Origin of the sequence: Methylococcus sp. S1M, assembly GCF_051295855.1 — a bacterium.
GTDB lineage: Bacteria > Pseudomonadota > Gammaproteobacteria > Methylococcales > Methylococcaceae > Methylococcus > Methylococcus capsulatus.
Genome location: NZ_JBPDXO010000008.1, coordinates 1 through 56034, shown reverse-complemented (window position 1 = coordinate 56034; position 56034 = coordinate 1). Strand labels below are relative to the sequence as shown.

Annotated in this window: 55 protein-coding genes (1 of these 55 only partly in view); 25 read left to right on the top strand and 30 right to left on the bottom strand. The window is 64.2% G+C overall.

Annotation, left to right across the window (positions count from 1 at the left end):
- Nucleotides 1-821, bottom strand: the 5' end (the start) of a protein-coding gene (locus ACSHWJ_RS13405; protein WP_333687364.1) for an FG-GAP-like repeat-containing protein. The gene continues 3133 nt to the left of window position 1, outside the view; only the first 821 of its 3954 coding nucleotides appear in the window; the start codon lies at nt 819-821; its stop codon lies beyond the left edge, outside the window.
- 340 nt (nt 822-1161) lie between these two features.
- Nucleotides 1162-1704, bottom strand: a complete 543-nt coding sequence (locus tag ACSHWJ_RS13400) for a gamma carbonic anhydrase family protein (protein ID WP_010961998.1) — start codon at nt 1702-1704, stop codon at nt 1162-1164.
- Between the two features lie 77 nt (nt 1705-1781).
- On the opposite strand from ACSHWJ_RS13400, the gene ACSHWJ_RS13395 reads away from it, so the two are divergent.
- Nucleotides 1782-2354, top strand: a complete 573-nt coding sequence (locus ACSHWJ_RS13395; RefSeq protein ID WP_010961999.1) for a LemA family protein — start codon at nt 1782-1784, stop codon at nt 2352-2354.
- A gap of 5 nt (nt 2355-2359) precedes the next feature.
- The gene (locus ACSHWJ_RS13390) at nt 2360-3280 is read left to right on the top strand and encodes a GIDE domain-containing protein (protein WP_143708560.1); all 921 of its coding nucleotides are present in this window, start codon (nt 2360-2362) and stop codon (nt 3278-3280) included.
- A 153-nt stretch (nt 3281-3433) separates the two neighbouring features.
- Here ACSHWJ_RS13390 and ACSHWJ_RS13385 read toward each other — a convergent pair whose 3' ends face one another.
- The 7 genes from ACSHWJ_RS13385 to ACSHWJ_RS13355 form a co-directional block, all read right to left on the bottom strand.
- Entirely contained in the window at nt 3434-3751 is a 318-nt protein-coding gene (locus ACSHWJ_RS13385; protein ID WP_010962001.1) for a phosphoribosyl-ATP diphosphatase, read from the bottom strand.
- Nucleotides 3752-3754: 3 nt separating this feature from the next.
- On the bottom strand, nt 3755-4141 hold the full coding sequence (hisI, locus tag ACSHWJ_RS13380; RefSeq protein ID WP_010962002.1) for a phosphoribosyl-AMP cyclohydrolase: 387 nt from the start codon (nt 4139-4141) through the stop codon (nt 3755-3757).
- Nucleotides 4138-4902 carry an imidazole glycerol phosphate synthase subunit HisF gene (hisF, locus tag ACSHWJ_RS13375; protein WP_010962003.1) on the bottom strand — a complete coding sequence of 255 codons (765 nt, stop codon included), beginning with the start codon at nt 4900-4902 and terminating at the stop codon, nt 4138-4140. Before hisF ends, hisI begins: the two co-directional genes overlap by 4 nt.
- A 1-nt stretch (nt 4903) precedes the next feature.
- On the bottom strand, nt 4904-5635 hold the full coding sequence (gene hisA / locus ACSHWJ_RS13370; protein ID WP_010962004.1) for a 1-(5-phosphoribosyl)-5-[(5-phosphoribosylamino)methylideneamino]imidazole-4-carboxamide isomerase: 732 nt from the start codon (nt 5633-5635) through the stop codon (nt 4904-4906).
- Nucleotides 5636-5672: 37 nt separating this feature from the next.
- Nucleotides 5673-6326 carry an imidazole glycerol phosphate synthase subunit HisH gene (gene hisH / locus ACSHWJ_RS13365; RefSeq protein ID WP_010962005.1) on the bottom strand — a complete coding sequence of 218 codons (654 nt, stop codon included), beginning with the start codon at nt 6324-6326 and terminating at the stop codon, nt 5673-5675.
- Nucleotides 6327-6372: 46 nt separating this feature from the next.
- The gene (gene hisB / locus ACSHWJ_RS13360; protein ID WP_010962006.1) at nt 6373-6966 is read right to left on the bottom strand and encodes an imidazoleglycerol-phosphate dehydratase HisB; all 594 of its coding nucleotides are present in this window, start codon (nt 6964-6966) and stop codon (nt 6373-6375) included.
- Between the two features lie 95 nt (nt 6967-7061).
- On the bottom strand, nt 7062-8729 hold the full coding sequence (locus ACSHWJ_RS13355; RefSeq protein WP_256996556.1) for a pyridoxal phosphate-dependent decarboxylase family protein: 1668 nt from the start codon (nt 8727-8729) through the stop codon (nt 7062-7064).
- Between the two features lie 146 nt (nt 8730-8875).
- Here ACSHWJ_RS13355 and ACSHWJ_RS13350 point away from each other — a divergent pair, with 146 nt between their 5' ends.
- The 8 genes from ACSHWJ_RS13350 to ACSHWJ_RS13315 all read left to right on the top strand — a co-directional run bounded on the left by ACSHWJ_RS13350 (nt 8876) and on the right by ACSHWJ_RS13315 (nt 18863).
- Nucleotides 8876-9667: a class I SAM-dependent methyltransferase gene (locus ACSHWJ_RS13350; protein WP_249385207.1), complete on the top strand. Its 792-nt coding sequence runs from the start codon at nt 8876-8878 to the stop codon at nt 9665-9667.
- Between the two features lie 94 nt (nt 9668-9761).
- Complete coding sequence (locus tag ACSHWJ_RS13345; protein ID WP_010962009.1) at nt 9762-10199, top strand: VOC family protein; 438 nt, start codon at nt 9762-9764, stop codon at nt 10197-10199.
- A 465-nt stretch (nt 10200-10664) separates the two neighbouring features.
- Nucleotides 10665-10955, top strand: coding sequence for a hypothetical protein (locus ACSHWJ_RS13340; protein WP_218798468.1), 291 nt, complete (start codon nt 10665-10667; stop codon nt 10953-10955).
- Between the two features lie 208 nt (nt 10956-11163).
- On the top strand, nt 11164-11628 hold the full coding sequence (locus tag ACSHWJ_RS13335; RefSeq protein WP_228370223.1) for a MarR family winged helix-turn-helix transcriptional regulator: 465 nt from the start codon (nt 11164-11166) through the stop codon (nt 11626-11628).
- Between the two features lie 64 nt (nt 11629-11692).
- On the top strand, nt 11693-13045 hold the full coding sequence (locus ACSHWJ_RS13330) for an SCP2 sterol-binding domain-containing protein (RefSeq protein ID WP_282213162.1): 1353 nt from the start codon (nt 11693-11695) through the stop codon (nt 13043-13045).
- A 139-nt stretch (nt 13046-13184) separates the two neighbouring features.
- The gene (locus ACSHWJ_RS13325) at nt 13185-14297 is read left to right on the top strand and encodes an efflux RND transporter periplasmic adaptor subunit (protein WP_282213161.1); all 1113 of its coding nucleotides are present in this window, start codon (nt 13185-13187) and stop codon (nt 14295-14297) included.
- Nucleotides 14294-17347, top strand: a complete 3054-nt coding sequence (locus ACSHWJ_RS13320; protein WP_282213160.1) for an efflux RND transporter permease subunit — start codon at nt 14294-14296, stop codon at nt 17345-17347. The genes ACSHWJ_RS13325 and ACSHWJ_RS13320 overlap by 4 nt, the downstream gene beginning before the upstream one ends.
- A 67-nt stretch (nt 17348-17414) precedes the next feature.
- Nucleotides 17415-18863: an efflux transporter outer membrane subunit gene (locus tag ACSHWJ_RS13315; RefSeq protein WP_218798365.1), complete on the top strand. Its 1449-nt coding sequence runs from the start codon at nt 17415-17417 to the stop codon at nt 18861-18863.
- Between the two features lie 30 nt (nt 18864-18893).
- Here ACSHWJ_RS13315 and ACSHWJ_RS13310 read toward each other — a convergent pair whose 3' ends face one another.
- From ACSHWJ_RS13310 to rsxA, 8 genes are read right to left on the bottom strand one after another with little or no spacing between them, the layout of a single operon-like run.
- The gene (locus tag ACSHWJ_RS13310) at nt 18894-19265 is read right to left on the bottom strand and encodes a hypothetical protein (protein WP_218798366.1); all 372 of its coding nucleotides are present in this window, start codon (nt 19263-19265) and stop codon (nt 18894-18896) included.
- Nucleotides 19249-19536, bottom strand: coding sequence for an RnfH family protein (locus tag ACSHWJ_RS13305; RefSeq protein ID WP_010962017.1), 288 nt, complete (start codon nt 19534-19536; stop codon nt 19249-19251). Before ACSHWJ_RS13305 ends, ACSHWJ_RS13310 begins: the two co-directional genes overlap by 17 nt.
- Before the next feature lie 11 nt (nt 19537-19547).
- Nucleotides 19548-20234 carry an electron transport complex subunit E gene (locus ACSHWJ_RS13300; protein WP_218798367.1) on the bottom strand — a complete coding sequence of 229 codons (687 nt, stop codon included), beginning with the start codon at nt 20232-20234 and terminating at the stop codon, nt 19548-19550.
- Nucleotides 20231-20926, bottom strand: a complete 696-nt coding sequence (rsxG, locus tag ACSHWJ_RS13295) for an electron transport complex subunit RsxG (RefSeq protein WP_432539926.1) — start codon at nt 20924-20926, stop codon at nt 20231-20233. Before rsxG ends, ACSHWJ_RS13300 begins: the two co-directional genes overlap by 4 nt.
- 5 nt (nt 20927-20931) lie before the next feature.
- Nucleotides 20932-22011 carry an RnfABCDGE type electron transport complex subunit D gene (locus ACSHWJ_RS13290; protein WP_010962020.1) on the bottom strand — a complete coding sequence of 360 codons (1080 nt, stop codon included), beginning with the start codon at nt 22009-22011 and terminating at the stop codon, nt 20932-20934.
- Nucleotides 22008-23495 (bottom strand): electron transport complex subunit RsxC, encoded by a 1488-nt coding sequence (gene rsxC, locus ACSHWJ_RS13285; RefSeq protein WP_218798368.1) that lies wholly within the window; start codon nt 23493-23495, stop codon nt 22008-22010. Before rsxC ends, ACSHWJ_RS13290 begins: the two co-directional genes overlap by 4 nt.
- Before the next feature lie 2 nt (nt 23496-23497).
- Complete coding sequence (gene rsxB, locus ACSHWJ_RS13280) at nt 23498-24046, bottom strand: electron transport complex subunit RsxB (protein WP_010962022.1); 549 nt, start codon at nt 24044-24046, stop codon at nt 23498-23500.
- A gap of 22 nt (nt 24047-24068) precedes the next feature.
- Nucleotides 24069-24650, bottom strand: a complete 582-nt coding sequence (gene rsxA, locus ACSHWJ_RS13275) for an electron transport complex subunit RsxA (protein ID WP_010962023.1) — start codon at nt 24648-24650, stop codon at nt 24069-24071.
- A 288-nt stretch (nt 24651-24938) separates the two neighbouring features.
- Here rsxA and iscX point away from each other — a divergent pair, with 288 nt between their 5' ends.
- The 5 genes from iscX (at nt 24939) to ACSHWJ_RS13250 (ending at nt 27352) form a co-directional block, all read left to right on the top strand.
- The gene (iscX, locus tag ACSHWJ_RS13270) at nt 24939-25133 is read left to right on the top strand and encodes a Fe-S cluster assembly protein IscX (RefSeq protein WP_218798369.1); all 195 of its coding nucleotides are present in this window, start codon (nt 24939-24941) and stop codon (nt 25131-25133) included.
- A 177-nt stretch (nt 25134-25310) separates the two neighbouring features.
- Nucleotides 25311-25760: a BCAM0308 family protein gene (locus ACSHWJ_RS13265; protein WP_249385205.1), complete on the top strand. Its 450-nt coding sequence runs from the start codon at nt 25311-25313 to the stop codon at nt 25758-25760.
- Between the two features lie 39 nt (nt 25761-25799).
- A complete protein-coding gene (locus ACSHWJ_RS13260; RefSeq protein ID WP_256996558.1) occupies nt 25800-26420 on the top strand; it encodes a phosphoribosyltransferase in 621 nt (206 codons plus the stop codon).
- Between the two features lie 97 nt (nt 26421-26517).
- The gene (locus ACSHWJ_RS13255) at nt 26518-27084 is read left to right on the top strand and encodes an HPF/RaiA family ribosome-associated protein (RefSeq protein ID WP_218798372.1); all 567 of its coding nucleotides are present in this window, start codon (nt 26518-26520) and stop codon (nt 27082-27084) included.
- Nucleotides 27085-27130: 46 nt separating this feature from the next.
- Nucleotides 27131-27352 carry a hypothetical protein gene (locus tag ACSHWJ_RS13250; protein WP_010962028.1) on the top strand — a complete coding sequence of 74 codons (222 nt, stop codon included), beginning with the start codon at nt 27131-27133 and terminating at the stop codon, nt 27350-27352.
- Nucleotides 27353-27588: 236 nt separating this feature from the next.
- On the opposite strand, the gene ACSHWJ_RS13245 is transcribed toward ACSHWJ_RS13250, so the two are convergent.
- The 13 genes from ACSHWJ_RS13245 to ACSHWJ_RS13185 form a co-directional block, all read right to left on the bottom strand.
- Nucleotides 27589-28881, bottom strand: coding sequence for an APC family permease (locus tag ACSHWJ_RS13245; protein ID WP_218798373.1), 1293 nt, complete (start codon nt 28879-28881; stop codon nt 27589-27591).
- Between the two features lie 20 nt (nt 28882-28901).
- Nucleotides 28902-29696, bottom strand: a complete 795-nt coding sequence (locus ACSHWJ_RS13240; protein WP_256996559.1) for a protein-L-isoaspartate(D-aspartate) O-methyltransferase — start codon at nt 29694-29696, stop codon at nt 28902-28904.
- Between the two features lie 151 nt (nt 29697-29847).
- Entirely contained in the window at nt 29848-33255 is a 3408-nt protein-coding gene (locus tag ACSHWJ_RS13235) for a DUF748 domain-containing protein (RefSeq protein WP_218798374.1), read from the bottom strand.
- 83 nt (nt 33256-33338) lie between these two features.
- Complete coding sequence (locus tag ACSHWJ_RS13230) at nt 33339-34331, bottom strand: hypothetical protein (RefSeq protein ID WP_010962032.1); 993 nt, start codon at nt 34329-34331, stop codon at nt 33339-33341.
- A 138-nt stretch (nt 34332-34469) separates the two neighbouring features.
- Nucleotides 34470-35435, bottom strand: a complete 966-nt coding sequence (locus tag ACSHWJ_RS13225; RefSeq protein WP_218798375.1) for a DUF364 domain-containing protein — start codon at nt 35433-35435, stop codon at nt 34470-34472.
- 17 nt (nt 35436-35452) lie between these two features.
- Nucleotides 35453-35764 carry a hypothetical protein gene (locus ACSHWJ_RS13220; protein WP_017365590.1) on the bottom strand — a complete coding sequence of 104 codons (312 nt, stop codon included), beginning with the start codon at nt 35762-35764 and terminating at the stop codon, nt 35453-35455.
- A gap of 31 nt (nt 35765-35795) precedes the next feature.
- The gene (locus ACSHWJ_RS13215; RefSeq protein ID WP_218798376.1) at nt 35796-36917 is read right to left on the bottom strand and encodes a molybdenum ABC transporter ATP-binding protein; all 1122 of its coding nucleotides are present in this window, start codon (nt 36915-36917) and stop codon (nt 35796-35798) included.
- 14 nt (nt 36918-36931) lie between these two features.
- Nucleotides 36932-38503 (bottom strand): flavin monoamine oxidase family protein, encoded by a 1572-nt coding sequence (locus tag ACSHWJ_RS13210; RefSeq protein ID WP_218798377.1) that lies wholly within the window; start codon nt 38501-38503, stop codon nt 36932-36934.
- Nucleotides 38504-38710: 207 nt separating this feature from the next.
- On the bottom strand, nt 38711-39271 hold the full coding sequence (locus ACSHWJ_RS13205; protein ID WP_017365593.1) for an L-threonylcarbamoyladenylate synthase: 561 nt from the start codon (nt 39269-39271) through the stop codon (nt 38711-38713).
- Nucleotides 39272-39286: 15 nt separating this feature from the next.
- On the bottom strand, nt 39287-41593 hold the full coding sequence (gene topA, locus ACSHWJ_RS13200) for a type I DNA topoisomerase (RefSeq protein ID WP_218798378.1): 2307 nt from the start codon (nt 41591-41593) through the stop codon (nt 39287-39289).
- Nucleotides 41594-41669: 76 nt separating this feature from the next.
- Nucleotides 41670-42137 carry a DUF494 family protein gene (locus ACSHWJ_RS13195; protein ID WP_010962039.1) on the bottom strand — a complete coding sequence of 156 codons (468 nt, stop codon included), beginning with the start codon at nt 42135-42137 and terminating at the stop codon, nt 41670-41672.
- A 35-nt stretch (nt 42138-42172) separates the two neighbouring features.
- Nucleotides 42173-43267: a DNA-processing protein DprA gene (gene dprA / locus ACSHWJ_RS13190; protein WP_432539921.1), complete on the bottom strand. Its 1095-nt coding sequence runs from the start codon at nt 43265-43267 to the stop codon at nt 42173-42175.
- Nucleotides 43268-43277: 10 nt separating this feature from the next.
- Nucleotides 43278-44303 carry a LysM peptidoglycan-binding domain-containing protein gene (locus tag ACSHWJ_RS13185; protein WP_432539922.1) on the bottom strand — a complete coding sequence of 342 codons (1026 nt, stop codon included), beginning with the start codon at nt 44301-44303 and terminating at the stop codon, nt 43278-43280.
- A 173-nt stretch (nt 44304-44476) separates the two neighbouring features.
- Here ACSHWJ_RS13185 and def point away from each other — a divergent pair, with 173 nt between their 5' ends.
- The 10 genes from def (at nt 44477) to typA (ending at nt 55805) form a co-directional block, all read left to right on the top strand.
- Nucleotides 44477-45013, top strand: coding sequence for a peptide deformylase (gene def / locus ACSHWJ_RS13180; RefSeq protein WP_010962042.1), 537 nt, complete (start codon nt 44477-44479; stop codon nt 45011-45013).
- An 86-nt stretch (nt 45014-45099) separates the two neighbouring features.
- Nucleotides 45100-46026: a methionyl-tRNA formyltransferase gene (gene fmt / locus ACSHWJ_RS13175; RefSeq protein ID WP_432539923.1), complete on the top strand. Its 927-nt coding sequence runs from the start codon at nt 45100-45102 to the stop codon at nt 46024-46026.
- On the top strand, nt 46023-47318 hold the full coding sequence (gene rsmB / locus ACSHWJ_RS13170; protein WP_010962044.1) for a 16S rRNA (cytosine(967)-C(5))-methyltransferase RsmB: 1296 nt from the start codon (nt 46023-46025) through the stop codon (nt 47316-47318). Before fmt ends, rsmB begins: the two co-directional genes overlap by 4 nt.
- On the top strand, nt 47315-47872 hold the full coding sequence (locus tag ACSHWJ_RS13165; protein WP_017365600.1) for a DUF4390 domain-containing protein: 558 nt from the start codon (nt 47315-47317) through the stop codon (nt 47870-47872). The genes rsmB and ACSHWJ_RS13165 overlap by 4 nt, the downstream gene beginning before the upstream one ends.
- Nucleotides 47854-50058, top strand: coding sequence for a sensor histidine kinase (locus ACSHWJ_RS13160; RefSeq protein WP_218798380.1), 2205 nt, complete (start codon nt 47854-47856; stop codon nt 50056-50058). The genes ACSHWJ_RS13165 and ACSHWJ_RS13160 overlap by 19 nt, the downstream gene beginning before the upstream one ends.
- Nucleotides 50055-51422: a sigma-54-dependent transcriptional regulator gene (locus ACSHWJ_RS13155; RefSeq protein WP_010962047.1), complete on the top strand. Its 1368-nt coding sequence runs from the start codon at nt 50055-50057 to the stop codon at nt 51420-51422. The genes ACSHWJ_RS13160 and ACSHWJ_RS13155 overlap by 4 nt, the downstream gene beginning before the upstream one ends.
- Nucleotides 51422-52795: a Trk system potassium transporter TrkA gene (gene trkA, locus ACSHWJ_RS13150; protein ID WP_010962048.1), complete on the top strand. Its 1374-nt coding sequence runs from the start codon at nt 51422-51424 to the stop codon at nt 52793-52795. Before ACSHWJ_RS13155 ends, trkA begins: the two co-directional genes overlap by 1 nt.
- 2 nt (nt 52796-52797) lie before the next feature.
- The gene (locus ACSHWJ_RS13145; RefSeq protein ID WP_010962049.1) at nt 52798-53385 is read left to right on the top strand and encodes a class I SAM-dependent methyltransferase; all 588 of its coding nucleotides are present in this window, start codon (nt 52798-52800) and stop codon (nt 53383-53385) included.
- Entirely contained in the window at nt 53382-53774 is a 393-nt protein-coding gene (locus ACSHWJ_RS13140; protein WP_017365604.1) for a rhodanese-like domain-containing protein, read from the top strand. The genes ACSHWJ_RS13145 and ACSHWJ_RS13140 overlap by 4 nt, the downstream gene beginning before the upstream one ends.
- Nucleotides 53775-53984: 210 nt before the next feature.
- On the top strand, nt 53985-55805 hold the full coding sequence (gene typA / locus ACSHWJ_RS13135; protein ID WP_218798381.1) for a translational GTPase TypA: 1821 nt from the start codon (nt 53985-53987) through the stop codon (nt 55803-55805).
- Nucleotides 55806-56034: the final 229 nt, after the last annotated feature.

Sequence of the window (56034 nt, the reverse complement as noted above, 5' to 3'; positions counted from 1 at the left end):
GGCAGCGCGGTCTGCGGATTGACGGCACCGCTGTACACGCCGGCCACCATGGCCATCTCCAAATTGGTACTCGATGGAATGGTGAATGCCGTGGAGCCGGAAGGCGCGAGCGAGATGTTCGCGAGGCGCCCTTGGCTGTCGTGAGTCACCGTCACGGTGTAAATCGTGACGGTGACGTTATTGTTCTGGGCGGCGGCGAGCGCCACTTCCGGTACGCCATCGCCGTCGAAATCCCCGGCGGCCAGGACTGCCCACTTGTTGGTCAAGTCGAAGGGCGCCGCACCGGCTTCGCTGTAGAACAGCCCATCGTCGATTTTTTCGACGTTTTTTGCGGTGAGGATATAGATGCTGTTGCCGACGAGGTAGGCGAAATCCGCATAACCGTCGCCTGTGAAATCCGCCCTCGGAAACTGGTTCAAGTTCGGAGTGCCGCTTACGTTGAGAGGGAAGGTGCGGGTCACCGTGCCGTTTGGATTCTGATCTTGGATCACGACCGAATCCTGGACCACCGTGACCAACACGTCGCGCGGCAGCTTGAACATGCGCCCGATCCCTGTGGCGTAGCTTCCAGGATTGGGGAGATTGCTATAGCTCTGCTGCGAACCCAGGCCACCGTTTTTCGTTTGCACGATCGTCTGGACCTGCAATCCCGTAGGGCTCATCTGGGTGACGATGAGGTCGTCCACCGGAAACAGACGGCGCTTGCCGGAGAGGATGTCGCCGATCTTGGAAAAGTCCGGGTCGGCTGAGCAGGGCTTGGCCGGAACAAGACCCAGCAGAGCGATTGCGAGTATGAGTGCGAGATGGATGGTTCGTGACATGGTAAGCTCCTTGACGAATGGCACCAAATTGCCTACGTCTGCCAACAAGCTCACATACGAGATTCCGCTTTCCTAGAATAGGAGTCGGAATTCTAAAACCAGCTTTTTTGGGCTTGTCAAGATGAATCCTTGCAAAATTCGGCGGGAGCGCCCTCCCGGAAAATCCATCCATGTCTGGTCACCCATGGAACTGCAGAAAGCCCTATGGGGAGCCGAGATCGGACGGACCGCAAACGGTGTTGCGTTTTTTCCCGGCAGGAGGTCTCCATCCCTATGGGCACAAAGCTTACGGAACTCAGGATGACCTTGCCCTCGGCCCGCGAGTCTTGCGCATGTTGGGTCACAACATAACACCGTCGCGCAAATACCGCTCCTTTAGCCTGACGTAACCGTCGCGGGAATGGACGAGGAACTCGAGTTCGGAGTCCTTCAGTGGCCGCGCCTGTCTGACGGGCGATCCGACGTAGAGGTAGCCGCTTTCCAGGCGCTTGCCCGGCGGGACCAGGGTACCGGCACCGACCATGACGCGGTCCTCGATGACGGCGCCGTCCATGACGATGGCGCCGATGCCGATCAGGCACAGGTCGCCGATGGTGCAGCCGTGCAGCACGGCGCGGTGGCCGACGGTGACGCCGGCGCCGACGATCAAGGGGAATCCGGCTTCGTTGAAGGCGCTGGGCTGGGTGACGTGCAGCACGCTGCCGTCCTGGATGTTGGTGGCGGGGCCGATTTCGATGCGGTGGACGTCGCCGCGGGCGACCACGCAGGGCCAGATCGAAACATCGTCGCCCAGGCTCACGTCGCCCGCCACGAAGGCGCTTTCCGCCACGAATACGTTATGGCCCAGTGTGGGGTGGATACCATTGTAGGTCTGAATCGCCATCTTTCCTCTCTGCCGGTCGGCGTTCTGGCGATGGCCGCCGGCCGCTATACTGGACCCCACGCAGGAGGAGAGTCGCCATGCCCATCGCCGGTTTCATATTTTTCGGGGTGCTGATCCTGATCGCCCTGTACGTGATCCTGATCTATAACCGTCTCGTGCAACTCAAGCATGATACCGTAAAAGCCTGGGCCAACATCGACGTGCTCCTGGCCCAGCGCCACGACGAGCTGCCCAAGCTGGTGGAAACCTGCAAGCAGTACATGAAGCACGAAAAGGAAACGCTGGAACGGGTGATCCAGGCCCGCGGTGGCGTCTCCGCGGCCCGCAAACATCACGACGTCCGCGCCCTGGGCGCAGCCGAGGGCGAGCTGCGTCAAGGCTTGATGAGCCTTTTCGCCGTAGCCGAGAACTACCCCGAACTGAAAGCCGACCAGTCGTTCCGGATGCTGGAGCGTCGCATCACCGAGCTGGAAAGCTCGATCGCCGACCGCCGCGAGTTCTACAACGATCACGTCAACGCCAACAACGTACGGCTCGACCAGTTTCCCGACCTCGTCATCGCCCGCCTGTTCGGCTTCAAGCCGTTCGACCTGCTGGAATTCTCGGATACCGACACCAGCAACCCGGACCTGCGCGCCCTGTTCGGCTGATGGGTATGTCCGGCTGGCTCGCGGCGGCGGGGGAACACGAAATCTGGCTGCTGACCTGGCTGAGCGCCGCCATGGCGGCGCTGTGCCTGTGGCAGGGTTTCCGCCATCTGGGCCATGGCCGGGCGATCACCGACCGGCCGACTTCGCGCATTCGCTCGGCTGCCCAGGGATACGTCGAACTGGAAGGACGCGCCCGGATGATGGCGGGCGCCCCCATCATCGCACCCTTGAGCGGGAAACGCTGCGTGTGGTACCGCTACACGCTGGAACGCAAAGACCGGGGCAGCGGAGACTCAAGCTGGCAAACGGTCGACGCGGGCACCAGCACGGCCATCTTCGAAATCGAGGATGAAACCGGTCGCTGTGTCGTCGATCCCGAGGACGCCGAGGTACTGCCGCCCATCCGCCTGAGCTGGCGCGGCCTCTACCCGCAGCCCGGCGGCCCGCCGCGCGGCCGCCGAAGTGTCTGGGAGGTCCTGCTTCCGGCCGGACCCTACCGTTATACCGAGTCCCGCATCCCCGAAGGCGAGTGGCTTTTCGTTTCCGGCCAGTTCGCCGGCATCGGCGGCGGCGATTGCTCCCCCGAGGAAGAGACCCGGGATCTGCTGGCAGCCTGGAAACGGGACAAGACGGCTTTGCTGCGGCGCTTCGACGAGAACAAGGATGGCGACATCGACCTGGCGGAATGGGAGAAGGCGCGGGAATCGGCCCGCGACGAGGTGTTTCGACGGCGCGGCACCGCAGCCCATTCGGTGGAGCTCAACGTGCTGAGGAAACCGCGTGACGGGTCGAGATTCCTGATCTCGGCGCTGTCCCAGGATCACCTGGCCCGGCGCCATTTGTGGCTAGGGCTGGCCTGGCTGACGGGTTTCCTGGTCGCCGCGAGCCTGGGCGGCGCGGTGTCGGCCAGGCTGTGGAATGGTTGAGTGACGGGAAGCGCCCTCCCTCATCCGGCCCCACGGGCCACCTTCTGTTTTCGGACAATCCAGCCCGAAACCCTGCGGGCGAGCTTCGCTCGACCAAAATCGCTCCCGGCGTTTTCGTCCCAGCGGGAGAAGGGAAAAAGCCGCAACGCCCCCTCAACCGAGTTTGCGCGAAGCCTTCTCCTCCAGACCCGACATACCGAAGCGCCGGCCCAGCTCCCGCAGCACATCGTCCGGCCCGAGCCCCTGTTGGGCGAGCAGCACGCAGCAGTGGAACCACAGGTCGGCCATTTCGTAGACGATCTTTCCGGGTTCCCCGTCCTTGGCGGCGATCACGGTTTCGGTGGCCTCTTCACCGATCTTCTTGAGGATGGTGTCGAGCCCCTTGGCATACAGGCTCGCCGCATAGCTCTTGTCCGGCGCTTCGGTCTTGCGCTGTTCCAGGATTTCCGCCAACCGGTGCAGGACGTCCATCACTCAGGCTCCGTAGATCGAATCGGGCGGCTTCAGGACGGGTTCGACCGTCACCCAGCGGCCGTCCTGCAGCACGCGGTAGAAGCAGTGGTGGCGGCCGGTGTGGCAGGCAATGCCGCCGGCCTGTTCGACCTTGAGCAGCACCACGTCCTCGTCGCAGTCGATGCGGATTTCCAGCACCTTCTGGCGGTGGCCGGACTCCTCGCCCTTGCGCCACAGCCGGCCGCGCGAGCGCGACCAGTACACCGCGTAGCCTTCCGCGGCGGTCAAAGCCAGGGCCTCGCGGTTCATCCACGCCACCATCAGCACTTGGCCGGTCCCGGCTTCCTGCGCCACCACCGGCACCAGACCGTCAGCGGTCCAGCGTATCTCGTCGAGCCAGGCGCTCACCGGCGCACCTCGATGCCCTGGGTGGCCAGGAAATCCTTGGCTTGGCCGAGACTGTACTCGGCGAAATGGAAAATGCTGGCGGCGAGCACGGCATCGGCCCGGCCTTGCAGGATACCGTCGGCGAGATGCTGGAGATTGCCCACGCCGCCGGAGGCGATGACCGGCACGCCGACCGCGTCGCTGACCGCCCGGGTCAGTCCCAGGTCGAAGCCGGAACGGGTACCGTCGCGGTCCATGCTGGTGAGGAGGATTTCACCGGCACCCAGTTCGACCATGCGCCGCGCCCATTGCACGGCATCCAGCCCGGTCGGCTTGCGTCCGCCGTGGGTGAAAATCTCCCAGCGTGGCGGGTCCTCGCTCACCTGCTTGGCGTCGATGGCCACCACGATGCACTGCGAGCCGAAACGCTCGGCGGCCTCACGCACGAACTCGGGATTGAACACCGCGGCGGTGTTGATGCTGACCTTGTCGGCACCGGCATTGAGCATGCGGCGGATGTCGTCCAGGGTACGGATGCCGCCCCCCACCGTCAGCGGGATGAACACCTCGCCGGCGACCTGCTCGACCACGTGCACCATGGTTTCGCGGTCGTCGGAACTGGCGGTGATGTCGAGAAAGGCCAGCTCATCCGCTCCCTCCCGGTCGTAGCGCCGGGCGATCTCCACCGGATCACCGGCATCGCGGATGTCGACGAAACGGACGCCTTTGACCACGCGCCCGTTGTCGACGTCGAGGCAGGGAATGATGCGCTTGGCCAGCATGCTAGAAGGTTTCCGCCAGCTTGAGACCCTCGGCGAAGTCCAGCGTGCCTTCATAGATCGCCCGGCCGGTGATGGCACCAATGACGCCGTCGCCGACGATCTCGCCCAGCGCCTTGATGTCGTCGATCGTCGTGATGCCGCCGGAGGCGATCACGGGGATGTGGATCGCGCGCGCCAGCCGGGAGGTGGCCTCGATGTTCACGCCGCCCATCATGCCGTCGCGGCTGATGTCGGTATAGATGATCGCCTCCACGCCATCCGCCTCGAATTTCTGCGCCAGGTCGATCACGTCATGGTGTGAGAGTTTGGACCAGCCGTCGATGGCGACCTTGCCGTCGCGGGCGTCCAGGCCGATGATGATGTGGTTGGGGAATTCGGCCGTGACATCGCTCACGAAATGGGGCGCGCTGACCGCCTTGGTGCCGATGATGACGAAATCGACCCCGGCGTTCAGATAACCCTGGATGGTCTCCTCGTCGCGGATACCGCCGCCGACCTGGATCTCGACATCGGGACAGGCCTCGCGGATGGCATGGATGGTCTCGGCATTGCGCGGCTTGCCAGCGAAAGCCCCGTCCAGGTCCACCAGATGCAGGCGCCGGGCACCGGCAGCGACCCAGCGGCCGGCCACCGCCACCGGATCATCGGAAAACACCGTATCGTCTTCCATGCGGCCCTGCCGCAGGCGGACACATTTGCCGTCTTTCAAGTCGATAGCCGGTATCAGCAGCATAAACGTAAGGCCCTCAACGCCCTCAGTAGCGGGTTTTTCAACGGGATGACCAAGGTTCCCACCGGAGAAAATTGGCCAGCAGACGCAAACCGGCGGCCTGGCTCTTTTCGGGATGGAACTGCACCGCGAAAACCTTGCCCCGCGCCACGGCCGCCGCAAACGGGGTGGGATAGTCGCTGGTCGCGGCGACGTCGGCCGGATCGGCGGGCGCCGCGTAATAGCTATGCACGAAATAGAACCAGCTCTCCGCCGGGATACCGGCCCAAAGCGGATGGGATGGGTCGCTGAAATGAACACGGTTCCAGCCCATGTGCGGGATCTTGAGCGGTTCGCCGGCAGCACCGGTGAGCCCTTCCGGGAACCGCAGCACCCGGCCCGTAATGAGGCCGAGGCAGCGGGTGCCGCCGTTCTCCTCGCTCTCTTCAAGCAACGCCTGCATGCCGAGACAGATGCCGAGGAACGGCTTCTCAGCGGCGGCGCGGCGGACAACCTGCTCCAATCGCCGCTCGGCGAGGTGCGCCATGCAGTCACGCATGGCTCCCACCCCGGGGAACACCACGCGATCACTCGCAAGGATCACGTCCGGATCGGACGTGACCGTGACAGCGGCGTTTGCGTCTGCATGCTGGAGCGCCTTGGCGATGGAGTGGAGATTCCCCATGCCGTAATCGATGACCGCCACCGAAGACATAAGCTCAGGTTCTGTCGGAAAAGTAAAGATGGATCGAGGGTCGGACTCAGAGCAGACCTTTGGTCGAAGGGAGGACGCCGGCGGTTCTCGCATCGCGCTCGACGGCCGCGCGCACCGCGCGCCCGAACGCCTTGAATATGGTCTCGGCGACGTGATGGGCGTTCAGCCCTTTGAGATTGTCGATGTGCAGCGTCGCCTGGGCGTGGTTCACGAATCCGCGGAAGAACTCGACGAACAGATCCACCTCGAAGTCGCCGATGCGGTCGCGGGGAAATTCGACCTCGTAGAACAGACCGGAGCGTCCTGAAAAATCGATCACCACCCGCGACAGCGCCTCGTCCAGGGGGACGTAGGCATGGCCGTAGCGGTGAATGCCGCGCTTGTCGCCCAGCGCCTTGGCGAAAGCCTGGCCGAGCGCGATGCCGATGTCTTCCACGGTGTGGTGGGCGTCGATGTGCAAGTCACCCTTCGCTTCGACCTCCAAGTCCATGCAGCCGTGCCTCGCCACCTGGTCGAGCATGTGGTCGAGAAAATGTACGCCGCTACGGAATTTACCCTTGCCGGTGCCGTCCAGGTCGACCTGGACCCTTATCTGCGTTTCCAGGGTATAACGCTCGACCTCAGCGGTTCGCCTGTTCATGGAGGAGGGAAGAATGAATCGTGTTCTGGCCGTCGGAATGCCTATGATATACCGCGTAGGGTACGAGCATAAGCCCCCGGGCGCTGTCCGGCCATTCAGGCTGAAAAACCCGGCCCACAGACCTCCCACGCCCGCCACACTTGGTCCACCACCCGATCGATCGTGCGTCGGTCGGTCCAGGGACTCATGATGAAGGATTTGATAGCCGCAATGCGGCCGTTGCCGCGCCCCGCGTCGCGATAGGCGTCGGTCCAGGACAACAGCACGCCCTCGCCTTTCACCGCCTTGGCATGCATGCGGTCGAAGATTTCGCGGTTGAAACGGTTGTGGCGCTCCAGGATGTCCGCGTACGCCGGATCGGTCAGTTCCCGCCGATAGGCCGCTGCCGCTTCGATGCCCGGCGGGTAGAGACGGAACAGCGTCACCGGCCCGAAGTTGCCGCCGTTGAGGATATGGACGAAGTCCAGCTCCTCCAGCAGCTCGCGCAGGCGCTCCGACATTTCCACGCTGTGGCCGAGGATGACGCGGTAGCCCTCCTTCCCGAGCAGCCGGAGATTGGCCAGCGCGGCGAGCGCGCCGGCGCCGGAGCGGGAGCATTCCAAGGTGAACAGCCCCGGATGGTAATGGCCGAATTGGTACAGATAGGGCATCTGCGCCTGATCGCGACTCAGCAGTGCCAGGTCGTCGCGGTTCTTGACCAACACGGCACTGGATACGTAAGGGACGTAGCCGGTCTTGTGGAAATCCAGCCCGATGCTGTCGGCGCGGTGCAGGAGGCCGATACGTTCCACCGAATCCTGCAGCGAGCGCAGGGTACGGGCATGGAATCCCAAGGGATTCAGCTCGAAGTCGTAATCCTTGAACACCGACCACGGCCAGCCGATCACGGCATCGGCATGGAGGTGCGGCCGGTACGGCAGGCGGTATTCCTCCGCCAGCGCATCCCGGATATCGGCGATGGCGGCGAGATCGTCGATGCCGAAGGCGTCGGTGGTGCCGAGGGTGGCGATGATCGCCGCCACCTCCTCGCCGGCTTCGAACCGCCTCCGCAGCTCACTTTCCAGATGAGTCAGCGACATCTCGTTCTGCAGCGTCGTCGGCACGGTGACCAGGTTTTCGGTACCGAGCCCCAGCCAGCCAGCTGCGTTCACCCGGGAATAGTGTGACACCCCCGAAGCCAGTATTTTGTACGGTTTGCGGATGCCTTCATGCATGGCGCGGCCACCGGAAATCTTCTCCAGGGCCAGCTTCAGGCCGTAAAGTATCGTGCCGGTGCCACCGAAGGTGAACACCCCGCCGGCACTTTCACGCTCGTAGCCCACCAGATCCGCCAGCATGGCCACCGCTTCGATTTCGGCTTCGGCGAAGCGGGCCGAATATTCGTCCCAGATGATGTTCGGGTTGTAGATGGCGCTGGCGATGAAGGCGGTGATGCTGGCGATGGTGGGCGGCGGTATCACGTTGGCCTGGGCATTGGGATGTGCCCATACCACCATGCCACGGCAATAGTCCGCCAACATCGCGGTGATCTGCTCGATCGAACTCATCCGCTCCGGCATCGGCAAGGCGCGCTGGGCGGAATAATCACCATCCAGCGTCGAACCCAGGATGGGTGAGGCCGACTTGAGGCCATCCACCCTGTCGAGGAAACAGGACAAGGTATGCACGAAGTAGCCGTCCATGACCGGATTGGATACCGGTGAGGGAAAACAGATCTTCAGGGCATCCAGGATCTCGCTGTAATGACGATGATGGGTGTTCACGCGCTCCGTCCTCATTGCCCTGCTCCCGTTCGGGAACACTCGATCGCAGCAAACTAAACCAAGCGCCCGTCGAGATCCAGCTCCGGGGGCGGACGATATACTTCCCACACCATTGAGCCTGTCGAGGCACCCGCATGGATTTCCGGATGAACTCTCCCGCCGGCAAGGCCATCCTGGCACGCGCCAGAAACGGGGACTACGCCCACCCCGGCGAAGAGGAGGCCATTGCCGCCGCGGTCGATGGACTCCCGCGGGAAAGGATTCACCGTCTGCTGGATGTCGGCTGCGGTCGCGGCGGTACCGCCGACTGGTTCTGGCGCCATGGCTGGGGCGAAGTGACGGGGGTGGACATCGACGCCACATCCATCGAGTATGCCAGGATGCGTTATCCCGGCGTCCGGTTCCTGCAGCAGGACGTCTGCCGCATGGAACGGCCGCAATTCCAGGGATTCGACCTCGTCTATCTGTTCACGGCCCTGTACGCCATCCCCGACCAGACGGAGGCTCTGCGCCGAATGAGGATGGCCGCGCGGCCGGGAGGCATCCTGCTCCTCGTCGACTATACCCGGCCCGCGACCCAGCCCCCACCGCCCGAACTCGGCCCCGAGATCGGGAATCCGATCGAATTCGAAACAGTGGGCGACACCCTCGCCGCGACCGGCTGGAAGCTACAGACTCGGGAAGACTGGACTCCCCGGTTTGCAGTCTGGTACGAAAACCTCCTGGAGCGGTTCGCCCGCGAGCGCGACTGGATCGTCGATACGCACGGCCCGGACTGGTACGGCTACGTGACCGGCTGGTACGAAGCGCTCTGGAAGGCGCTCGGCGCGCGGAGACTGGGCGGCACTCTGGTACGGGCGACGACGCGGGAGCCGGCACGGTTCGCGGCGGAACCGTTCCTACCCCTCATTCACGGGGGCGAAGGCGCAGAACCGTGAGCGGGATGTTGGCTTCCATGCAAGACTGCGATTACGCTTAGAATCCGTAGTCCGTCAAAACGTCGTCCCAGGTCGCGAGCACAGGAGGCAAGACATGGCTAAAGCTATCCCCGATGGTTATCACACCGTCATCCCTTATCTGGTGGTGCGGGGCGCCGACGAGTTGATCGAGTTCATGAAAACCGCCTTCGACGCGAAGGAATGGGAACGGATCATGCGGCCGGACGGCACCGTCGGCCATGCCGAAATGCGGGTCGGCGACTCCGTGATCATGCTGAGCGAGGCCCGAGGCGAGTGGCAGCCGATGCCCGGCGCAATCTATCTCTATGTCCCCGACGCCGACTCCGCCTACCAGCGCGCGCTCGATGCGGGAGCGACTTCGATCGCGCCGCTCGCCAACCAGTTCTACGGCGACCGCCACGGCGGGGTGCGCGATGCATCGGGCAACATCTGGTGGATCGCCACCCACATCGAGGACGTGCCGGCCGAGGAGCTCAAGCAGCGCGCCGAAGCCTTCTTCTCCAAACACTGAAGCCTCTCCTGGGCGGCGGCCGCGGCAGGTATCGTCCTGCGACGGCGGCGAGAAGGTGTCGGAACCGCCAAAACCGATCGACCGTCCCGAAAACGGCATTTGCCACAGAGAGTAACCGGCCGGACTGCCAAACCCGGCAGAGCCACCCGGCAAAGCCGACACCCCCGCCGCTCCAGCCCGGGCATTTCTGCCCCAACACTGAGCACCGCCCCATCATAGACCACTCACCCTCCTGTCCCTGCCGGACTGCCCATCCCTTTGCCAGGGAAGACGGCCAGGCACGCTCCTGAGCATAATCAGACCTTCGACCAGCCGAAAAAAGAATAAGCCGGGGGTTTCGTTTTGAGGCGAAACGTCATACGATATTGCGCACATCGTTGGTGCAATATCGATTTATGCACCATAATGATGCATTCGACAGCTACACTCAGACCCGTCCAAGAGGAACGCCCCATGCTTACCAGAATGACAACCACCTTAGGCATCGTGCTGACCATGGGCCTCCTGGCCGGGCAGGCCCATGCCAAACCCGACATCGTCACCGAAAACGACGTCAAGAACTGCCAGTTCCTGAAAACCGTCCGGGGATCTTCCGGCTACGGCAAGAAATTCGGGAGCTGGCAACCCGAAGCCAAGGCTTCCGCGGAAAGAGAGGCGACCCAGATCGGCGCAAGCCACATCGTCTGGAGTGACCTCAAGCCGTCCGGAGCATTCAACGGCATCGCCACCGCCAAGGCCTACGACTGCGGCAGATAAACCTCCCGCCAGGATTGGCGGGATGGCTCCATCCCCACGACAAACCAAAGGACTTCCTCAATCCCCATCGTTTTGGGCAGGACGGCGTATCCGTCCTGTATTTTTTGCGGCGGGTACAGCCGCCACCTCCACTTGACTCGCGGATGCGTTGACACCAACGAATAGGTGTATATACTCACAATCATCGACGACTCCATAGCGCAAGATCGTGACTCCCTCGGAAACCTCGGCCGAACACGAACCGGACTACCGTACGTGCATGGACTGCACGGGATTCAACCTGCGCAAGGCCATGCGCGCGGTTGGCCAGCACTATGACGATGCCCTGCGTCCCGCAGGCCTTCGGGGCACCCAGTTTTCCCTCCTGGCAGCGGCAAAAATCGCCGGCCCGGTAACGGTGAGTCGGCTGGCCGAAATGGCGGTGATGGATCGGACGACGCTGACCCGCAATCTGAACGTGCTGGAAAAACAGGGTCTCGTGGCCGTGGTGCCGGGCGCGGACCGCCGGACCCGGCGGGTCGTGATCACGGAACGAGGGGTCACCGTCCTGCGGCAGGCCTACCCGCTCTGGCAGCAGGCCCAGGACCGGCTGGCGGCGAAACTCGGAGCCGACCGGCTGCAAGCCCTGCGGGAAAACATGGCGACCCTGGTCGACGCAACCCTGCCACGGTGAAATCTTTCGCCCTATTAGGTGCATATACACTTTTATTCCGGCTCTACGGCGGAGGTCGATTTCCATGAACCATACGGATACGAAATACCTGAGAAACCATCCCACGGTGAGGCGCATTCTGGACGAGTCTCCGCACCACCCCACGGAAACACCAGTGCTCGAAGCGGCCTGGCTGCGCAAGATCGCCCTGGAGGCAGGGGCCAACGACGTCGGATGCGTCGGCCTTGAACGGGCGGAAATGGCCTCCCAGCGGGACGACATCCTGCAGGCATTCCCCTACGCGAAAACCCTGCTCAGTTTCGTCTGCCGCATGAACCGTGAAAACCTCCGGACTCCCAGCCGTTCGATCGCCAATCTCGAATTCCACCAGTCGGCGGATGCAGTCAACCAGACCGGCCGGCGGATCGTCCAGACCCTGGAAAGGCACGGCATCCGTGCGGCCCATACCGCCGTCGGCTTCCCCATGGAAGCGGACCGGTGGCCGGCACGGATGTGGGTGATTTCCCACAAACCGGTGGCCGAAGCCGCGGGACTGGGCCGGATGGGATTGCACCGGAACATCATTCATCCGGTATTCGGCAGTTTCATCCTGCTCGGCACCGTGGTCCTGGATGCCAGGATCGATAATGACTCCCGCCCCATCGACTACAATCCCTGTCTGGAATGTAAACTTTGTGTGGGAGCCTGTCCGACAGGAGCGATCGGGATGGATGGCCATTTCGATTTTTCCGCTTGTTACACCCATAACTACCGCGAATTCATGGGAGGCTTCAGCGACTGGGCAGAAACGGTCGCGGCCAGCACCAGCGCGTCGGATTACCGGAAAAAGATCGGCTACGCCGAATCGGTGTCCCTGTGGCAGAGCCTCTCCTTCGGGGCGAACTACAAGGCTGCCTATTGCCTGTCGGTGTGCCCGGCGGGGGAGGACGTGGTGCGGCCATTCCTGGAGGACCGGAGACGCTTCATCGCCGAAGTGATGCGCCCGCTGCAGGACAAATCCGAAACGGTGTACGTGATCGCCGGTTCCGATGCGGAAGATCACGTCCGCCGCCGTTTTCCGCATAAATCCGCCAAACGGGTGCGAAACACGCTCCGGCCCACTTCGATACGGACCTTCCTGAGCGGACTGCCGCTGGTGTTCCAGCGCGGGCGGGCCTCGGGTCTGCACGCGACCTACCATTTCAGCTTCACTGGCGAGGAAACGCTCGGCGTCACGGTCGTGATCAGGGACCGGACGCTCGCGGTAAGGGAGGGGCTCCATGGCCGGCCCGATTTCCGGATCACGGCCGATGGCAAGACCTGGCTCGGCTTCCTGGCGGGAGAAGTCAGCCTCTTCGGCGCACTGCTGCGCAGGAAGATCCGGTTCAAAGGCCCCCCGCGATTGCTTCTGGCATTCGGTCGATGCTTTCCCACGTGATTTTCCCTTGCCATGAACAGGGAAAAAACGTTATGAAATGCCTCGCCCGCCTTGCGGGCCATGCCGTCCGACCTTCAGGACTTTACGCCCGCGGAGGACCTCGCTGGGTCGCTTCCGCCACCAGGGCCAGGGAACCGCTATGACCTACGCCACCCTCCCGTGGAAACCGGGAATCTTCGTCCTCACCGCCATTCTCGTGATCCTTGCGCTCGCGGCCTGTTCCGACAGCCGCGGCGGCGCGGAGCAAACCCGGCCGGTCGCCACCTTCCGGGTCGCCGCAGAAACCGGTTCCGCCGGCATGAGCTTCGCCGGCGAGATCCGGGCCCGCCACGAAACCACCCTGTCTTTCCGGGTCCCCGGAAAACTGGCTTCCCGTCCGGTCGAGCTGGGCGACCGGGTCCAGAAAGGCCAGCTGCTGGCCGCCCTGGACCCCGCCGATTACGAACTGGCCGTGCAGTCAGCCAAAGCCCAGCTGGCGGCCGCCAGGGCAGAATTGGAATTCTCCCGCGAGGACCTTCAGCGATATCGTGAACTCCTGGAACAGCGGGTCGTCAGCCCTCCCGAATTCGATCGCCGCCGTACCGCCTATACCGCCGCGAAAGAGCGTGTGACCGCGCTCGAGGCTCAGGCGACCGAGGCGGCCAACCGGGTGGACTATACGGCGCTGCGCGCCGACCGGGGCGGCGTGGTGACCGCGGTCTCGGCGGAAACCGGCCAGGTGCTGGCCGCCGGCCAGCCGGTGCTCACGCTGGCCCGGCTCGACGAACCGGAGATCAGCGTCGATGTCCCCGAGCACCGCGTCGGCCTGCTCCAGCCGGGCCAGGAAGCAGCGGTCACGCTCTGGGCCGACGGACGGCGGCTCAAGGCGCGCCTCCGTGAGATCGCCGCGGCGGCGGACCCTGCGAGCCGAACCTACCGGGTACGGGCCACGCTGCTCGAAGGCCAGGAGACCGTCCGTCTCGGCATGACAGCGACCCTCTGGATCGACGCCGTCGGCACGGAACGGGCGACGATCCCCCTTTCGGCCGTGTTCAGTCCCCAGCAGCAGCCCGCTCCGCCTCGCGTCTGGCTGGTGGACGAAGCACGGCTCACCGTCAAGTCGGTGCCCGTCCGGCTGAACGAAGTCACGGGCGCGGAACGCGTTTCGGTCGAAGGCGTGGCGCCTGGCCAACTGGTGGTGAGTGCCGGCGTACAGCGCCTGACCGAGGGCCAGAAAGTACGTATCATCCCCGACCCGGCCGGCCGTCCATGAAAGGTTTCAATCTGAGCCAATGGGCGCTGGAACACCGCGCCTTCACCGGCTTCCTCATCACGCTCGTCCTGCTGGGGGGACTTTTCGCCTATTTCCGGCTGGAACAGCGGGAGGATCCAGAATTCACCTTCCGCCTGATGGTGGTGAAGACCCTGTATCCAGGGGCGACGGCGCGGGAGGTGGAAGAGCAGCTCACCGACCGCCTCGAAAAAAAGCTCCAGGAGCTGCCGGATCTCGACTACCTGCGCAGCTACTCCAAGCCGGGAGAATCGCTGATCTTCGTGGTGCCGCGGGAGGACACCTCCCCGGAAGAAGTCGCCGACATCTGGTACCAGGTCCGCAAGAAAGTCGGCGACATCCGGATGACGCTGCCGCAGGGAGTCATCGGCCCCTTCTTCAACGACGAATTCGGCGACACCTACAGCCTGATCTACGCCTTTTCCGGCGAGGACTTCGACTACGCCCGGCTCAAGGACCGGGTGGAAGCGGTCCGACAGCAGATTCTGCGGGTCAAGGACGTGGAAAAGGCCGATCTCATCGGGGCCCAGGAGGAGAAAGTCTACATCGAATTCTCCGACAAGAAGATGGCCCGCCTGGGACTGGACGCCACCGAAGTCGCCGCCGCCCTGCAGACGCAGAACGCCATGGCGCCGGCTGGAGCGGTCGACACCGGGGCTGGCGCTTTGCCAGTGCGGATCACCGGAACTTTCGACTCGGTGGAGAACGTGGCGAATCTCTCGGTGCGCATCGGCGGCCGGACCTTTAGGGTCAGCGACTTCGCCGAGGTCAGGCGCGGCTATGTCGACCCGCCGGAATTCCGGATGCGTTTCAACGGCAAGGATGTGATCGGGCTGGGCATCGCCATGAACCGGAAGGGCGATGTGCTGGCGCTGGGAAAGGCCGTGGACGCCACGCTGGGGCGCATCGAACGCGAGCTGCCGATTGGCATCACGGTGGAAAAGGTCGCCGACCAGGCCCAGGTCGTCCGCCGCTCCATCGGCGAATTCAAGCGCACATTCTTCGAAGCGCTGGCGGCGGTGCTCCTGGTCAGCTTCCTGAGCCTGGGGATTCGGGCAGGCGCAGTCGTTGCGCTCACGGTGCCCCTCGTGCTGGCCGCCACCCTGCTCGGCATGCTGGTGGCCGGCATCGCCCTGCACCGCATCTCTCTGGGAGCGCTGATCCTGGCGCTGGGTCTGCTGGTGGACGATGCCATGATCGCCATCGAAATGATGGCCCGTAAGCTCGAGGAAGGCTGGGACCGGCTGCAGGCCGCCACTTTCGCCTACCGCGCCACCGCCTTTCCGATGCTCACAGGCACCCTGATCACCATCGCCGGCTTCCTGCCGGTGGGTCTGGCCCGCTCCCAGGCGGGCGAGTACACGCAGGCGATCTTCCAGGTGGTGGGGCTCTCACTCGTATCGTCCTGGTTCGGCGCAGTGATCTTCACGCCTTACCTGGGGTTCTTGGCGCTCAGACCGAAAGGCGCCGGATCGGCTCACGAGATCTACGACACCCCGTTCTACGACCGTCTGCGTGGATGGGTGGCGGCCTGCGTCGAGCACCGCGGCAAGGTGATCCTGGCGACGGTCGCGCTGTTCGTCGTCGGCATCGCGACCTTGAGCCGGGTACCCGAGCAGTTTTTTCCGCTGTCGAACCGGCCGGAGGTCGTGATCGACCTGTGGCTGCCCGAAGGAAGCAGCTTCGCCCAGACCGAAGCCGCCGCCAAGCGCATGGAGTCGGTCCTGGCCCATGACCCGGACGTGTTGAGTTACGCGACCTACATCGGCGGCGGCAGCCCGCGTTTCTTCCTGCTCATCGTGCAACAGCTCGCCAATGCCAACCTCGCCGAATTCGTGGTGATGACGGGAGACAACGGCGCCCGCGAACGCGTCATGCGACGGATCCGCGAGGCGCTCGCCGCGGATTTTCCGGAAGTGCGGGGGCGCGCCATGCGGCTCAATGTCGGCCCGCCGATGGATTATCCCGTGGTGTTCCGGGTGTTCGGCGAAGACCCCGGCGTCGTCCGCGGCATCGCCGACCGGGTAGCGGCAGTCGTGCGTGCCAACCCGCATACGGTGGACGTGAACGACGACTGGCACGAACGGATTCCTTCGTTACGGCTGGCGCTGGACCAGGACAAGGCGCGGGCCCTGGGTGTCAGCACCGCCTCTCTCGCCCGCGCCCTGCAGGCTCATTACAGCGGGCTGACGGTAGGGCAGCTCCGCGAAAGCAACAAGCTCATCGACATCGTCTGGCGCGCCCAGACCCGATTGCGCACGGACCCCGCCGGCCTGCCCGACCTCGCCGTACCCACCGGCAGCGGCCTACCCGTACCGCTGTCCCAACTGGTGCGGTTCGAGACCGTGTTCGAGGACGGCGTGCGCTGGCGACGCAACCGTTTTCCCGCCATCTCGGTGCGCGCCGACGTGACGGACGGCATGCTGGCGCCCGACGTCGCGGCGGAAATAGAACCGGCGCTCAAGCCCATCATCGATGAACTCCCGCCCGGCTATTTCGTCGAAACCGGCGCCGCCCGGGAGGACGCGTGGACCGCACAGAAATCGATCCTGGTCTGGATTCCCTTGGTGCTCGTGACCACGCTCTTGCTGTTGATGATGCAGCTGCAGAATCTGTCCCGGACCTTTCTGGTCTTCGTCACGGCGCCCCTGGGCGTGATCGGCGCCGCCTTCGCCCTCCTCCTGTTCCGGGCGCCGTTTGGATTCGTGGCGCTGCTCGGGATCATCGCCTTGGCCGGCATGATCATGCGCAATTCGGTCATCCTAGTCGACCAGATCGAACAGGACGAAAAAGCCGGCCTCGACACCCGCCGCGCCATCGTCGAATCCACGGTCCGCCGTTTCCGGCCGATCATGCTCACGGCGGCGGCGGCGATCCTCGCCATGATCCCGCTGTCCACCAACGATTTTTTCGCCCCGCAGGCGATAGCCATCATGGGCGGGCTCACGGTCGCCACCCTGCTGACGGTATTCTTCCTGCCGGCGCTGTATGCGGCCTGGTTCAAAGTCGAACGGCGTGAGGGGGCGGCATGACAAGTTCGTCGGAAGCGGATTCGGACAGCCGGAGGCTACCCGAAGGGACTCATCCAGGAGGGCGCGCATGAGACCGTTCCGTCAGGCATTGGCCGGTACGCTGGCCGCAACTCTCCTGTGCGGCTGCACGCCGACCCGGGTCGCTCTCCCGCCGGCGCCGGCGGCCCCCGAAAACTGGGCTCAGGCGCCCCAGACGCCGGTATCGGCCCCCGCCATCCTGAAGCAGTGGTGGCGGAAATTCGATGATCCGGTTCTGGACGACCTGATCGACCGTGCGCTGGCCGCCAACCCGGACCTCCGGAGTGCCCAGGCGAGGGTCCGGGAAGCCGCGGCCACGGTCGTCGTCGCCGAATCCGCACTTTATCCCAGCCTCGATTTCTTCACTTCCGGCGGACGTGAAAAGCGGATCGACCGCATCATCGCCGTGCCGGGAAAACAGGGCTATCAGCTGATCACCCCCACCGCCGACATGGTGACCGGCGGACTCTCTGCGCGCTGGGAGCTGGACATCTTCGGCCAGCGTCACCTGGAAGCGGAAGCGGCGGCGGCACAGGCGCTGGGCGTGGAAGAAACGCTGCACGCGGCTCAGGTCGGCCTGCTGGCGCAAGTGGCCACGAATTATCTGGAACTGCGCGGCGTGCAGCGGCAGACGGCCCTGTTCGAAGACAATCTCGAGGTGCAGCGCGAGCGGCTGAAAACCTTGAGGGCCTTCTACCGCGCCGGTCTCGCCGAGGAAGCCGCCGTCGCCGGACAGGAAGCACTGTTACAAAGCGCGGAAGCGGCCCTGCCGGCACTGAACGAAACCGCCATCCGCCTGATCCAGCGCCTGAGCGTGCTGACCGGTCAGCCGCCGCAGACGCTGCAGGCCCGCCTGGCCGAACCCCGGCCGTTGCCGGCATCGACCCCCATCATCCCCAAGCTGTTGCCGTCCAGCCTGCTCGCGCAACGCCCCGACCTTCGCCAGGCCCAGGCCGAAGTCATCGCCGCGGCGGCCGGCCTGGGGGCGGCCCGTGCGGACTTGCTGCCGAAACTGGTGCTCTCGGCCAGCGGCGGCTTCGGGGCCCTGGCGGTCGGCGGGTTCCCCAGCCTGGCCGAAAGCGTCTACGCCCTCGGCGCGGGCCTCACTGCACCGATTTTCAACGCAGGACGCATCCGCGCCCAGATCGCCGCCGCCGACGCAAGGCTCGACCAGGTGGCCGCGAATTACGAAAAGACCTTTCTGCAGGCGCTGGAAGACGTGGAAAACGCCTTCCTCGCCCACCGGACGGCGAACCAGCGCTGCCTCCATCTGGCGGACGCCGAAGCCGCCGCGGAACATGCCCGGCACTCGACCGAAGCGCTGTATCGGCGGGGAGCGGCGAATTACCTTGCGGTGCTGGACTCGAAAGCTTCGAAACTGTCCGTCCTGGGCGAAGCCGTCAAAGCCCGGACCACCGCGCTGGTCGCACTGGTGTCGTTATACCGGGCGTTCGGCGGCGGCTGGCTGGAGGAACCGGTCGCCGTCGAAACGGACTGACGGGAACCCCGGCTTCACGATAGGGGTGGATCACTCCCTCGGAGCCTCCAGCAGCCTCGCCTCGCTCTTGATCACATCGCCGCGTCCCCAGACCGTCACCCCCTCCACAAACCAATGCGGATCGGTAGGGTGAGGCAGGACGACGTCGAATTCAGCGTAGAACGAGCCGTCGCCATGGAATTTCATCTGCCCGATGCCATGACCGCGGGCGTCACGCCAACGGCCGCAGAGGGTCTCTTCGCCGCTGTAGGGGTCCCGGCTGGATTCGAACTCCGCCTGGTCATAGACGGGCAGCCGCGCGAGCCGGCCCGGGGCGATACCCAACTTCTCGATTTCGTCCAGGAGCCTTGCGCAGACGGCCTCGCCGCGGCGCCGGACATCGGCATCAATCGTCGTCGTCATCGTCGTCCGAAGCGATCTTGCGACGCCGCACCGTCTTGGGATCGGCTGTGATGGGCCGGTATATCTCGATGCGGTCGCCTTCCTTCACCGGCGCGTCGAGTTTCACCAGTTTGCCGAAGATTCCGACTTTCTGTACGCTCAGATCGATCTCCGGAAACCGTTCCAGAATGCCGGAATAGCGGATGGCCTGTTCGACCGTGCTATCGTCCGGCATTTCCATCCGGAGCCACAGCTGGCGGTCGGCGTCCGCGTAGCACACGCCCACGTTCATGCCGTCCTCCTTCAAGTCTCCACCAGCGTTTCGCCCACCGCGATCGACCGGCGCTGGCGGACGGCCAACCGCTTGTCGATCAGTTTCTTCCCCGCCAGGAGGAAACCGAGCATGAGGAAGCCGCCCGGCGGCAGCGCCATCAGCAGAAAGCCGCGGTAGCCGTGAATGAGCGTCGTTTCCAGCCAGGCGAACGAGTCGCCCATCAAAAGGCGCGCACTGGCGAACAATGTGCCGGCGCCGAGCGCTTCCCGGGCCGCCCCCAGCACCACCAGAGCCAGGGTGAAACCCAGTCCCATCATCAGCCCGTCCATCGCCGCATGCGCCACGGGATGGCGCGAAGCATAGGCCTCGACCCGCCCCAGGATGGCACAGTTGGTCACGATCAGGGGGATGAACAGGCCCAGCACCTTGTGCATCTCGTGCAACCAGGCATTCATCATCATGTCCACCAACGTCACCACCATGGCGATGAGCACCACGAACACCGGGATGCGGATCTCGGAGGGGATCAATACCCGTACCCAGGAAACCAGAACGTTGCATACGACCATGACCGCCAGGGTGGCCAGCCCCATGCCGAGCCCATTGGTGGCGGTGCCGGTGACGGCCAGCAGCGGACACAGACCGATGCTCTGACTGAAGACGATGTTGTTGTCCCACAAGCCGTCGCGGGTGATTTTGCGAAAGTCCGGATTCATCGTTGACCTCCTGTTGCGGCCGACATCAGCCCGGTGCGGTGCCGCCGGAAGAACTCAAGGCCCCTGAACACCCCGCCCACCACCGCGCGCGGGGTGATGGTGGCGCCGGCGAACTGGTCGAAATCACCGCCATCCTTCTTGACCCGCCAACGCTCGTCCGGGGTGTTGTCCAGCGAACGGCCGGAGAAGGACAGGATCCAGTCCGACTTGGCGATTTCGATCTTGTCGCCCAGCCCGGGGGTTTCGGCATGGGCCACCACCCGCACCCCCAGCACCGTACCGTCGGCCTTCACCCCCATGACCAGGACGATCGGGCCGGAATAGCCGCCGGTGGCCGACAGTCTGAAGGCAACGGCGGTGACCTCGCCGTCCTTACGCGCCAGATACACCCGAGTCTCGCCCAGCCCGGTGTCGGACACTGTTTTCACGTCGTGCAGCAGATCGTTGTCGTGCAGATCGGGAGGCAGCACCTGTTCCAACGTCGCCAGCAGGTCCTCGGCCTGGCGCTGCTCGATGGCTCCCTGGGTGGCCAGGTCTCCCACCCCCAGGAGCAGACTGGCCAGCAGTCCGGCGGCGGCCAGCAGCCCGGTCTGGTAGTCCAGCCGCTGGCGCAGAGTCTCCATGTCGTCGAACCGCTGCCGCAGCCGCACCCACCGGCTGATGGCTTCCCCCCGCAGATTCCTGGGCATCATGCTGCTCACCGCCGCCCTCCCGGCAGGTCCAGCGGCCGGCCTTTGAGATCGCGTCCGTAGACGCGCGGCCGCACGTAATGGTCGATGACCGGCGTCAGCGCGTTCATCAGCAACACCGAGAACCCGGCGCCTTCCGGGTAAGCTCCCCAGGTGCGGATGACGAAGATGAACAGACCGCAACCCGCGCCGAAAATCAACTGGCCGGCCGGGCTGCTGGGGGAAGTGACGTAATCGGTGGCGATGAAGAACGCCGCCAGCATCACGGCGCCGGAAGTCAGATGGAAGACGGGGCCGGCGTAGCGCTCACCATCGATCAGGGCGAAGACCGAGGCCAAGACCGCCACCGTCGCCAACAGCGACACGGGGATGTGCCAGCCGATGATCTTTTTCTTCAGCAGCCAGAGTCCGCCCAGGGCCACCAGCAGGGAGGAGGTCTCGCCCAGGCTGCCCGCCTTCCAGCCGAGCAGCGAAGCCACTACGTTGTAATGGCCGGAAACCAGCGATTCGCTCAATCCCCGCCCCTGGGAAAGTTCGGTCTTCCAGTTGCCGATCAGCGTCGGTCCGGTCATGCCGTCCACCGCAGACGCGCCGGCGAAGGTGATGGCCAGGCCGTCGGACAGTCCCGGCGCGGACGAGGAAAACGGCAGCGAAGGCAGCGCCCAGGTGGTCATTTCCAGGGGGAACGCCACCAGAAGGGCCACACGCGCCAGCATCGCCGGATTGAACGGGTTCTGGCCGAGACCGCCGAACACCTGTTTGCCGACCACGATGGCGATCCCGGCACCCACCACGCCGATCCACCACGGTGCCCAGGGCGGCAGCGTCATGGCCACCAGCCAACCGCTCAGCAGGGCGGAGCCATCCAGTAGAACCGCCTTGACCGGTTTGCCCGCCAGGGTGAGACAAGCCGCCTCGAACACCAGAGCCGAGAGGACGGTCACCGTCCACAGGAAAAACGCGGGCCAGCCGAAGATCACCACACCGAACACGGTGGCCGGCACCAGCGCCAGAACCACCGCCGCCATTATCCCCTGGACCTGGCTGTCTGAACGGGTGAAGGGCGCGCTCGACAGCGACAGACTCATGCGGCCTCCTCCGTCTTGCGCTGCGCCTGTGCCTTGCGCTGGGCGGCCAGCGCCGCTTGCTCCCGCTTCTGGCGCTCGAACCGTGCCTGCCGTTCCTCCGCCAGGCGCTTGGTCTGCTCGGTCCGATGCTTCATCTGTTCCCGCGCCACGAGCTCGCCGCTGGCGTACTTGAAATAGTGTACGAGCGGGATTTCCGAAGGACAGACATAGGAGCAGGACCCACAACTGATGCAGTCCTTCAGGCCATAACCAATCGCGGACTCCAGTTGTCCGGCCCGGATCCGCGCCACCATCTCCAGCGGCAGGAGTCCCGCAGGACAGGCGCTCACGCAGCGCGCGCAGCGGATACAGGCCTTGGCGTCGGACGCGGCCACCTCCCGCCGCGACAGCGCCAGGATGCCGCAGGCGCCCTTGACCAGCGGCACCCTGGGATGCGGGAGAAAATCGCCCATCATGGGACCGCCCATGACGTAGCTCGCGGTATCCTCGGGACGATGGCCGCAGAACGCCAGCAGGTCGGCCAAGAGCGTCCCGATCGGTGCCTCGACGTTGCGCGGCGCGCTCACCGCCAGACCGCTGACCGTGACGATACGGCTGACCAGCGGTCGGCCGTGCCGCACCGCCTGCTGCACCGCATAGGCCGTGGCGACGTTGTGCATCAGGACGCCGATGTCGGCGGAACGCCCGCCGGCCGGCACCTCCTTGCCGGTGAAATAGCGGATGAGCTGCTTGTCCCAGCCCATCGGGTAAAGCGAAGGCACCTGCCGCACCTGTACCCTGCCGCCATGCGGCACCGCGGCGGCCGACATCGCGGCGAAGGCCTCGGGCTTGTTGTCCTCGATGCCGACGATCGCCTGGTCGCATTCCAGCCCGTGCAGCATGATGAGGATGCCGTCGACGACGTCCGCCGCCCGCTCGCGCATCAGCCGGTCGTCGCAGGTGAGATAGGGCTCGCACTCGCCCCCATTGATCAACAGTGTCTGGATCCGGGTCTTGCGCCCCAGGTTCAGTTTCACGGCGGAAGGAAAAGCCGCCCCGCCCATGCCCACCACCCCGGCCGCACCGACCCGGGCGCTGATTTCCTCGGGAGGCAGACCGAACGGATCGGCGCTCCCCCGTGTCTCTATCCAGCGATCCTCCCCATCGGGTTCGAGCAGCAGCGTCGGGGTCGGCAAGGCGGACGGATGGGCCGCGGGATACTCCAGGATGTCCGTCACCACGCCCGAGGTCGGCGCGTGCACCGGTGCCGAAATCGCGCCCTGTCCCGCCGCCAACAGTTGGCCCTTGAGCACTTTGTCACCCACCCGGACCACGGGTTCGGCGGGCTGGCCGGCATGCTGCTGCAGCGACAGATAGAGCCGCTCCGGCAGTGGAAACGCGGTTTCGATGGGACGATCGGCGGTGGACTCCTTACGCGGCTCCGGATGGACGCCGCCGCGAATCCTGCCGGCGACTCCGAACGGGAAGAAGCTGAGCGCCGCCATGATCAAGCCGCCTTCGCCGGAACCATGTCCGGACTGGGCCAGCGCCAATTACGCAGCGTCACCTTGACGGGATGGAGCCGCAGGCACTCGGTCGGGCAGACGTCCACGCACTTGCCGCAGGCAGTACAGGCATCGGCGATGACGGCATGGATCTGCTTGGGCGCGCCCACCAGGGCATCGGTCGGACAGACCTTGTAGCAGCGGGCGCAGCCGATGCAGGTGGATTCGTCCACCCGCGCCACCATCGGCACCTGATCCTCCACCTCGGACAGATCCAGGTCGACCGCCAGCTTGCTGGCCAACTGCTCGGCCAGCGCCCGCCCGCCTGGGGGACACAGGGTTACCGGTGCCTCGCCCGCCACCAGAGCCTCGGCCGCCGGGCGGCAACCGGGATACCCGCACTGGCCGCATTGCGACCCCGGCATCATGGCCTCGATTTCGTCGATCAGCGGATTTTCTTCCACTTTCAGATAACGCGCCGCGGCACCGAGCAGAAACCCGAGCACGAGCCCCATGCCGGTGAGGCTGATGATGGCGAACAGAATGTACATAGACTCTCCTTCGGGTGTCGGTTCAATGCGTGGCCAATCCTGCGAACCCCATGAACGCCAGGGAGAGGATGCCCGCGGTGATGAAGGCAATGGGCGGGCCGGTGAATGCCTCGGGCACGCTCATCAGGGCCAGCCGCTCTCGGATGCCGGCGAAGATCACCATGACCAGGGTGAACCCCAGCGCCGAACCGAAACCGAACAGCGCGCTGTGAATGAAATCGTATTCCTGCTGGATGTTCAGCAGCGCCACTCCCAGCACCGCGCAGTTGGTGGTGATCAGCGGCAGGAAGATGCCCAGCACCTGATACAGCACCGGGCTGGTCTTCTTCACCACCATCTCGGTGAACTGGACCACCGCTGCGATCACCAGGATGAACGAGAGGATGCGCAGGAAGCCGATGCCCAGCGGCATCAGGACGAAATGCTCGATGAGCCAGCTCGCCACCGCGGTCAGGGTCAGCACGAAGGTCGTCGCGAATCCCATGCCGACGGCGGAATCGAGCTTCCTGGACACCCCCATGAAAGGGCACAGTCCCAGGAACTTGACCAGCACCACGTTGTTGACCAGGGCCGTGCCGAGCAGCAGCATCAGGTAGTCGTTCACGCCTAAGGTTCCCTCGAGGGTTTTAGCCAGCTTCAGGCACAACGCATGCCAATGGCAAACCGGGGCCCTTCCCCCGTCAACCTTGGGTCATTGCAGCACCCCACGCAGCGACCGCCCGCCCCCGCCTTGTCGGGAATTGCACATGCCCCTCCGTTTCGTAGGGCTTTGTCATCTTTACGACAAACCAGGCAGGTCAGCCCATGGGATATCCGCGGGACGGAAACGCCTGGCCGCGAATTTGCTCCATCGATGGCATTGCCTCTTCAGAAGAAACTCCGGGACCCGCCCATGAAATGGAACGACACCTACGACATTGCCGCCGCCCTCGCCGACAAGCACTCGGACGTCGACCCGCGGTACGTACGCTTCACCGATCTGCTGGCATGGATCACGGCGCTCGACGGCTTCGCCGACAGCGCCGACCGATGCAACGAGAAAATTCTGGAAGCGATCCAGATGGCATGGATCGACGAGGTCAGCTAGCGGACGACGGTCCGGAACCGCCGGAAAGCGCGGCGACACCTGCCGGCATGGCTTGACGGGCGCGTGAGGGGGACCGATGATGCGGTCCGGACCACTGCCCATTGAGCCATGCGAGGTGACCCCATGACCGGACCCGGCAAACGACTCGACCCCGCGCACCAACCGCGCAGGGACAGCATGTTCGAAGAGCATGTGGAGGATCCCTACCGCGCTCGCGGCAAATGGCCGGAACCGACGGTGTGCCCCGAATGCGGTGCCGTCTTCCGGCAGGGACGCTGGCGGTGGGGAGCGGCTGTGCCGGATGCCGAACGGCACCTTTGTCCCGCGTGCCAACGGATACGCGATCGTCTGCCAGCCGGCGAGCTGACGCTGAGCGGTCCTTTCTTCGGCGCCCACCGCCCGGAAATCCTCAACCTCGTTCGGAACACCGAAGCCGCTGCCCGTGCCGAGCACCCGCTGGAGCGGATCATGACCATCGAGGAGGAGGACGACCGTACCGTCATCACCTTTACCGACAAACATCTCACCCATGGCACCGCGGAAGCACTGCGGCACGCCTACCAGGGCGAGCTGGAGTCACGCTACACCGACGAGGAGGCGCTGCTGCGCGTATCCTGGCGCCGCTGAATCGTCCCGATGCCTGAAATGATGGGTGGGCCTCCGACCATGAGCGATCCCTTCCTCCGCGGCGAGCTGGTGACCTGGAGCCAGGTGTGCCGGTTGTCCCGGCGCTTGGCCGAGAACATCCGCGCGTCCGGCTACCGGCCCGACGCCGTGGTGGCCATCGCCCGAGGCGGTTACGTACCGGCGCGGCTCCTGTGCGATGCCCTGGGCGTGTACGATCTCCAGAGTATCCGTATCGGCCACTACGAGGGGGGAGCACGCAAAAACGAAACGGCGCGCTGTCATTCGCCGCCTCCCGCGAACGTTCGCGGCCTCAAAGTGCTGCTGACCGACGATTGCAGCGACACCGGCGACACCCTCCGACTGGCCCTGGAGCAGCTTCGATGCTGCGGGCCGCTGGACATCAAGATTGCGGTACTCCATCACAAAAAGGTGTCCCCCCTCGTGCCAGACTACTACGGCCGGCGAATCGTCTCCTGGCGCTGGCTCATCTATCCCTGGGCACTCACCGAGGATCTGAGCGGTTTCATCGCTGCCATGCAACCCCGCCCTGAGACACTGGAAGAGGCCGTCCGCCAGCTGCGCGTCCGCCATGGAATCAAGCCCCCAAGATCTGCCGTGGCCTACGTGCTGGCCCTGATGAAACAGCGCGAGGCGCCTTGAAGCCAACGCGCCCCGGACTCGGGGAGACAAGCCCTATCGACGCGGACCGAAAAGGTCTATCGTTGATCATCGGGCCGAGATGAGCGAGGGGAAGGCAATGAGACTGTCGCCGCAGATCACGTTTCGAAACATGTCGCCCTCCGAGGCGATGGAACGGAACATCCTGGAGCGGATCGAGAAGCTGGATTCGTTCTACGACGGGATCATGAGCTGCCGGGTCATGGTCGAGGCATCCCACAAGCACCACCATCAGGGCAACGTCTACCACGTGCGGATCGATCTCACCGTGCCCGGCCATGAACTCGCGGTCAGCCGGGACCCGGGGCTCGATCATGCCCACGAGGACGCCTATGTCGCGATCCGGGACGCCTTCGACGCGGCGCGCAGGCAGTTGGAAGACCTGGAACGGCGCCAGCGCTCCCAGGTCAAGACGCACGAGGTACAGGTGCACGGCCGGATTTCCCGGCTGATCCCGGCGGAAGACTTCGGCATCATCGAGACGCCGGAAGGCCGGGAAATCTATTTTCACCGGCACAGCGTGGTGAATTCTGACTTCGACCGGCTGACCGTCGGCACTGCAGTGCGCTTCGCCGAAGAAACGGGCGAGGAAGGCCCCCAGGCCAGCTCGGTACGGGTCGAAGGGAAACACCACCTGATCGGATGAACACCGGTCTGCGAATCCCGACGACGCTTTTTCGAGGGGAACCACCATGAGTGATCAGCTGCTGCGAGACATCGAAACCTTGGCCCCGGAAAATCTGGACGACCTGCTGCTGGTCATCGCCAGGAACGTGGAAGAAAGCCTGAAGAAGGGCGGCGCGCGACCGGGCATCGATTATTCCATCCTGGATCTCTACCAACTCGCCCAGCCTTTCGCCCTCGAGATTTTCAAGAAGAACATCGACATCATGAACTACGCGGTCCGCTGGTGACCCACCGCGCCGCGCCACCGACGATGCGGGTGGCGCTGGCCGGGTTCGGCCGGCAGGGGCGTTTGCGCCGCGCAAACCATGTCCGGCACCGCGCGAGGAAAGGCGCGCAATGCTCGGGCCGGTCACCCGCCTGCGTGCGGTGGGTGTGGTCTTTTCGGCATGTCTTTCCGCGGCTACGCGATTTTTTTGGTTTCGAGGCGCCATTCCCGGCCGGGAAGTCCGTCGACCGGACCGATCTACCGGGTTTCGGAACGGGCATTTCCAGACCAGCTCGCACCGATGCGCCGAAGCACCCACACCGCCGGCAACGTGGCCAGACCTACGAGGGCGGCCTGGGGCTGGCGGACCAAGGCGGCGGCGGTCATGGCGAGGACCGCCAGCAGGTAGATCAGCGGCGCCCAGGGCCAGCCGATGACGGGACAGGCATCGCCTTCCTTGAGCCGGAGCCGGATCAGGCCGCAGACCGTCGCCGCAGTGCTCAACCCGAGGGTAAAACCGGTGTAGGTCAGCAAGTCCTTGAAGCCCGCGCTCCACAGCAGCAGCAAAGACAGAGCGCATTGAAGGAAGGTCGCCCGTCGGGGCGTACCATCTTCATGCAGCGACAGCCAGGGTGGCAGATGGCCGTCCCGCGCCATGCACGCACTGACGCGGGGGCCGGCCATCATCATGGCCGAGACCGAGAGGGACAAGGCGAAAGCCACCAGCAGGGTCATGAAATCCGCCCAGACGGAGCCGCCCAGGGCGAGCGCCGCGGCGCGGCCGATGTCCGCCTTGCCCGCCAGCGCCTCGGGAGCGGCAGAAAACATGAAGGCAGTATTCAGCGCCAGATAAAGCACGGTGACCAGGCCGGTGCCCAGCAGCAACGCCCGCGGCAGGTTGCGTTCGGGATCGCGCACTTCGCCGCCGAGGTAGACGGCGGCGTTCCAGCCGGAATAGCTGAACGATACCCAGATGAGCGCAGAAAAAAAAGCGCCGAAGCCTCCCCACTCGCCGCGCGCCGCGGCGCCCGTTTCAAGGGCCAGTCGCGGCCATGCCAGCACGACGAAACCCGCCATGAGCGCAAGCTTGAACACGACGGCGAAGTTCTGCACCCAGGCACCCGCTGGACCGTGTGCGCCGTGGAGCAAGGCGAACGCGGCCAGCAGCAGCGTTCCGGTGAGTTGAGGCGCGTGCCAGGGCATCCAGGGCGCCAGGTACTCACCGAAACCGTAGGCGGCGGCAGCCATGGGCGCGGAAAAACCCACCACCACGGACACCCAACCGGCCACATTGCCGGCGGCGGGATGCAGGGTACGGGACAGAAACAGATATTCTCCCCCCGATTCCGGGAAACGCTGCGCCAGCGCGCCGTAACTCAGGGCGCCGCAGGCGGCGATCGCTCCGCCGGCCAGCCAGGCCAGCAAGACCAGCCAAGGCGACCGCAACGCCTCCAGCAGGAAGCCACCGGTGGTGAAAACACCGGAACCGACCATGCTGGCCACCACCAGCAAGCTGGCGGAAGGCAGACCCAATCGACGTACTTCGTGCATCCTCAGCGCTCGATGCCGCATCACGGAGGCGTCCCCTTCAAGACCTCGCCAGTCATGGGGACGAACCGGACGGGCAGGATCGCCTGCCGTTCCAGTTTCTCGCCGCGCTTTTTCAGCAGATACAGCTCCTGGTAAGACGACGGGCCAAGGGGGGCGATCAGACGGCCACCGTCTTTGAGCTGTCCGATGAGGGGCTGTGGCACCTCGCTCACCGCACTGGTCAGGATGATCGCATCGAAAGGCGCGGCTTCCGGCCAGCCCCGGTAGCCGTCTCCGATCCGGACCCGCACATTGTCGAAGCCCAGACGCCGAAGGTCGGCCTCGGCCCTTCGTCCCAGCGGCTCGACGATCTCGATGGTGTAAACCTCGGCCACCAACTTCGAGAGCACCGCCGCCTGGTAACCCGAACCGGTGCCGATTTCCAGCACCCTGTCGGAGGGTTTGGGTTCCAGCCGCTCGGTCATGAAGGCGACGACATAGGGTTGGGAGATGGTCTGTCCGAAGCCGATGGGCAGCGCGCTGTCGCTATAGGCGTATTCCCGCAGTGGCGGAGGCACGAATTCGTGCCGAGGCACCTCCGCCATCGCCTGGAGCACCCGCGGATCGCGGACGTCGCGCCCGGCGCCCTCGAGCTGCAGCTGGACCATGCGGATGCGGGCCGCAGCGTAGTCGTCCGGCTGGGCGAGAACGCAGCCGTGGGGAACCGAGGCGAGAGCCAACAGGCCGACCGGCAGGAATGCCGCTGCGAGCAGGCGGCGGCCACACCTTCCCCCGACGGCAAGCAGTGGACGAGCGTGGATCGGTAGCATCGTCATGCGACATCACCTCGACGTTACTCGAGCCCGACACCTTGGCCGGACACGCGGATGCGGAGCCTATGCCAATCGGAGAGTACCCCCGTCGCGGCTGATTCCATCGCCCGGGCGCCGCCCGCCCCATTCATTCCCGTACCGATGTCGTGCGGGGTCAGCTCCCTCCGGGCTTCACGGCCAGCCGGGTGACGATCCGCCGGTCCCTGACATCACCGGATGTGGTCTCGCCGATCCGGATGCGGCCCGGGTCCAGCGCGCCCCGCTGCGTCAACACGCCGACCACCGCCCGGGCACGGCGGCCGGCCAAAGTCGCCAAATCCTGGGCCGACAGCGGCGCGGTTTCGACCAGATGGTCGAACAAGGCCCGATAGAACGCCGAATCCGGGCTGGGGCGCCCCATCAGTGCGGAAATGCGACCGATGCGCTCGGCCTTTCTGCCTTCCTTCCTTGCGAAGGCGGACTGAACCTCCTCCACGGCATTCGGGCCGCCCTGCTCGCCGGCCAGCTCTTCGAGTACCGACTGGGTGGCGGCACTGTCGAAGGAGACCGGCCCCGGCTCCTCCTCCGGCGACCACCGGAAACCCAGCTTTGCAGCAACGGACCGCCGTACCTGCGAGGACTTCAGCGCACGACCATCCAACTCCGGATCGACTCCGCCATGCACTTCCAGACTGAGCCGAGGACGCTGTGCCAAGGCAACCATGACCTTGTTGAGCTTCTCGCGTTCCGGCGGCCCGACGTCGGCGCTGCCGGGTTCGAACAGCACGCCCCCGATCTCCTCGCCATCGCCGCCGAACAGGCGGCCCAAGGCCCTGAACGGCGCGGTGACCGTCCGGGTAACCACGTTGACGAAAGCCTCCCAGATCACCTTGCCGTAGTCGAATCTGGGATTGCCGAGATCACCCTCGACGGGAACAGATACGTCGATCCTGCCATCGCCGTCGGTCAGCAGCGCGATCGCCAGGTCGAGCGGCAGCGAGACCGCCTTGGGGCTCTCGATCCGCTCACCCAGGGCGAATCGTTCCAGCACGATCCGGTTGTCGTTCCTCAGCCGGCCGTCGTCGATCTGGTAACGGATGTCCAGATTGAGCTTGCCCGAGGTGATCTCCCGGCCTGCGAAGGTCGCGCTGTAGGGTGAGAGGGAAGGCATATCCACGTTGCGGAACGCCACGCTGACGTCGCCGAAATGTTTCGGCGCCAGTGGACTCAACTGACCGTAGACGTCGACCGCGCCGTAGCGGTCGACCTGTCCATGGAACTGGAGCAGCGCCCGCGCCTCGGACCGGGTCGAAAGGCCCGCCGCGGTACCGAAGAAATCATGAATATGGGTGGCGAAGGGAAGAACCAGCGATCCGTCGCTGAAATCGATGTCGCCCTTCTCGACCCGAACGGCTTCCACCGTGACGAGCCACGGCTCGGGCTTTTCCGACCGGCGCCGGCCTCCGACCGGTTTCGGGGCCGCGCCGGCCGGGCGGCCGCCGGCGACAACCCTCTGGATGTTGGTGGAGCGGTTCTCGAAGATCTCGATATTCCAGCCCGGCTCGGCGACGCGCACCTGTTTGACCGCCAGCCGCCTTTCCGCCAGGCCAAAGTCGAGCGCTTCCGCGGACAGATTCTTCCACGACAGGAAACGCTTGCCGGTGGCGGTCTCTTTCAACAGCAGTCCGCCTACGCTCAAATCGCCCTTGGCCTTCAAGGCCGTGCCGGCATCCCGCCGGTAGCCGAATTCGAGCTGCGCGGACAAATCCCCGCTTTCGAGCTCGAGGCCCGAGAAGCGGGCCACCAGGGGATGCAGGGACTTGAGATCGATCCGCCCCAGCCGGACTGTCCCCTCGGCCTGGTCCAAGCTTTGGGAAATGGAACCCGAAGCCTTGAACTCCCCGCCCTGCCCGACCACGAATGCCGCGCCGAAACTCATCGGTCTCCCCTCGTCACTGGCGATCGGCCCCAAGCTCAGCTGGATATTTTCCAGGTCGTAAGCGATTGCCGGGGCGAAGGTCCGGTCGGCCAAGGCCAAACCGAAATCCTCGAGGACGAACTGCTGCACCGCATAGCGCCATGCGCCTCTCTCCGACGGTCGAGGAGGACGACTGCCGGCGGACTTGGGCGCCAGCGCCGCCGCCGGCATGATGCCGCCCGTCGTATCGCGCACGATGCGGGTGCCGCCGCCTTTCAACACGATCCGGCCGATGGCGGCTTCGCGTTTGGCCAAGTCCAGATTCGCGTCCTCGACCGAGAGCGATTCCAGTGTCGCCAGGTCATCCCCCTGTCCTGAAGCGCCGGCCGTGCTCAGCGCGATATTGTCCAGGCGGAGGGCCAGGCGGCTTATCGCCGCCTTCCAATCCTCCGTCCCAACCTCGATGGCGGCGGCAAACGCGAGATCGAGCGCGCCGATGCCGAGGTGGATCGGCGAATGCCGGCTGGCATCGGCGTAATCCACGCCGATCTTGGCCGCACCGAAAGCGCCGACCTCGATCCGCCACGGGGGCTCCGGCTGATCGTTCGACAGGGCGGAGGCGGCGGCCGTTGCCTTCGGCCTGAACAATTTCAGCCAGTCGATTTCGCCGGCTTCGTCCACGGCCGCCCGCAGGCGGCCTTCGCGGATCTCGAACTTCGGCATGCGGACCAGACGGTTTGCCGGGTCGAAATCGGCCTCCCTCGCTTCGAGGCGGCCCAGCGCCAGTATCGGTTCCGAACCTCCCTCCGGAGTCAGCTTCAGTCCCTCGATCTGCGCGCTCAGGTCACTCACGCTCAAAGCGAGTCCGGCCGGCCCTTCGGCCAGCCTGTAGTGCGCGACGCCCCCCAGTTCACCGCCCGGCTCGGCCAGAGCGAGCCTTTCCTTCACGAATGGCCAGAGGGCCGCGAGCGGGAAGTTTCCGACTCGCAATCGACCCTCCGAATAGGGCGGATTGATCGATACCCTGCCCTGCCAGTCTAGGACGGCGCGCTCACGGAATTTGGCGGTCAAGTGCTGGGTTCCCTGGACCTCGGGCAAGGTGGACAGGTCGGCGACTTCGATATCTATGGACTCGAAGGTCTCGTCGAAAGGCGCCGTCCTCGACCGGTCGGCGAACCTGACCTTGCCACCGACCATCGATAGATGTTTGAAACTGAGAGCCGGGGGCTGGCCCTCCCCCTTCTCGGCTTCCGGCGATTTGGGCAACTCGTCGCCGAGCCTTGCGAGATTCAGCCGCCCCTCCTCATCGACCACCAGGTCGGCCGACGGCTGTTCGATCAGAACTTCGGAAAACGTCCAGGTGTCTTCCAGAAGGCTGGCCGGCTCGAAATCGAGGAGAAGGCGGCCAAAACTCAGCAAGGGCTCGCCCGAAACCTCAGCCAGGACGAAGCCCCGCAGCTCGAGACTGAAGCGGAACGGATTGAAGCCGACTTCGGCGATCGAGAGCTGCCGTTTGAGATACCTGGCGGCCAGCTCCGGAGCAAACTGCTCGACCAGTTTGGGCAGTATTAGAAACCCCAGCAGCGCGTACAGTCCGGTCAGCGCCAACACCACCGCGAACGCTTTGCACCACGACCTGCGCACCCACTGAGGGAGGAACTTCATTCTCGTCTGCCTGCACTCCGTTCGTCCTCCCGGGATTTCTAACACAGTTCAGGACCGCGGCCTAGGCCGGCGGCAAGCGCCACTCACAGACAGTAAGGCGCCGTGGCCCACTGCTTCAGCACGACGGTGTCGCGGTCGGGCAGATAGGCGTAGTCCTTGGCCAGATCGCGCTGCACCGCTTCGCCCACATGCGGGGAAACCAGCCCCTTGAGCATGTAGAAGTACCAGGCGAAGGGATGGCCCGCCTGCGCATCGAAGCGGTTGAGGAGCACCGCCAGGGCCTTGCCTTTCTTGCCGTCCGGGCCTTCCAGACGCGGCACTTCGCGGGTGCGGTTGAGGACGATCTCGACGTTCATGACCTGCTCGCCATGGCGGCCGATGTGTTGGAACAGGCGCAGACTCCAGTCTTCGCAGAAAGCCTTGTGCTGGCCCGCGCTGCTGGCATTCCAGTCGTCCATGAAACGCTGGGCGGGGTGACGGTCTGCACGATGCCGCCCCAGCTCACGCATGAACAGGGCCACTTCGGTCTTGCGGCGGTAGGTGTAGCGGGCGGCCCCCACTGCGAACGGCTGGACTCCCACCGGGTCGATGGGATCGATCAACCCCTCCAGATCCTCCGGCGGATTTTCCGGGGCGACCAGGTAACGGTCCGCGGTTTCCTGGGTCCGGTCCACTTCGATCTGGACGAAATCCTCCGCCCGGGGTCCGGTCTGGGCCACCAGGTAGAGGGTCACTCCGGTGTGGTGGGTGGCCAGGAAACCGCCTTCCTCACAGTGGGCCAACAGCGTGTTGAAATTCTGCCCGCATTCGATGTAGGTGCGCTCCGCCCACTCACCGATGTCCGCCGCGACTCTCGCGCCGTTCGGCTTGACGATGCCGCCCAGGCGGTACCACTGGTGCCCCAGGCGGGCGATATGCAGCGGATAGCCCGGATAGGCCTGGCGCAGCCGGTCCAGCAGGACTGCGTCGCCGGGAGAAGCCAATGTGTCCTTACAGAGCCGGTCCAACAGGTGGCCGTCGAACCGGACCGGCGCGTCCGCATCGTGTTCGGGCGAAACTCTGACTTCAGCAACCATCGAGACCGTCTCCACAAAAGGCTTGATTCCGACCGCATTGTACTGCCGCGACAAAACCCGTCAAATTGAATGGTTATTGACGCATCCAATGACGGCCGGTGGCATCGGCTCGTAGAGAAACGGCGGAAAACCGTACCGTCAGGGGTCGGGGGAGGCGTCCCAGAGCCGCTTGAAACAGGTATCGAGACGCGACAGACGGCGGTCGACCGCTTCCAGTTGCGCATACTGCGGAAAACGGGCGGCGTTGCCCCGGCCGTACCATGCCTCCATGTCTTTTTTGAGACGCTCCCGCTCCGCCGTCGCCTGGGCGATCATATGGCGGGCCCATGCCTTGGTGGATTCCGGGCCGATCGGCGCGATCCGGTAACGCACCCCGGCATCGAAAATCCGCACGCCCCCGCCTTCACACACGGTATCCCTCAGGACTTCGGTATCGACGATCTCCACGCCGGCCAGATAGTCGATGCCGAAATGCCGCAGTTCCGGCAGCCAGGGAACGGTCGGTCCCATCAGTACCGTGGTGGCATCGCGTGCCAGGGCCGCAAGACGCGGAAAGGTCTTGTTCGGAATCGAGGTGGCGGTGAGGAACACCCAGTCCGCTTCCGGAACGAGGTACTCGCAGGCCGAATCCGGCAGGTCGTCCGGACCGGGCTGGCGCTCCAGGACCGTCAGATTCAGGGCATGCGCATGAGCGAAGCGGTCCAGTCCGGGATAACGGCCGATCACCACGACCCGTTTGCCGCGCATCTCGCCGAGGAAATGCTCGAAGACGGCAAGGTTGTTCTCCGCGCCGTCTTTGGGCGCCAGCGTCACGCCGTCCGGAAGCCTACCGAGCCGGTTGATGCCGGCATTGACGGCCGCCATGCCCACCGTGGCCCGATACGGGTCGAACTCCCGCACCCAGGCGACCAGTTCGGACAGAGTCTTGCCGCGCAGCGTACCGGCCCAGGGAAGCGTCCGGGTCTGAACGCCCGGGCTCATCGAGAGCCCCACCGCATCGGCTTCGCAAAGCGTCCAGACCAGACCGATTACGACCGTACCCACCGGCACCGGCGCACCGGCGTAATCCTGCAGCAGGTCGTAGATTTCGTAAGGATTCGTCATCCCCGAATGCGGGATGGTCAGCCGTCGCGGTTGGCCAGGGCCTGGTTCTGGACCGCGCGAATGCGTTCCGAAAGCCCCTTGGGGCTGCGCGCATAAGCTTCCCGCGCCGCATCCAGAGCCGCCTGGGCGGCGGCGGCCTCCTCCGCCGTGAGGGGCAGCCGGCCCGCCATGTGGGTGGCCGCCGGCACCGCCGCCAGGATCGCCTCCCGGTTGGGGTGCTCGCTGACGGGAACCAGACGGGTGGCTTCCTTGTGGCCGTCGAGGCATACGGCCAGTCCGATGACTTCGACCTTGCGGCCGTCCTGTGTGCTCTTGATAAAGGTACTCATCGATCTCTGCCTTGGGAATGAGCCCGATGCTTCAGTGAACGAGTGATACTTCCCTGGAGTCCAGGGATTGTCCGTCCCTTGACGGGTTGCCCAGGTAGGAGAACGCATGCGCCTTGATCAGGCAATACACGGTGTCTCCTTCCCGCAAAGCCATTGCGTGGAGCGCTTTCAGCGAGATGCCCGCCAGCAGGGTGATGCCGCAGTCGATCTGCACGACCGCGTGGCCCGGCGTGCGGATGACAGCGCATAGCCGGCCCTTGATCTGGTTCTGGATCGACGTTCCCCGCAGATACTGCTTCGACAGCGCGATGTCGCTGGAGCGTATGGACACATCGACGGAATCACCCGGCGCCAGATGCGCGGCCATCGGCAGCACCAGCTCGCTGCCGTGGTAGTAGCCGATCGTGCAGCCATTTTCGGCTTCATGGCCCAGCACGGTCACGGGAAGCACGTTTTCGATGCCCTGTAACGGGGCGCCGGCGGAAAGGATCTTGTCGGTGATGATTTCATGCGGGTCCCCGAATCCCAGTACGCGCCCGTTGACCATCAGCACCATGCGGTTGGTGAGCTGCAATACCTCGCCCAGGGAATGGCTGACGTAGATGATGGAAACGTTCAGTTCATCTCGGATCCGCGTGAGATAGGGCAGCAGGGCCGAGTTGGAGACACCCGAGACTTCGAGCTGATCGTCGAGCAGCAGCAGGCGCGGCGCCGGGATGAGCGCGTGCGCCAGTGCCACCCGCTGTCTGTCGCCGGCGGGCAAGGACTGAATGCCACTGTCGAGCAGAGGCTCCAGTTCCAGGAGATCGACCACGCCGGCGAATCCGAAGGTGCCCCTTCGAACCGAATTCCGGTGGGTATCCCGAAGCAGTTCGCCGACCGTCTGCCGGGGATGGCTGGCCGGATCGAACCGCACGAGGCCGATCCGGCGGCGGCCCGCCGGCATCCGCACGCCTCGGCGGCTGTCGAAGACCGTCTCGCCGCCCAGCCGGATCCAGCCCCGCTGCGGCATGACGACGCCGGCGATCATGCCCAGCAAGGTGCTCTTCCCGGCGCCCGGCGGTCCGAAACATGCGGTCATCGGGCTGTCGATGGCAAGCCGGGCGGACAGATCGAAATGGCCCCGGCTCAGTTTCACGTCCAGTTCAAGCATCGGGCGCTCCTCCATCATGCCGCCGTCCGCACGATGAAGCGGCCCGCCAGGAGGACGTTCACGTCGTAGGCGAACTCACGCCAGGCGGCCGCCAGATCGCGCGCCGTGGTTTCCAGATAGTCGGACGAAGGCCGGCACTCGGACGGAAAATTGGACAGTGCACAGGAACTGCCATTGAATGCAATGGCTTCATCGAGCAGGAACTTGTTGAAACCGACGAAGGGCGCCAGCAGGTCTTGCGCCAGTGCCGCGAGGCCGGTTTCGATACTTCCGGCAGGGGGATGGAAGGAAAGCCCGTCGAGTCTTGCCAAGGCTTCGCTGTAAAGCTGCTCCATGACGCCGAGCACGGCCCGCTGAGTGAGCTGCTCGGCACGCTGGCTCGCGAGATTCTGATGGACCAGACGTTTGTAGCGTTCGAGCGCGACCCCGCGCTGAGCAGCCACCCACTCGCCGAAGCCGGCAACAGCCTGCTCGTTCCACCCGCCAGCCGCTGCGAGCCGAGTCTGCTCCACGATGAGGCCCCTCTGGAGCCGGGCGGCCGCCTCCAGTGCGCCTTCGAGGTAGCCGCCGCCGTAGCTCGCGGTCTCGGAACCACCGAAATGCAGCCGCCCCCCCCATTGCGGCCGCCGCAACAGAGGGTGGCCATATTCCGGCTGGTTGTCCAGCGGCACGTGATCCCTCCGGCTGCAGGTATAGGGCTCCGCCGCCCAGTCCTGGAAGTGCAGCTCGCCATGCTCGGCCGCACTGCCGAAGACCTGTACCATCTGGCTCGAAACCAACATGGGCATGCCCGGCAACAACGCGACCCTCGCCGCCGGGGGCAGTGCCACGAAGCCGCCCAGGGCGGCCCGCATGGCGTTGGCGTCACAGGCATCGAAGATTTCGCCCAGAACAACATGCTCATGCCGGACGAAAGCATTTCCCGACTGGCCTGCCGTGCGCCAGAACGGTTTGTCGTAAGCCACCAGTGCCTTGGCCTGGTCGGCCATCCAGGTATAGGTGTCACGCAAGGCTTCGAGTACCTTGCCGTCCAGGGCCGGCTCGAAACGGATGCGCTCATCGACCAGGCGCGGCGGCAACGCCAGCACCGCCCGGCGCGCGGCGACGACGATGGTTTTCCCGCCATGGACGAAGCACAGTTCCACGTGATCGCCGCGGTCGGTCACGGCGGTCAGCTCATGACCCAGCCTCAATGCTTGGGGAGAAAGGCGCTGGCTCAACGCCGCCACCAGGCTCGCCATGCCGCCTTCGACACGCTGGGCGCCCCCGTGCAGACCGGGCCGGCTCAGTGTATCCGGCGCACTGTCGTGATCGGTGAGGTAAAGGACTTCCCCCGTATCGTGCTGGGGAAAGCTGCGCAAGCCGAGATCGGTCACCAGCTCGAACATGCGCGGCTGAATATCCGGCCAGAACCAGGCGGGCCCGAGGTCCAGCGCCATCCCGGCCTTTTCGCTATGCACCGACAGGATGCGTCCGCCCAGACGGCCGCGAGCCTCGAACAGGGCAAAGTCGCACCGCCTGGCCTCGAGGCCCTGAGCAAGCGCCAAGCCGCACAGTCCGCCGCCGACGATGGCAATTTCGAGCATGGTGGCTCCTCACATTCCGGGATCGTCTGACGATTCCCAGCAAACAGCGTTCCATCGCCTCGGCGAGTGCGCGAAGAGCTCCGAAGACCGTGGTCTGGCGGGATTCGCAGGCTCCGGTACGATCCTGCCGGAAGCATCCGTGCCGGCTGATTTCGACATTCGGGCGGCGCCTGGACGCGCCTTTGTCGGATCTGCGACAGACGCCGCTCAGCGGATACGCCGCCCGCTCATGGCGTCGAAGATGGCGGTGGGACGAACGGCGCCGCCGAGGCGGCCGGGCAGGAAATGGATCGCCCGCCGGGGAAACTGGCACCACAGCCGCACGGGAGTTCGAGCGGGCCGGTGTCCAGACAGATTGGCGCTGGTCGACACGATCGCCCCGCCGAAAACGCGGCACAACGCCGCCGCCACGGGATGAGCGGTGACGCGGACCGCCAGGGAATCATGGGCACCGCGCAGCCAGTCGGGAATGCCCGGGCGGGGCGGGATCAGCCAGGTCGTGGGACCGGGCCAGCCCGCGCGGACCTCGGCGCCGAGCGGCACGCGGGCCAGGTCGACCAGTGACTCGACGGCTTCCACATCCGCCGCGATCAGGATCAGGCCCTTGGTCTGGCTGCGGCGCTTGAGCGCCAGCAGCTTGCGGACGGCATCCTCATTGAACGGATCACATCCCAGACCGTAAACGGCCTCGGTGGGGTAGGCCACGATCCGGCCGTTGCGCAGCGCATTCGCGGCAAGCCTCAGGCGGAAGCCGGAAATCCAGCCCATGCGCGGAACCGATGCTCAGGCAGCGAAATCGGTCAACGGCTCACCCTCGTAGGGCGCCGCATAACCGCACTCCTTGCGCGGGCAGACTTTCTCGGTGCCGCGGCGCTTGGTGGTCTTCAGTGTGAGCACGGGCCACTGACAGGCGGGGCAGGCCTCGGCGATCGGCGGATTCCACACCGCATAGCTGCATTTGGGATAAGTCGAACAGGAGTAAAACAGTTTGCCGAAGCGGGACTTGCGCTTGGTCAGGGTCCCCTGTCCGCATTCGGGGCAGGGCACGCCGGTGTCGGTGGGTTTCTCCAGCGGTTCGATGTGGCGGCAGGCGGGGTAGCCGCTGCAGCCGATGAAGCGGCCATAGCGCCCGGTCTTGATGACGAGCGGCGAATGGCATTTGGGACACTGCCTTCCCTCCACGACCTCGGGCTCGGTTTGCTCCGACTCTTTGCCGGCCAGATTCCGCGTGTATTTGCATTGCGGATAGTTGGTGCAGCCGACGAACCGGCCGTTGCGCCCCAGCCGGATCGAAAGCGGGCTTCCGCATTCCGGGCATTTCTCGTCGATCGCCTCGTGCGTCACGTCGGCCCGTTTCAGGCTTTCATCCTTCTCGCCGATCAGGGCATGGAAAGGTCCCCAGAATTCCCGCATCAGCGGAATCCAGTCCTTCTCACCCCGCGACACCGCATCCAGGTCGTCTTCGAGGTTGGCGGTGAAGTTGTAGTCCACGTAGCGGTTGAAATGCTCCGTCAGGAACTTGTTCACCACCCGCCCCAGATCGGTGGGACGGAAGCGTTTGTTTTCCAGCTCGACGTAATGCCGCTGCTGCAGCGTCGAAATGATGGTCGCGTAGGTCGACGGCCGGCCGATGCCGTATTCCTCCAGCGCCTTGACCAGACTGGCCTCGGTGTAGCGGGGCGGCGGCTCGGTGAAATGCTGCGAAGGAGTCACGTCCTTCAGGTCGACTTCCTGCCCTTCCACCAGCTTGGGCAGATAGATTTCGTCGCTTTCCTCCGGCATGTCGTCCCGTCCTTCCCGGTACACCGACATGAAGCCCGGATGGATCACCGTCGAACCGGTGGCGCGGAACAGGTTGTCGACGCTGCCGCAGGCGAAGTCCACGGTGACGGTGTTCAAGGTGGCATGGACCATCTGACAGGCCACGCTGCGCTTCCAGATCAGGCTGTAGAGCTTGAACTGATCCGGCGTCAGATGTGCCTTGACCGACTCCGGCGTCCGGAACGCCGAAGTCGGACGGATCGCCTCGTGTGCTTCCTGGGCATTTTTGCTCTTGGTTTTGTAAAGCCGCGGCTGCGCGGGCAAATTGTCCTTGCCATAGCGCGACTCGATCAGCGCGCGCAATTCCTGGACGGCCTCCTGGGCGAGATTGACCGAATCGGTACGCATGTAGGTGATGAGCCCCACCGCCTCGCCGCCCAGGTCGATACCCTCATAAAGCTGCTGGGCCACGGTCATGGTCCGGCGGGTGGTGAAGCCGAGCTTCCTGGCCGCTTCCTGCTGCAGGGTCGAGGTCGTGAAAGGCGCGGCAGGATTGCGCTTGCGTTCCCTCTCCTCGACCCGGACCACCTGCAATTTGCCGCGGGCCTGGTCCAGCAGACTCTGCCGCGTGGCCTGCGCCTGCGCCTCGTTGACGATGCTGAACTGCTCCAGCTTCTCGCCGGCCAGATGGGTCAGGCGGGCCGAAAGTGCCTGGTCTTCGGTCTGGATCGCCGCCTCGATGGTCCAGTACTCCTGGACCTCGAAGCGCTCGATTTCGAGTTCGCGCTCCACGATCATCCGCAACGCCGGGCTTTGCACGCGCCCCGCAGACAATCCGCGCCGGATCTTCTTCCACAACAGCGGTGAAAGCTTGAAACCGACCAGATAATCGAGCGCCCGCCGGGCCTGCTGGGCGTGGATGAGATCGGTCGAAAGCGTTTTGGGGTTTTCGACGGCTTCGGTGATGGCGCGCTTGGTGATTTCGTGGAACACCACGCGATGGACCGGCTTGCTGTCGAGAACCTGCTGTTCCTTCAGCAATTCATAGAGATGCCAGGAAATCGCCTCGCCCTCGCGGTCGGGGTCGGTCGCGAGATACAGCGCATCGGCTTTTTCCATGGCCTTGGAAATCGCCTGCACGTGTTTCTTGTTCTTCTCGATGATTGCGTACTTCATCGAAAAGTCGTGGTCGGGGTCGACCGCGCCTTCCTTGGGAATCAAGTCCCTCACATGCCCGTAGGAGGCATAGACCTGGAAAGACTTGCCGAGATATTTTTCGATCGTCCGGGCCTTGGCCGGCGATTCGACGATGACGAGATGCTGAGCCATGAATGTATGAAACCCGCCTCAGACGGCAGCTCCCGGAACGGGTCGCGGCGTCGCGGCCGGAGCTGTCAGCCGGGCGTTAGTGGATATAGCCGGGAAAACTTTCATAAACGAGATTTTCCATCCGCGCGAACGCGACCTCCTCGCTGGGCTGGCTGAACAGCACCATCAAGACCACCCATTTCAAGTTTTCGAGCGATATGATTTCCTCGTTCAAAGCCATGAGGCGATCGATGACCACTTCCCTGCTCGCCGCGGTCAGAATGCCGTTCTGTTCCAGGAACATCAGGAAGCCGCGGCATTCCACGTCCAGCTTGGCCAGCTCTTCCGACGAAAAGATACGGAACGCCGGGAGGGAGGCCGCCCGCATCGGCTGCTGGGCACCCAGCGTCTCCAGCCAGTCGAACGCCCGATTGATCTCCCGCTGCGGGAAACCCGCCTCCAACAGTTCGGTCCGCATCTCATCGGGATCAGGCGCCTGCTCCGTATCGCGGTCCAGATAGTTTTCGAACAGATAGATCAACACATCAAACACATTTTCTTTCATTGGCCCTCTCGAGTGGGGGAGCGTCGGGACACTCCCTACTTTATACGGCAGTATCCGCCGCCCGGCGCAGCCGCCACATGGCCCTCCATCTCGAGCAGGACGAGTTTCGAGGCGATGAGGTTCGCTGTATAACCTGTTGCCGCGACTAGAGTATCCACGGACGTCGGCGCATAGGCAATATGCGCCAGAATCCGCGCGGCCTCCGCGTCCGCCGGCGGAACGACGGGCAGACGCTCCTGACGATCCACGAAGCCCGCCAGCGCGCCGAGCTCCTCAAGGATGTCCGGCACCGATTCCACCAGTTTGGCTCCTTCTCGGATCAAGGCATTGCAGCCCCGAGCCAGGGGGTCGAAAATCGAACCGGGAATGGCGAAGACCTCGCGCCCCTGTTCCATCGCCTGACGCGCGGTGATGAGCGAGCCCGATTGCAGCGCCGCCTCCACCACCAGCACGCCGAGACTGAGGCCGCTGATGATGCGGTTACGGCGCGGGAATCCCTCCCGGCTCGGCGGAGTGCCCGGGGGGGCTTCGGACACGAGGACTCCGCCGCTGCCCACGATGGCATCGGCCAGGCGCTGGTGCCGGGACGGATAAACACGGTCCGGCCCGCATCCGAACACGGCGACGGTCGCACTTCCGGCCTCCAAGGCGCCCTCATGCCCGGCAGCATCTATTCCCGCCGCCAGACCGCTGGTAACCACCAGACCGGCCCGAGACAAGGCCGCGGCGAAACGTCTCGCCGTCCGTTCCCCCATGGCCGTGGGATTGCGGCTGCCGACGATGGCGATCTGCTTGCGCCGCAGCACGGTGGCGTCGCCTCGCGTGAAAAGCAACACCGGCGGATCGGCGATCTCGCGCAGCAAAGCCGGGTATTCGCGGTCGTGCAGGGTGAGACAGCCATGTCCCGGCTGCGACAGCCAGGCGAGATCCGCCTCGACCTCCTCCCAGCGGGGGCGCATCAGACGATCCAGAGCCTCCCCGCTCAAGCGCAGCCCTCCGTAGGAATCCCGCGGCTGTGCGAACACCGCGCAGACCGAGCCGAACCGCTCCAGCAGCGACACCGCGCGGCGCGGCCCGACTCCAGGTAGCCGCACCAGGGCCAGCCAACAGCGCAGGGTCTCCTCTGTCATCGGACCGTCGTTACGGAGATTTCACGATGTCACCGATGTGCATCGCCCTCACGGCCTTCATGACCAGCGCATAACTGATGCGCTCGAAGGATCGGAAGACCACCAGCGAACCCGACCGGTCCGGCGGCGTCTCGACCACGTTCCCGAAACCGCCGGCGACGTAGTCTTTGATCGTATCGGCTTCACGGTAGATGTCGAGCACGTGCCCGACCTCCAGGCCGTCCCTGCCGCCCCGATCCAGCACGATCACCTGGTATTGCCCGATCTGGGTCACGCCATCGCGCACAGCGACGATCCGGCCGGCGACCGGCTTCGCCGGAGCATGCAGCGTGTACGAGGTCGTCAGCTCTTGCGGCTCGACGGCCAGCAGGCGGTCACCGATCACGACCTCCCGCTCGGCACGGAGCAGCAGAAGCTCCGCCGGCTCGCCGGCACTGCGCACCTGCGCGTCCCCGATATACAAGGCTTCATAGCCGAGCACCTCTTCAGTGACGCCATCGCGATAGGCGGGACCCGGCCGCACGACCGCCAAAACGCTGCCCTTGGCTTCTCTGACTCCTCGCGCATAGAGGCCGTAACCGGCGCCGCCGGAGATGTGCTCGTCCGGAAACCCGACGACGTAAGGGAGGGTGTCGGCGTCGGCGCTGTCCAAGACCCTGGGCCGGGTCAGGAAGGCTCGGATGGCGTCCTCCGGAATGACCGGGACCTCCCGCACCAGCGGAGTCACCCGGATGACGGGACTCAAGGGGACGGTCGGGGCGGTTTCGAGCTCGATCCGTGGCCCGCCGGCCCCCTGGCGGAGCACGAGCACGTCGCCCGGATAAATCTGGTCGGGGTTGCCCAAGACCGGGTTCCGGTACCACACCTCGGACCACTGTGCCGGATTCTGCAGAAAGCGGGAAGCGACGTCCCAGAGCGTGTCGTTCGCCTGCACCAGGTAGCGATCCGGATGGTCCGGATTGAGGACGATCTCGGCTGCCGGTGTCACGGCGCAGGCGAAGAGCAGCGCCAAGCCGGCTGCGACCTTGGCGGTCATGAGTATTCTCGCGGCATCGGGAGGAAACTGGAGCCGAGTTTGCCTGTCTTACCGTTCAAGATGACGTATTTCCCGCTGCATCAGGCCTTGGATTCATTCTCCCGGCGGAATTCGTTAGAATCCTCCCTGCTCGAGCAGCTATGTTTCCCGCCTGCCCGGCGGAAGAGGCCACCGTGACCATTCTATCCATTCTCGAATTTCCTGACGAACGTTTGCGCAAAAAGGCCGCACCGGTCGAAGTGTTCGACGACACCCTGCGCCGGACCGTCGACGATATGTTCGAGACCATGTATGCAGCGCCCGGCGTCGGCCTGGCAGCCACCCAGGTCAACGTGCACAAGCGCATCCTCGTCATCGACGTTTCCGAGGAGAAAGATGCGCCGCTTTGCCTGATCAACCCGGAGCTGCTCGAAAAACAGGGGAACGGCGAGATGGAGGAAGGCTGCCTGTCGGTGCCCGGGATTTTCGAAAAAGTGCCCCGAGCCGAGTCGGTCCGCGTCCGCGCCCAGGACCGCAATGGCGAATTCTTCGAAATGTCGGCGGAGGGACTGTTGGCCGTCTGTATCCAGCACGAGATGGATCACCTGGAAGGCAAGCTGTTCCTGGACCATCTTTCCACCCTGAAGCGCCAGATGGCACGCAAGAAACTCCAGAAAGAACGGCGCCTGAGGGAGATCAACAGGGCTCCGCGCACTGCGGCAGCCGTCTGACCGCCCTCCCGCGCTGGAGCGAAGAACGCTGATCCCCCGCCTGCGGCCAAAGCAGACCGCATCCGCCCAACCGTAGCAACGGCCCCATGAGAATCGTATTCGCCGGCACCCCGGAGTTCGCCGTCCCGACCCTGCGGGCCTTGATCGCGTCGGGCCACCCGCCGTGTGCCGTCTATACTCAACCCGACCGGCCCGCCGGCCGCGGCCGCAAAATCGCGCCCAGCCCGGTCAAGCGACTCGCGATCGAGCACGGCCTTCCCGTGTTCCAGCCGGCATCGCTGAAAGGGCCGGAGGAGCGGGAACGACTGGTCGCCCTGGAGCCGGATCTGATGGTGGTGGTGGCCTACGGTCTGGTCCTGCCGACGCCGGTTCTGACCGTTCCCCGGTTCGGCTGCGTCAACATCCATGCCTCCCTGCTGCCGCGCTGGCGCGGCGCGGCTCCGATCCAGCGGGCCATTCTCGCCGGCGACCGGGAAACCGGCGTCACCCTCATGCGCATCGAGCCGCGCCTGGACGCCGGCCCTATGCTGGGCAAGCGGAGCTGCTCGATCGGCGACGACGACACCACCGCCAGCTTGCATGACCGCCTCGCCGGCCTCGGGGCCGAAATGCTGATCGAACTGCTGCCCGGGCTGGCGGCCGACCGCCTGACCGGTGAGATTCAGGACGAGAGCCAGGTCACCTACGCCGAAAAGATCGAAAAGTCCGAAGCCCGCCTGGACTGGCAAAAGGATGCGACCAGCCTCAGCCGCCGGGTGCGCGCGTTCAATCCCTGGCCGGTGGCGGAAACGACCCTGGAGGGAACGGTACTGCGGATCTGGTCGGCACAGGTTCTGGACCCCGCCCCTGACGCCCCGCCCGGTTCCATCATCGCCTGCACGAAAAACCTCGATGTGGCCTGTGGACGGGGCGCCCTGCGCATCCTCGAAGTCCAACCTCCGGGGAAGCGGCGGATGAGCGCCAAAGACTTCCTCAACGCCCACGCGCTGGCCGGAAAACGGCTGGGGACATGACGGCCAAAAGCCGCACGCTGGCCGCAGCGGCGCTTCACGACGTCGTCGTTGACCGGCATTCGCTGACCTGGGCGCTGGGGAAACGGCTTCCCTCGCTGCCGGATGCCCGCGACCGGGCCTTCGTCCAATCACTGTGCTATGGCGTACTTCGCGCCTTCGAAACCCTGGATTTTCTGCTCGGCAGACTCGCGACCAAACCGATCCGCGACCCGGAAATCCGGCTGCTGGCCCTGATCGGACTCCATCAGCTGCGCAGCATGAACGTCAAACCTCATGCCGCGGTTTCGGAAACGGTCGAGGCCGCCGGTCGGAAAAGCTGGGCGAAACCCTTGCTCAACGCCATTCTGAGGAACTATCTGCGCCGCAAGGAAGAACTGGAGAGCCGGGCATTGCAGGACCCCGAGAGCCGGGACGCCCACCCCGCCTGGCTGCGCGACCGGCTTGCCGCCGACTGGCCCGAACAGTGGGAAACCCTGGTGCAGCAGAACAACCTCCCGCCGCCGATGACGCTCCGCGTCAACCCCCTCATGAACGATCGCGCCGGCTACCTCGCCCGACTCACCGAGGCCGGCATCGCGGCCCGTCCCTGCCGCCACTCGCCCTGGGGGCTGACCCTCGGATCGCCGGTCCCGGTCGACGCCTTGCCGGGGTTCGCCGAGGGACGGGTGTCGGTCCAGGATGAAGCAGCCCAGCTGGCAGCGCCGCTGGTGGGAGCCGAGCCTGGCGAACGGGTTCTGGACCTATGTGCCGCTCCCGGCGGAAAGACGCTGCACATGCTCGAACTCAGCCGGGGAGACATCGAAGCCGTCGCTGTGGACAGCGATGCCGAGCGGTGCGCGCGCATCCGCGAAAATCTGGAACGGGAAAGACTGTCCGCCGCGGTGGTCACCGGCGATGCCCGCTCGCCGGAATCGTGGTGGGACGGCCGGCCCTTCGACCGCATCCTGCTCGATGCGCCCTGTTCGGCAACCGGCGTCATCCGGCGCCACCCCGACATCAAGCTGCTGCGGCAGGCCGTCGATCTCGACACACTCAACGAACTTCAGGCAGCCATACTCACTGCCGCTTGGCCCCTGCTCAAACCGGGCGGCATCCTGGTCTACGCCACCTGTTCGGTCATTCGCGCCGAGAACGAAGCGCAGATGAGCCGCTTTCTGGAAGCCCACGACGATGCGGCCGAACTGCCGCTCCCCGCGGCCTGGGGTATCCCCTTGCGCCACGGCCGCCAGATTCTCACCGGCGAATCCGGCATGGACGGCTTCTACTATGCCCTGTTGCGCAAGACGGGATGAACAGGTTCGCCGGCTGGCTGGCCCTGTTCGGCCTTCTCGCCCCCCTGGCGGGCTGGAATGCCGAGCCGGGGTTCACCGTGCGCCGTGCCGAGCTGTTTCAGCATGAGGACCGCTCCTGGGGACTCGATGCCGACATCGACTACCATTTCAATGAAACCGCCGTCGAGGCCATGCAGAACGGCGTCCCCCTGACCCTGGTCCTGCGTCTCCGGGTGAAGCGAGCCAGACCCTGGTGGTGGGATGAGACCGTGATCTCCGAGAACCATCGGCGGACCATACGCTATCACCCCTTGGCACGCGCCTATCAGCTGACGGCGGCGGAATCCGGAGTGACCGAAAACTTCGCCACGCTGCGCGCCCTCCTCGAGGAATTGGGGCGGATCAGAAACCTGCCGGTTCGGGCTCCTCGACCGTTCGACAGCGGCGACTACCACGCTGCCCTCTCGGTGACGCTGGACATCGAGTCACTCCCCCTGCCGTTACGTCCCACCGCCTATCTCTCCCCCCAGTGGCATCTGAACAGCCCCTGGTACCGATGGTCATTCGCAAACTGAGAATCCGCCTGCCGCTCAGCCTGGTCGTGATCACGTTGTTCACGGCCATCGTCGCTTCGCTGCACCTGATGAGTTCTGCCACGCAGAGCTCGCCGCAGCTCGGCAGCATGTACTCGCTGCTGGTCCTCATCAATTCGGTCGGTTCGATCCTGTTACTGACGCTGGTCGTCGTCAATGTGTACGGACTCCTCCGCCAGCTCGCCAGACGCGCGGCCGGCTCCCATCTGACGGCCCGCATGGCGTTTCTGTTCGTCCTGCTCAGCCTGGCACCGGCATCCATCGTGTTCTATTACTCCATGCAGTTTCTCAAACAAAGCATCGACAGTTGGTTCGACGTCCGCATCGATCAGGCCATGGAGGACGCGCTGGAGCTGGGGCGGGCGGCAATCGACGAGCGGATGCGCACCATGCTGCACCAAACCGAACAGGCGGCCGCCAAATTGCAGCTCGCCCCGATCATGGAATATCCCTTGCGCCTGACCGAACTTCGGGACGAGCTGGGCGAAGGTGAGTTCACGGTGTTTTCCCGGCAAGGGCGGATCATCGCCGCCGGCGGCTCTCAGCTGGGCTTCATCCTCCCCGACCTGCCGGATACCGGGGTTCTGCTCCGGGTGAAACACGGCAAATCCTTTATCCGGCTGGAACCCAACCCGGACGGCAATCTGCAGATCCGCGCCGTCGTGGCCATCCCCTCCGACGACCCTCTGTTTCTGCAGGCCGTGTTCCCGGTACCACTGCGCATCTCCCAGCTGGCCAGCACGGTCGAAGCGGCCTATGTTCACTACAAGGAACTCGGGTTCCTCCGCAGTTCCCTCAAGCACACATTCATCCTCACGCTGTCGTTGGTGCTGCTGCTCAGCCTCCTGGCGGCCATCTGGGTCGCATTCGTGAGCATCCGCCGCATCGTCGCACCGGTGCGACGGCTGGCCCAGGGGACGCGCGCAGTCGCCGAAGGCCGCTACGGCCAGCGCCTCGTAGTGCGGGCGAAAGACGAACTCGGTTTCCTGGTCGAGTCGTTCAACACGATGACCGAAAAACTCGCCCAGGCCAGTGAGGAGGCCCGATTGTCGCGGCTCGAAGTCGAGCGCCAGCGCGCCTATCTCGAAACCGTGCTGTCCAACCTCTCCTCGGGCGTACTCAGCTTCGACAAAGAATCCCGGCTTCTCACCGCGAACCACGCAGTGGACGAGATCCTGCACGTTCCCGCCCACGACTACCTGGGTCTCCCGCTCTCCCGGCTCAAAACCGACCATCCCTATCTCACCGAAACGCTGGAGCGTATCGAGCGCTGGCTGGAAAAAGGCACCGGTAACTGGGAGGGGGAAATGTCCTTCGTCGGTCCCTCGGGTCGGCGAGAGCTCTACTGCCATGGCACCCCCCTGTTCAATGGCAACGGCGATAAACTTGGCGCCGTGGTGGTATTCGAAGACGTGACGGCATTGATCCTCGCCCAGCGCCAGGCGGCTTGGAGCGAGGTCGCCCGACGGCTGGCCCACGAAATCAAAAATCCGCTCACCCCAATCCAGCTCTCTGCCGAACGTCTGCATCACAAGCTGGCCAGCCGGCTCGACGAGCGCGACGCGGAAATCCTGGACCGTTCGACCCGCACCATCGTGCATCAGGTCGAGGCACTGAAAGCCATGGTCAATGCCTTCGCCGAATACGCGAGATCCTCGACCATCCAGCTCCGGCGAGTCGCGCTGGCCGAAATCGTGGAAGAAGTGGTGGCGTTGTACCCGCCGCAATCCGGCATGAGTTTCGAAATCGATGAAGAACCGAGCCTGCCCAGGATTTCGGGCGATCCGCTGCAGCTGCGTCAAGTCCTGCACAATCTCATCAAGAATTCGCAGGAAGCCCTGACGCCGTCCACACAAGGTAAGATGTGCTTTATTCTTCGCAAGACGGTCGATCAGGGCGAAGCCTTCGTACAACTGACCGTCCGAGACAATGGCCCCGGCATTCCGAAGGAGCAGGCGGATCGGATCTTCGAACCCTATGTCACCACCAAAACCAAGGGCACCGGTCTGGGACTTGCGATCGTCAAAAAGATCATCGAAGAACACGGCGGGACCATCCGCGTGGAAAACGGACTCCGGCAGGGCGCCGGTTTCATCATCCGGTTCCCCGCCCCAGAAACAGACCTTGGAGCCGAAGCAAATGGCGGGAACTCTGGAGGGAAATCATGAATCAAGGCTGCATATTGGTCGTCGATGACGAGCCCGACATCCGGGGACTGGTACGGGACATCCTCACCGACGAAGGCTACACGGTGGTCGCCGCCGACAACGGGGCCGCGGCCCGCCAGGCCGTCCAGGAACATCGGCCCGACCTGGTTCTGCTGGATATCTGGATGCCGGACGAGGACGGTATTTCACTGCTGCGGGAATGGCTGGAAAGCGGAGCGATCGACTGTCCCGTCATCATGATGTCCGGGCATGCCACGGTCGAAACCGCCATAGAGGCTACCCGGCTAGGCGCCCATGACGTGCTGGAAAAGCCGATCTCGATGGCGAAACTTTTGATCACCGTGGAGCGAGCACTGGAGTCGGTCCGCTTGAGGCACGAAACCGTGGGAGTGAAGCGCGCCGCCGAAACGGCGCCCATGGAACTGGTGGGCAAGAGCGCGTCGATGGAACTGCTACGGGAGCAGATCAAACGCATCGCCCAGCACGACGCACGGGTTCTTTTGGTCGGAGAGGCCGGCAGTGGCAAAGAAACCGCCGCGCGTTACCTGCATGCCCACAGCTCGCGCCGTTCCGGCCCTTTCGTGGAAGTGGCCGCCGGCACCGTTTCGCCCGCTGCATCCGCCATCGAATTCTTCGGCAGCGAAAACAATGGAAAAATCCGCAGGGGACTGCTGGAACAGGCGCACGGAGGCACGCTGTTTCTCGAGGATGTCTCCGATCTCGAACCGGAAACCCAGGTCCGCCTCCTGGGGGCGCTGGAAACCGGCGTGTTTTACCGCGTCGGCGGCACCGAACCCATCCATACCGATTTCCGGCTGGTTGCATCGACGCATGTGCCCCTGGACGATGCGGTCCGCGCCGGGCTTTTCCGCCGGGAACTGTTCTATCTGCTGAATACCGTCACGCTCAGGATTCCGCCACTTCGGGAACACAGTGAGGACGTCCCTGAATTGCTCCGGTTTTATGTGGACTATTTCGTCAGCCGGGAGAAGCTCCCCTTTCGGCGTTTCCCGGTCTCGGTGCAAAATTTTTTACGTCACTACGCCTGGCACGGCAACGTCCGGGAGTTGAAAAACCTGGTCCAGCGGCTGTTGATTCTGGGCAGCGGCGAAGAAGTCTCACTGGAGGAGGTCAAATCCATCCTCGGCGGCACGACCGACGCCCTGAAAGCGGAAGGCAAATCCGACTTTTTCGAGCTTCCGCTCAAGGAAGCCCGCGAACGTTTCGAAAAGACCTATCTCGAATACCATCTGGACAAATACGGCGGCAGCGTCGCCCGGCTGTCCCAGGCCATCGGCCTGGAGCGTACGCATCTATACCGGAAGCTCAATGCGTTGGGTATCAAGTTCAAAGACAAGCGCTGATGAAGATCATTATCCTGGGAGCCGGCCAGGTCGGCACGAGCGTTCTGGCCAGCCTTTGCAGCGAGGACAACGACATCGTCGTCGTCGACAAACAGACCAGTGTCCTGCGGGAATTGCACGACCGCTTCGACATCGGCACCGTACAGGGCAATGCGGCGCACCCGACGGTGCTAAAACGCGCAGGCGCGGATGATACCGACATGCTCATCGCCGTGACCAGCGATGACGAAACCAACATGCTGGCCTGCCAAATCTCGCACACTCTGTTCAACATTCCGAAGAAGATCGCACGGGTGCGCGCCATCGAATATCTGAGCTACCCGGAAATATTCTCGAAGGACGGCGTACCCATAGACGTTGTCATCAGCCCCGAACAGATCGTCACCCAGATGATCGAACGACTGCTGCAATATCCGGGTGCCTCCCAGGTCCTGGATTTCGCCGAAGGACAGATCCGACTGGTATCGGTCCGGGCGCTAACCGGAGGACCCTTGGTCGGCCGTGAAATTCGCGAGCTTCACCAGCACATGCCCAATGTCCACGCCAGGATCACCGCCATTTTCCGCAATGCCCGTCCCATCATCCCGAACGGGCGGCAGACGATAGAACACGGCGACGAAGTGTTCTTCATGGCCTCGTCCGAAGAAATCAGCGACGTGATGAGTGAACTGCGCGAACTCGACAAACCTTACAGGCGGCTCATGTTCGCCGGAGGCGGACATGTCGGCAAGCGGGTGGCGCAGGCATTGGAACACCGCTATCAGGTCAAGGTCATCGAGAAAAACGCCGACCGTGCCAAGAAGATCGCCGGCGACTTGACCAATACCGTGGTGTTGCTGGGAGACGCTTCCGACAAGGAACTGTTGCTGAGTGAAAACATCGAAACCACTGATATTTTCTGCGCCATTACCAACGATGACGAAGCCAACATCCTGTCGGCAATGCTAGCCAAGCGCCTGGGCGCGCGGCGCGTCATCAGCCTCGTCAACAAAGCCGCGTATGCGGACATCGTCGATCCCAACCAGATCGATCTGGTCATTTCACCCCAGCAATCCACCATAGGCGCCCTGCTCCGTCATATCCGCAAGGGCGATGTAGTCCAGGTCCATTCGCTGCGCCACGGCGCCGCCGAAGCGCTCGAAGCGGTCGCACATGGAACGCCCGGCAAATCGAAAGTGATCGGCATACCGATCGACCGCATCCCCATTCCGCCGGGCGTGGTCATGGGCGCCCTGGTCAGAGACAAAGAGGTGATCCAGGTCCATCACGACACGGTCATAGAAGAAGGGGATCATGTCATCATGTTCCTGCTCGACAAGAAGGTGATTCCGATCATCGAACAGATGTTTCAGGGAGATTCTCAGCGGGGCTGACGATGGACGCTGAGACGCCCCGGCAAAAGTGGGACCGGATCTATCGGGAATGGAAGGGCCCGTTCCCCGATGCCGCCATGGTCCTGTCCCAGAACGAGCATCTCCTGCCGGGTGGCGGTAGAGCGCTGGACCTCGCTTGCGGACTCGGAGGCAATGCGCTGTTTCTGGCCCGGCGGGGGTTCGAGGTGGACGCCATCGACCTGTCCGAGGCGGGAATCGAAGCGCTCGCCCATGCCGCACGCCTGGAAGGTCTGCCCATCCACGCCCAAGTCGGCGATGTCATGGAAGGCCAATGGTCCAACGGAAGTTACGAGGTGATCGTCGTGACCCGGTTCCTCGAACGGACACTGGTGAAGACGATCGTCGGCGCGCTCAAACCGGGCGGCTTGTTGTTCTATCAGACTTTCGTGAAGACCAAGAGCAGCGACCACGGCCCCAACAATCCGCGCTTCCTGCTGCACGACAACGAGCTCATCCGGCTCTTCGACGGATTGCTGATCCGTTATTACCGGGATGAAGCACGGACCGGCCGACCGGATGCCGGCCAACGTGACGAAGCTTTTCTTGTAGCCCAGAGACCCGAATCATGATCGAGCAAATCGACCCCGCCGCCGCCTGGCAGTTCATGCTGGAACATCCCGAGCACGTCCTCATCGACGTGCGTGACCCCATCGAGTTCACGATGATCGGGCACCCCCCTGGGGCACACAACGTTCCCTTGAAATTTGCCCCCGGTTGGCTAGTCAATCCCGACTTCCTCGAAGGGGTCCGGCAGATCGTACCCGACCTTGCGACGCCGGTCCTGCTGCTGTGCAGGAGCGGACAGCGGTCGCAAGAAGCCGCGGAGCAGTTGTCAGCGGCAGGCTACTCGAAACTGTACAATATCCGCGAAGGCTTCGAAGGTCCTCTGGACGACAGCCGCCATCGAAGCTCGAGAGGAGGTTGGCGTTATCGAGGTTTACCCTGGGAACAAAGCTGACCATCCGAGCATGCCCCTGTCCCGGAAGCGGAACGCACCGGCCGTGCCCGCCAAAGAGCAAACACCTCCGGACGGCTTTTCCATCGGGGGAGGCTGTCGCTCCCCATGAAATCGGCGAGCTGAATCACGGTCCAATTTATTCACAAGCACCTGGCTTCGCCCCGAAGCCGGGTGCTTTCTTTTTTCCCCACCCGACACCCTTTTAGGAACATGGTAGAAAAATTACGCAACATAGCGATCATCGCCCACGTCGACCACGGAAAAACCACCTTGGTAGACAAGCTGCTCCAGCAAAGCGGCACTTTCGCCGCTCACGAGCGGGTGGGCGAGCGCGTCATGGACTCCAACGACCTCGAGAAGGAGCGCGGCATCACCATTCTGGCAAAAAATACCGCGATCAAGTGGCGGGATTACCGTATCAATATCGTCGACACGCCCGGCCACGCCGATTTCGGAGGTGAGGTCGAGCGCGTGCTTTCCATGGTCGACTCGGTGTTGCTGCTGGTCGACGCCGTGGACGGCCCTATGCCACAAACCCGCTTCGTCACGCAGAAAGCCTTCGCCATGGGGCTGCATCCCATCGTGGTGATCAACAAGATCGACCGGCCCGGCGCCCGCGCGGCCTGGGTGCTCGATCAGACCTTCGATCTGTTCGACCGCCTTGGCGCCACCGAGGCCCAGCTCGATTTCCCGGTGATCTACTGCTCGGCCTTGAACGGGTATGCGGGGCTCAGCCCGGATATCTCGGAAGGCACGCTTGAGCCGCTGTTCGAGGCCATCGTGAATCATGTCTCACCGCCCGACGTGGACACCGACGGTCCCTTTCAGATGCAGGTCAGCAGCCTCGATTACAATTCGTATGTGGGTGTCATTGGCATTGGAAGAATCAGCCGAGGCACCGTCAAGAGGAATACCCCCGTCACACTGATCAAGCGTGATGGCAGGCAGAGCGCCGCACGCATTCTCCAGGTTCTGGCGTTCCACGGTCTGGAGCGCATCGAAAGGGAAGAGGCGAACGCCGGCGATATCATCGCTTTCACCGGTATCGAGGGGCTCGAGATTTCGGATACGCTTTGCGCGGTCGGGTTTGCCGAACAGCTCCCCCCGCTCACCGTGGACGAACCCACGGTGAGCATGACCTTTCAGGTGAACAATTCGCCCTTCGCGGGAAGGGAAGGCAAGTTTTTGACGTCCAGGCAGATTCGGGACAGGCTGAACCGCGAATTGATCCACAACGTCGCACTGCGGGTGGAGGATACGGCCGACCCGGACAAATTCACGGTTTCCGGCCGAGGTGAACTGCATCTTTCGATTTTGATCGAAAACATGCGGCGAGAGGGCTATGAATTGGCCGTTTCCAGACCTGAGGTCATCATTCGTGAAATCGACGGCGAACCTTGTGAGCCCTATGAATTCGTGACGATAGAAGTGGAGGAAACACATCAGGGCGCCGTCATGGAAAAGCTCGGGGAGCGCAAGGGCGACCTCCGTAACATGGTGCCGGATGGGCAAGGACGCGTGCGTCTCGAATACCTCATCCCCTCCCGCGGACTCATCGGATTTCAAACCGAATTCCTCACCACTACGTCCGGCACCGGCCTGCTGTATCACGTGTTCGATCACTACGGACCAATCAAGAGGGGCGCGATTGGGCAGAGGACCAATGGGGCGCTGATTTCCAACACAAAGGGTAAAGCGCTGGCGTTTTCCCTGTTCAACCTACAGGAACGCGGACGCCTGTTCGTCGAACACGGCGATGAAGTCTACGAGGGCATGGTCGTGGGCGTACATACGCGGGGAAACGATCTGGTGGTCAACCCCACGAAAGCGAAACAGCTCACCAACATCCGGGCAGCGGGCAGCGACGAAAACATCCTTTTGACACCCGCGATCAAATTCACTCTCGAGCAGGCGATAGAATTCATCGACGACGATGAACTCGTGGAAGTGACCCCTCAGAGCATTCGCATCCGCAAGAAGCTCCTGCAGGAACACGAGCGCAAGAAGGCTTCGCGAACCGCCGAGGGCTGACGGCGCCGCCGACGCTCGACGACAAGGCCCCGGCCTGGTGGGGGCCTTGTTGCTTGACGATCGTCGCCCCCTGAACGTCTAAATCCAGCCGATAAAAAAACCCCCGACCGTTGCCGGCCGGGGGTTTTGGCGTTGACCGCCGGCAGGGGAGTCCCGAAGGACTCCCCCAGGCGATTACATGAACGACGGGATCAGCGGTGCGTCGATCTGGACGACCTGGCGGTTGCCA

What these genes read in the sequence shown, in the direction of transcription:
- ACSHWJ_RS13165 (WP_017365600.1), top strand. Translation starts at nt 47,315, where the DNA reads ATGAACAGGTTCGCCGGCTGGCTGGCCCTGTTCGGCCTTCTCGCCCCC.
- ACSHWJ_RS13185 (WP_432539922.1), bottom strand. Translation starts at nt 44,303, where the DNA reads ATGACCGCCAAGGTCGCAGCCGGCTTGGCGCTGCTCTTCGCCTGCGCC.
- ACSHWJ_RS13210 (WP_218798377.1), bottom strand. Translation starts at nt 38,503, where the DNA reads ATGCTCGAAATTGCCATCGTCGGCGGCGGACTGTGCGGCTTGGCGCTT.
- rsxC (WP_218798368.1), bottom strand. Translation starts at nt 23,495, where the DNA reads ATGGCGGCGCTCAGCTTCTTCCCGTTCGGAGTCGCCGGCAGGATTCGC.
- ACSHWJ_RS13215 (WP_218798376.1), bottom strand. Translation starts at nt 36,917, where the DNA reads ATGCTTGAACTGGACGTGAAACTGAGCCGGGGCCATTTCGATCTGTCC.
- rsmB (WP_010962044.1), top strand. Translation starts at nt 46,023, where the DNA reads ATGACGGCCAAAAGCCGCACGCTGGCCGCAGCGGCGCTTCACGACGTC.
- topA (WP_218798378.1), bottom strand. Translation starts at nt 41,593, where the DNA reads ATGGCTCAGCATCTCGTCATCGTCGAATCGCCGGCCAAGGCCCGGACG.
- ACSHWJ_RS13260 (WP_256996558.1), top strand. Translation starts at nt 25,800, where the DNA reads ATGAGCGATCCCTTCCTCCGCGGCGAGCTGGTGACCTGGAGCCAGGTG.
- typA (WP_218798381.1), top strand. Translation starts at nt 53,985, where the DNA reads ATGGTAGAAAAATTACGCAACATAGCGATCATCGCCCACGTCGACCAC.
- fmt (WP_432539923.1), top strand. Translation starts at nt 45,100, where the DNA reads ATGAGAATCGTATTCGCCGGCACCCCGGAGTTCGCCGTCCCGACCCTG.
- ACSHWJ_RS13305 (WP_010962017.1), bottom strand. Translation starts at nt 19,536, where the DNA reads ATGAACGTGGGCGTGTGCTACGCGGACGCCGACCGCCAGCTGTGGCTC.
- hisH (WP_010962005.1), bottom strand. Translation starts at nt 6,326, where the DNA reads ATGTCTTCGGTGGCGGTCATCGATTACGGCATGGGGAATCTCCACTCC.
- ACSHWJ_RS13250 (WP_010962028.1), top strand. Translation starts at nt 27,131, where the DNA reads ATGAGTGATCAGCTGCTGCGAGACATCGAAACCTTGGCCCCGGAAAAT.
- rsxG (WP_432539926.1), bottom strand. Translation starts at nt 20,926, where the DNA reads ATGATGCCCAGGAATCTGCGGGGGGAAGCCATCAGCCGGTGGGTGCGG.
- ACSHWJ_RS13390 (WP_143708560.1), top strand. Translation starts at nt 2,360, where the DNA reads ATGTCCGGCTGGCTCGCGGCGGCGGGGGAACACGAAATCTGGCTGCTG.
- ACSHWJ_RS13395 (WP_010961999.1), top strand. Translation starts at nt 1,782, where the DNA reads ATGCCCATCGCCGGTTTCATATTTTTCGGGGTGCTGATCCTGATCGCC.
- ACSHWJ_RS13330 (WP_282213162.1), top strand. Translation starts at nt 11,693, where the DNA reads ATGAACCATACGGATACGAAATACCTGAGAAACCATCCCACGGTGAGG.
- iscX (WP_218798369.1), top strand. Translation starts at nt 24,939, where the DNA reads ATGAAATGGAACGACACCTACGACATTGCCGCCGCCCTCGCCGACAAG.
- ACSHWJ_RS13290 (WP_010962020.1), bottom strand. Translation starts at nt 22,011, where the DNA reads ATGAGTCTGTCGCTGTCGAGCGCGCCCTTCACCCGTTCAGACAGCCAG.
- ACSHWJ_RS13310 (WP_218798366.1), bottom strand. Translation starts at nt 19,265, where the DNA reads ATGACGACGACGATTGATGCCGATGTCCGGCGCCGCGGCGAGGCCGTC.
- ACSHWJ_RS13225 (WP_218798375.1), bottom strand. Translation starts at nt 35,435, where the DNA reads ATGACGAATCCTTACGAAATCTACGACCTGCTGCAGGATTACGCCGGT.
- ACSHWJ_RS13145 (WP_010962049.1), top strand. Translation starts at nt 52,798, where the DNA reads ATGGACGCTGAGACGCCCCGGCAAAAGTGGGACCGGATCTATCGGGAA.
- ACSHWJ_RS13245 (WP_218798373.1), bottom strand. Translation starts at nt 28,881, where the DNA reads ATGCACGAAGTACGTCGATTGGGTCTGCCTTCCGCCAGCTTGCTGGTG.
- rsxB (WP_010962022.1), bottom strand. Translation starts at nt 24,046, where the DNA reads ATGTACATTCTGTTCGCCATCATCAGCCTCACCGGCATGGGGCTCGTG.
- hisF (WP_010962003.1), bottom strand. Translation starts at nt 4,902, where the DNA reads ATGCTGGCCAAGCGCATCATTCCCTGCCTCGACGTCGACAACGGGCGC.
- ACSHWJ_RS13230 (WP_010962032.1), bottom strand. Translation starts at nt 34,331, where the DNA reads ATGGTTGCTGAAGTCAGAGTTTCGCCCGAACACGATGCGGACGCGCCG.
- ACSHWJ_RS13240 (WP_256996559.1), bottom strand. Translation starts at nt 29,696, where the DNA reads ATGACGATGCTACCGATCCACGCTCGTCCACTGCTTGCCGTCGGGGGA.
- ACSHWJ_RS13160 (WP_218798380.1), top strand. Translation starts at nt 47,854, where the DNA reads ATGGTCATTCGCAAACTGAGAATCCGCCTGCCGCTCAGCCTGGTCGTG.
- ACSHWJ_RS13320 (WP_282213160.1), top strand. Translation starts at nt 14,294, where the DNA reads ATGAAAGGTTTCAATCTGAGCCAATGGGCGCTGGAACACCGCGCCTTC.
- trkA (WP_010962048.1), top strand. Translation starts at nt 51,422, where the DNA reads ATGAAGATCATTATCCTGGGAGCCGGCCAGGTCGGCACGAGCGTTCTG.
- ACSHWJ_RS13325 (WP_282213161.1), top strand. Translation starts at nt 13,185, where the DNA reads ATGACCTACGCCACCCTCCCGTGGAAACCGGGAATCTTCGTCCTCACC.
- ACSHWJ_RS13340 (WP_218798468.1), top strand. Translation starts at nt 10,665, where the DNA reads ATGACAACCACCTTAGGCATCGTGCTGACCATGGGCCTCCTGGCCGGG.
- ACSHWJ_RS13140 (WP_017365604.1), top strand. Translation starts at nt 53,382, where the DNA reads ATGATCGAGCAAATCGACCCCGCCGCCGCCTGGCAGTTCATGCTGGAA.
- ACSHWJ_RS13315 (WP_218798365.1), top strand. Translation starts at nt 17,415, where the DNA reads ATGAGACCGTTCCGTCAGGCATTGGCCGGTACGCTGGCCGCAACTCTC.
- hisB (WP_010962006.1), bottom strand. Translation starts at nt 6,966, where the DNA reads ATGAACAGGCGAACCGCTGAGGTCGAGCGTTATACCCTGGAAACGCAG.
- ACSHWJ_RS13205 (WP_017365593.1), bottom strand. Translation starts at nt 39,271, where the DNA reads ATGGGCTGGATTTCCGGCTTCCGCCTGAGGCTTGCCGCGAATGCGCTG.
- ACSHWJ_RS13255 (WP_218798372.1), top strand. Translation starts at nt 26,518, where the DNA reads ATGAGACTGTCGCCGCAGATCACGTTTCGAAACATGTCGCCCTCCGAG.
- ACSHWJ_RS13385 (WP_010962001.1), bottom strand. Translation starts at nt 3,751, where the DNA reads ATGGACGTCCTGCACCGGTTGGCGGAAATCCTGGAACAGCGCAAGACC.
- ACSHWJ_RS13265 (WP_249385205.1), top strand. Translation starts at nt 25,311, where the DNA reads ATGTTCGAAGAGCATGTGGAGGATCCCTACCGCGCTCGCGGCAAATGG.
- ACSHWJ_RS13345 (WP_010962009.1), top strand. Translation starts at nt 9,762, where the DNA reads ATGGCTAAAGCTATCCCCGATGGTTATCACACCGTCATCCCTTATCTG.
- ACSHWJ_RS13195 (WP_010962039.1), bottom strand. Translation starts at nt 42,137, where the DNA reads ATGAAAGAAAATGTGTTTGATGTGTTGATCTATCTGTTCGAAAACTAT.
- ACSHWJ_RS13300 (WP_218798367.1), bottom strand. Translation starts at nt 20,234, where the DNA reads ATGAATCCGGACTTTCGCAAAATCACCCGCGACGGCTTGTGGGACAAC.
- ACSHWJ_RS13350 (WP_249385207.1), top strand. Translation starts at nt 8,876, where the DNA reads ATGAACTCTCCCGCCGGCAAGGCCATCCTGGCACGCGCCAGAAACGGG.
- dprA (WP_432539921.1), bottom strand. Translation starts at nt 43,267, where the DNA reads ATGACAGAGGAGACCCTGCGCTGTTGGCTGGCCCTGGTGCGGCTACCT.
- ACSHWJ_RS13220 (WP_017365590.1), bottom strand. Translation starts at nt 35,764, where the DNA reads ATGAGTACCTTTATCAAGAGCACACAGGACGGCCGCAAGGTCGAAGTC.
- hisA (WP_010962004.1), bottom strand. Translation starts at nt 5,635, where the DNA reads ATGCTGCTGATACCGGCTATCGACTTGAAAGACGGCAAATGTGTCCGC.
- ACSHWJ_RS13400 (WP_010961998.1), bottom strand. Translation starts at nt 1,704, where the DNA reads ATGGCGATTCAGACCTACAATGGTATCCACCCCACACTGGGCCATAAC.
- ACSHWJ_RS13155 (WP_010962047.1), top strand. Translation starts at nt 50,055, where the DNA reads ATGAATCAAGGCTGCATATTGGTCGTCGATGACGAGCCCGACATCCGG.
- ACSHWJ_RS13235 (WP_218798374.1), bottom strand. Translation starts at nt 33,255, where the DNA reads ATGAAGTTCCTCCCTCAGTGGGTGCGCAGGTCGTGGTGCAAAGCGTTC.